Origin of the sequence: Youngiibacter fragilis 232.1, assembly GCF_000495435.3 — a bacterium.
Lineage (GTDB): Bacteria > Bacillota > Clostridia > Clostridiales > Clostridiaceae > Youngiibacter > Youngiibacter fragilis.
This window is the reverse complement of record NZ_AXUN02000005.1, coordinates 1-41656: the sequence shown is the minus strand read 5'-3', so window position 1 is coordinate 41656 and position 41656 is coordinate 1. Positions and strand designations below refer to the sequence as shown.

Sequence of the window (41656 nt, the reverse complement as noted above, 5' to 3'; positions counted from 1 at the left end):
ATGTTCCAGGGTACTAGTATCGTTGAATCAATGTACTTTTTTAGTCCTTCGATAATTTCCGGAGCATTTTTCAATTCCATATCTGCTACAGAAAATGGAACTATATCCTCACTCACATTTGGGTTCCATCCTTTCATCTGTTCGTACTTTGCTGAGCCTGTATTGGCTCTTTTTATTATTGTCTCGAAATCATATTTCATTTTTTACACTCCCTTGACTTTATTACGTGCCAGCTTTCCGTTTTATATTACGATGGCGGCACCTTCTGAGAAGCCCGATACAATAAGATATCATGGCTTCAATCTATTATTAGGTTCTTTCCCAAATCAGCTCCTTTTAGTTGGCATTATATGTGCCTACCAATCATTCCAACCATTACTTCTGTGAGTAATTCCAAACAAGTATTTTTGCCCATAAGTTACGTAGCAGTATAAAGATTAGCAAATATCTAGAATCATTGCTTTGAATATCTTTACTGGTTTTTCGTTAAAACACCCATGGAGCAGTCTACTGTATAACTATAGACCCCACTGAATAATGTATTACTAATAATCACACCTTTCATATACTCGATGTAAAATTATAATTGTAATCACTCTTAATTGTTTCAGCTTACTATTATTAAGCTGTTTAACTATTTAACTACTGAACTTATTCTACAATCCTTTACAATTGATGTCAACCGTTTCTCCAAACAATTTTTCGATGCGATTTAATCATTTTGTTAATGCGATACAATTAGCAGTATCTAAGTGTTTAGTTGAATCTAATCTATACAACTTGGCTAACTTCCACATATACAATTCCGCTTCATTCCATAAATACTTGTGCACCAGCATCTTAATGAGCGAATGCTCTTCACAATATTTTTTATGTATCTACTTAATTATCCAGTTGATAAATAAGATTGCATATAAATCTCACCACAACATTTGACGCATAAAAAAAGACCCTGACTAATCAGGATCTTGATCATGTTAGATATCAGCCTTCCAGAGTCCATGCAGATTACAGTACTCATATACAGTACCTGCAGCAGCATCTTCGAATTCAGCCTTTGGCTCCATTCCTGGCTTCAGATATGCGATCTGCAGCCTGTCTCCGGTATCCAGAGCGATCCACTCGATATAGTGGGCATCGAGCATTGGATGGATAGTGGAACCTACAGTTACCTTGATTTTGCCATCTTCCTTCACAACTACCGGAACATGCTTCTCTGTAGCTGCATCAGTCGAATTCGCTTCAAGCTTCTTCATGTCCTGTCCGCAGCATACAAGTGTACCTCCGCCATTCTTGATCAGAGCTACCATGTTTCCGCATACTTCACATCTGTAAAACACTACATTTGCCATTTTTTCAGCCCCTTTATTTTGATTGACCTGCCATGCAGGTCCCCTATGTACATTCTAAATCAATGGATTTGGAATGTATAGCGAGTTCAGAAACTGTTAACATAGTGGTAAGCCATTATGCAGATGGAAGTGATGATCATTGAAATGGATATCCAATCCCTTAAAGTCCTTACCCTGTATTCCCTGAAGCCTTCGGCAATCCTTCCCATACCTTCCACAGAATCGGTATCTTCCATTGCGGCTCTCTGGTTCAGCTGCTTCAGAAGCCATATGACCTTCTCTTCGGGATAGCCTTTCGTAAATGAGAAACAGTCAGCAAAGTTCATCTGCTCCAGCAGCATTGGACCCATGTTCCTTATGTAGGCCTCGGATGTTGATCCATCAAGCACATAAGTGACATTCTGTATCACCATGCCAGGAGGTAGCCCTATCTGGTAAAGGCTTGTAAGCGGCCACGTTCCGTTATATTCAAGAAGAACTTTCCTTTCCGGATATCTTTCAATAATATGCTCAAAAAATCTGGAATCAAGGTCCTCCATCGCCTCGATGCTTACAGTCTCATACTCATTGCCGTAATCCTCATCACCGTGCTCGCAGACAATTATCAACCATTCCTCAGGTTTTCCTGACCTCTTCAGTACTTCCCTTGCAAGAGTCGTCTTTCCTGAGTCCAGGAAGCCTGCCATCACGAATACCGGAGTCCTCATGAGTTCCCATCTTCCATGAATCTCAAGATATTGTCCCGCTTCAGATATTTCCCGATAAAGCATATCTCGCCAGTATCAGCTGAATCAATCATCTCAACCATGTTTTCATCTTCAATGCAGTCAACCTTAAGGGAATTGCAGTCCTTCTCCAGTAAGATGCCTTTCACTCTTACGATTTCACCATCAAGTGCCTTCATCAAAAGATTATCTTCCAAATCGGAGATGATATCAGCACCTGGAGTTATTGATGATATGTCAACCTCAACCAATCGGGTCCTGACTTCACCAGCTTCACCTGTCCTTGTAAGAAGTACCGTGCCCGCACTTGCTATCTGGTCTCTGTAGAATCCTCTGAAGTTTCTAAGCTGGCTGAAATACTTCCTGGTATCTATTACGGTTATTACACTGCCGGGTATTATCCCTGACCCTGATGTTTTGCATACGTCCACTATATCAGAAGCCCTGGCGACCCCTGATGGCTCAATTATTATGACCTCAGGTGAATACTGGTCAGCTATCTCCCTTAATGCAATCCTGAAGTCTCCTGACAGCGAGCAGCAGATACAGCCAGAGCTTATTTCCCTGACCCTGGTTCCGCTCCGCTTAAGTATCTCTCCGTCAATGCCAATCTCACCGAACTCATTCTCTATGATCGCAATGCTTTTATCCTTAAAAGGTCCTTCCATAAGATGCCTTATTAGCGTGGTCTTACCTGATCCGAGAAATCCGGATACCACATGTACTACTGCTCCCATGATACTCCAGTCCGCCGCTACTGGAAAAGGAACAGCCCGTAGCTGTAGAGTGAGCTTATGACAGCGAACGATATGAGGATCGGCATAGTGTGCCTGACCAGAGCAATGAACGAAGTCCCGAAATCCTCGGTTACTATGGCAAGGCATATATGGGTCGGGGATACCTGCATTGCGATGTAAGTCATGCACATGAGAAGGACCATGAGGGCAACTCCACCACCTGCTACAGAGGCGAATGCCAGAGGCATGGTCAGTGCTATTATGGCCTGAGAACCGGCAACCAGCGTACCAAAGAAGAATATCAGCGCGAATATTACAGGTGAAGGTATCGGGAAGCTGTTGAAATAACCTGGAAGGCGCTCAATCACACCGGTATAGGTTATGAGCTCCTTGAAGCTCATTATGAGTATGGTAGTGAATATGAGCTTCCTCTCAATGGCAGAAATGAACATCGGTCTGATTTCACTCCACGTGAACCTGTTTATGACTACAGAAAGTATGATGACAGGAATTACGGCAAGGTGCACAGCAGGCTTGAATATGAGGATGATGGCAATCGTTAGAACTATCGGCCAGAGGCTTATCATGAGGTTCCTGACATCAGATGATTTGTCACTTCCCTTATCAACTCCAGTTCCCTTCGGAATCTTCCTTACATATCTGAAGTAACCAAGCGTGAAGAGTGCAGCAACCATCGGAAGCATGGCAATTACGAATGCAGTCATGTCTACTCCTGAAAGGTTAAGGGCAAGAATTATCGATGAATAGGTTGGAAGGAATGATTCTGAAATATGCCTGAAGTAACTCGTCACAAAGGTCTTCTCCTCCCTTGTAAGGCTCTCGCCACCGGCATTGTCCACGATCGGTGATGCTATGAGCACTGCTCCGGCTGATGGCAGAAGGCCGATGACGAAAGGGGCGACCATCGCATTGACCCTCCTGCTGTTGAAGAGATTGCTAAGCGACCTCTCTGCTAGCAAGAGATGTCCTCTCTTCTCCATCATCCTTTGGAGGAATGTTATTGAGTAGAACGCGAGCACCATATTGATGGTGGGTGTGCTTATCGCCCCCTTCACGATCATCTGGACTGAAGTGAACGGATTGATGAGGTACAGGAGTATTACAGCAATCATACCTCCGACAATGGAGACATACAGCGGCTTTCCAAACCGCATAATGACGACGATGCAGGCAAAGGTTAACACGAGCTTTAAGATATCCATATGGCAACAATCCTTTCATTTCAGGTCCTTGTCTTAAATCATGATAATTCTGGTTGCAAAACGCCCGCCATCTGCACACGACTCTGTGCAGATGGCGGGTGAAGCTTTACCATGTACTGTTTTATCGACTTTGGACAGCGCAGCTATTCCTTGCTATGAGTCTCTTTTGCCTTCACGCTGTGGAGTATGTTCGAATATTCCTTCATCACGTTGAAGAATATCGCAAGCTCATCAGGATTGAATTTTCTCATCAGCCTCTTGTCGGTCTTTATAGTGTCAATGACATCATACTCCTTGTGGGCTATGTTGAATTCAAAAGCCTTCTGGGTAGGATAAAGCATGAATACCTTGGCATCCTCCTTGGAATTCACCCCGTAGATCATATCCCTGTTGATAAGCTTCCTCACTGTCTGGGAAAGCGCACTTGTAGTCTTTGACCAGAGCTTTGCAAGCTCAGTCACTGTGATTCCGGGATTGTCGACGATATCAGCAAGCACATGCGCTTCATTCATGGACATGTCATCGCCAGTCCCGTAATCCTTCTTTTTGCTCATAAAGTCACTGAATATCAGCACAAAATCATACAGGATGTTGGAATGCTCGTGGAACTTGTCGTAAAGCTCCACTATCTTGGCTTCATTACCGCCAGTCTTCTTCACATCCAGTGTAAGTATTTCCTTGAAAATATCATCATTCTTCACAACAATCGCTCCTTTAGTATACCGATTATAACACACTTTAATAATAAAGCAACTTAACATCATTACTTATGCCAGAATTTTTTTACTTTTACGTAAATAATCCTTGACCTTGATTATTAAAGCTCTACAATACTACATTAGCAATTATTTGAAGAAATTTCCACATCATCATGAAATAATCATTCATTACAATTTTGCAGAATATGAAAATTCCCTGCAGTTTTGAGCTGCAGGGAAATCCCTGTTCATGGGTCAGGCATTTTGCCTTATCACATTACAGACTTCATCCATATCCGGAATATCACTGAGGTCCTTCGCATACCTTGAGTAGATGACCTTCAGGTCCTTGTCCACTATGAATACTGCAGGAAGCTGAAGCTCCTCACCTTCGTATTCCCCATGTACAAATCCCCTGGCTTTGGATCTCTCGATCTTCTCCATCGTACTGCCACCAATCAGGACCTCGACAGATGGAGCGGCTGCTATCTCAAGCTCCTTGTAAAGAGCCATTGATGGGTCGCAGATTATGTCATAGGCAAAGTCCGCATCCTTAAGCTTCTCCGCAGGTGACTGGATCACCACCAGAGCCTTTGCTCCGGCTTCTAGAAGTTTCGAGTACTCCTCATGTATTGTGATCATATCCAGCTGACATAGCGTACAGCCAGCATATCTCAGAAAATATACCGCAGTCGGGGTTCCTCCGACTAGCTCTTTCATGCTTATATCGCCCTTGCAGATCATGCTGACTGCAAAATCAGGCATTGTATTACCAACTGAAAGTTTCATAAATCCCCCTGTTACCGGTATTACCTCTCGCATCCGCTTATACGCAGCTGTAGCCCTGCTGCGTAAGGCCTGAAGCATCTGTTTTAAGGCTATCCCTTTATTTTTGTCGTAATTTCATCCAGCTGATATCCATATCAGCATTTTCTTCAGATTGAACTTATTTTGTTATGGCGACAGCCTCGATCTCAACAAGAGCATCCTTAGGAAGCCTTGCCACCTCTACTGCAGCCCTTGCAGGGAATGGCTCTGTGAAGAATTCAGCATATACTGCATTCATCTTCGCAAATTCATTCATGTCCTTAAGGTAGACGTTTGTCTTCAGGACATTCTCCATTGATGATCCTGCCTCCTCAAGTATAGCCTTGAGATTAAGGAGAGACTGCCTTGTCTGTGCAGCGACATCTTCCGGCATTGTTCCTGTTGCAGGGTCGATCGGAAGCTGTCCTGATACATACACGGTCTTTGTCTCAGTTGAGACAACTCCCTGTGAGTATGGTCCGATAGCTGCAGGAGCTTTTGTTGTGCTTACTTGCTTTTTCATTTCTTTCCTCCCAAATTATCTTATTTCCAGAATCTCTTTCGAAATCCCATCGAAACTTTATTTTCGTTTATGCCTACATTGTAGTTTCTTATTAACCCTCAAGTCAATAATTTTTTATCACTTTAAAAATTTATTCTCATTTTTCCTCGTGTTTTATTGAGCTGGCTCCGAGACCATGGTATCCTTGAGTCATAAGGAACAGAGGTGAGAAAATGGCTGACATTATGAACGAGTACAGGAACCTTGTTGAATTTCTCGGAAAGGTCCTTCCCAAGAATTGTGAAGTAGCCCTGCAGGATGTAAGAGCCGGCAGGAACTGCATAACAGCAATAGCAAACGGGCATATCAGCGGCAGGAAGGAAGGTTCCCCCCTCACAAACCTCGCTGTCAAATTCATCAACGAGGGGACTTGGAAGGATAATGACTTCATTACTGACTATGTTGGCTGTACCAAAGAGAAGAAGCAGTTAAGGTCCTCCACCTACTTTATAAAGGAAAGTGGAAAGCTTCTTGGAATGCTATGCATCAACATTGATGATTCCAGCTACTTTGAGATAAGCAGGATGCTCTTTTCACTTGTTGGTATACCTCATGAATCAGCGGCCTCACAGGAAGCAGATATGGTTAAGGACTCAAGGAATATGGAACCGGAATCCTTCTACGAAGACATTGAGGACCTTACCGAACTTCTGATCAATGAATATTTTTCAGGGAAAAACCATGTCCCATCAGACCGTCTGAATCAAACGGAAAAAATGGACATAGTAAAACGTCTTGAAGAGAAGGGTGCGTTCATGGTAAAAGGTGCTGTAGGCAAGGTCGCCAAAAGGCTGTCCATGTCCGATGCCAGCATGTACCGATATCTTTCAAGGATTGAAAAGGAGAAGTCGAAGCAACCCTAAAGGACCGCTTCGACTTCTCCTATTTCATGAACCATTCGAGCATATGTACCGCATGGTTTACAATGACCCCACTTGAATTTCCTATGACCTCGATGGCTTCATGCCTGTCTCCTATTTTTGCATCAAAAGAAGCGAACCTTTCCTCTGATCCGGATGGTCCGTTCTTCTCAAATTCCATTCCCTTTGATTCAAACTCATCCTCGATAGCCTTTATAGTCTCGTCAAATCCCATGCTGCTCCTAACCACTATCACATAGCCCTTCCCGTTATCGAACAGGGCTTCCTTGCTTTCCACGACAATCCCGTCAGCTATGACCGCTTCCTTCGGCAGGTTCTCAGGCAGCTTCCCCTCCAAGTCCTTGGGCATCCAGATCCAAACAGATACAGCGGCAAACGCGACTATAAAAGCCAATAGGAGCTTCAGCGGTCTCATACCTAAACCTCCTCATATTTTCCCTGTTGTTCATGTTGCCTCATTGAAATACTCCCTGACCTTCCCGACATAGTATAGAGAACCGAAGGAACAGATAATCCCGTCACTGCCTGCAAGCAGCATGGCAAGCCTTATCCCGGCATGCACATCATGGGCGGCTATTGCCTCAATGTCCATTTCCTCAATGATATCAGCAAGCTCCTCACTCGGAAGGGCCCTCTTGTTGTCGACATCCACTGTAATGAACCTCTGGGCGATTGGTGCAATTTCACTTATCATCTCAGAATAGTCCTTGTCAGCAAGTACCCCCATTATGAAGGTAATCTTCCTGTCCGGGAAAAGCTGTTCAAGGTTTTCCCTTAGGATTTTTACGCCTTGTGAATTATGGGCTCCATCAGCTATGAATATGGGCTCCTCACTTAGGAGCTCAAACCTTCCCGGCCATCTTGCTGACTCAAGCCCTCTCCTTATTGCATCCTCATCTATTGCCCATCCCTTCTCCTTAAGGAGCATCGCTGCTTCAATCGCGACTGAGGCATTCCTTGTCTGGTGCAAACCTGCCAGTCTTATGGTAAGACCTGATAAATCCTTGTAGTTAAAGGACTGGCTGAATATATCTGAAGATATTACATGTATAAAATCAAAGTCTGCCTTCCTGACCCTTGCTCCAAGGCTTTCAGCCTTCGAGAGTATTACCTCTTCCGCCTCCTCATCCTGAGGATATAGTACTACATCGGATCCAGGCTTTATTATCCCTGCCTTTTCAGAAGCTATCTGGGACAGGGTGTTCCCCAATATTTCCATATGGTCGTAATCGATGGTAGTGATCACGCATACTTCTGGTGACTCTATGACATTCGTCGAATCGAGCCTTCCCCCTAGCCCAACCTCAAGGACAACCATGTCGCATGCTTTATCAACAAAATACTGGAAGGCAAGAGCTGTGGTGATCTCGAATTCAGTGGGATTCTCAAGCCCTTCAGACTCCATGCTCTCAATATGATCACTGATATCTGATGTTATCCTGGCAAGGGCTTCATTTTCGATATCCTCACCATTTACCCTTATCCTCTCATTGAATCTCTCTATGCTTGGTGATGTGTATGTACCTACCCTGTAACCGGCTGACATGAGGATCGAACTTATGAAGGCTACTGTTGAGCCCTTTCCGTTTGTTCCGGCAACATGCACATATTTAAGCTTCCTGTGGGGATTGTCCATCCTTTCGAGAAGTCCTTCAATCCTTTCAAGTCCGAGGATGCTTCCAAACTTCAATGATTCCCTTATATATTCCAATGCTTCTATATGGTCCAAATTATGCAGCTCCTTTCTGTGACACATGGCTTCCTCATCATTATACCTTCACTGGCCGAATCTGAACACCAAGGACTATTAGGTGTGCTGCCATCAATGCTTAAAAATCGGTTTTATTACATTCAAAATCCTTACAAACCCAAATGTTAAACCAATGTTTCCCGATTGTTCAAAAAAAAGTTTGAGGCATCTCAGTATAATGTGGTAACGTTATGTTAAGCCATACAAGGGGGTGCTTTTATGTTTACAGACAGGATGGCAGCAGGAAAGCTGCTTGTGCCAAGGATACTTGATCTGAAACTTACCGACCCGGTCATCATTGCCATACCGAGAGGCGGTGCTGAGGTTGCTGCTCCCATAGCGATAGCCCTGGATAGGGAGCTCTATGTGGTGCTTGCAAGGAAGCTCACTGTTCCGGCAAGCCCTGACCATTCCTTCGGTGCTGTATCCCCAAACGGTGAATACGAGCTCGATGAGAAAGCTGCAAAGGAACTGGGACTTGAGGAAAGGGACATCCTGAACATCGTGGATGAAGCCAAGGCAGAGGTCCATAGGAGAAGCGCCATATATGAGGAATTCTCGGTACTGCCGGACCTTGCAGGAAAGGATGTGGTCCTGGTTGATGATGGAATTGCCAAAGGCTATACGACAAAGGTCGTCGTCAGGTACCTTCGTTCCCTGAATCCCGGAACGATAACCCTGGCTGTCCCTGCACTTCCGAAGGATTCAGTAGAGCTGTTCTCAAGGTTAGCGGACAGACTCGTATATATCGATACCCCAAAGAAGGTAAAGTCAGTAGGGGAAAATTATTCAAGCTTCCATCAGGTGGACCACGGCGATGTCCTTAAGGCACTGCAGATGGTAAAGATAAGCATTGCTGACTGCTGATTTCCCTATACAATGCAGCCTGGAGGACATTTCACTTGAAGCTTAACGACTTGGATTTTAGAAGACACATACTTGAAAATGAAAAGGTCATGTACCTTATTGTCGGAGTACTGACAACTCTCGTTAACTATATACTCTATTTCCTGTGCAGAACCTATTTGGGACCTGACAGGGTGATGCTGAATACAGCCATATCCTGGTTCGGGGCAGTGCTCTTCGCATTCGTGACCAACAGGAGGTTTGTGTTCAGGAGCCATGGAGGAAATTTTCGTGACCTGCTCCGTCAGGCGGTCCAGTTCTATGCTTCAAGGGGAGCATCCGGTGTCCTTGAGCTTGCGATCATGTACATCTTTGTCGAACTTGCAGGATTGAGCGACGTACTGGTGAAGGTCGCTGCAAGCATAATAATCGTGATCCTGAACTATTTCCTGTCCAAGGCGATATTCAGGAAGCGCAAAGAATCATCCGGCATATGAATATTGATAGCAGAAGGGTGGCAGCCAATTAATGACTGCCACCCTTATCTTATACAGCCGCACCCCGTGCGGCTGTTATTGTTAGCCTGTTCTCCTTGAACTTCATGATGCCGCCCTCAAGGCGGATCGACTTCTTAACCCCGTTTTCCGAGTATGTGAAATCAGTGTCCTTGAGTATGGCTATTATCGGGCTGTGGTCGGGAAGTATCTGGAAGGAGCCTTCGGTGGTATATCCGCTGAAGCTCTCCACATCAGTCTTCACGAGCCTTCCTCTGGAGGTTACTATCCTGAGCTTGAATGTCTTCATGGTTACCTCCTTTTAAGCCTTCATGTTCTCGGCATTGGCTATGACATCCTCGATGGATCCCGCGAAAAGGAACGCGGATTCCGGAAGATTGTCATACTTGCCTTCAAGTATCTCCCTGAAGCTTCTTATTGTGTCCTTTACCTTTACGAACTTTCCCTTCATTCCCGTGAACTGTTCAGCTACGGTAAACGGCTGCGAGAGGAATCTCTGGATCCTTCTTGCCCTGTTTACCACGGCCTTGTCCTCGTCCGCGAGCTCATCCATACCGAGTATGGCTATGATGTCCTGAAGCTCCTTGTATCTCTGGAGTATCCTCACTACCTCTGTAGCGACCTCATAGTGCTCCTGGCCTACTATCCTCGGGTCAAGTATCCTTGAGCTTGAGGTAAGCGGGTCAACAGCAGGATATATTCCTAGCTCCACTATGTTCCTTGATAGGACTGTAGTCGCGTCAAGGTGAGTGAACGTTGTTGCAGGTGCAGGGTCAGTAAGGTCGTCCGCAGGTACGTATACTGCCTGGACTGAAGTTATGGCAGCTCTCTTGGTGGAGGTTATCCTCTCCTGAAGGGCGCCCATTTCAGTCGCAAGTGTCGGCTGGTATCCAACCGCTGACGGTATCCTTCCAAGCAGGGCCGAAACCTCGGAGCCCGCCTGGGTGTATCTGAATATGTTGTCTATGAACAGAAGCACATCCTGGCCCTGGTCCCTGAAGTACTCAGCCATTGTAAGTCCGGTTAAGGCAACCCTCATCCTCGCTCCGGGCGGCTCGTTCATCTGTCCGAATACAAGAACGGTATTGTCTATGACACCTGATTCCTGCATTTCCCTGTAAAGGTCGTTTCCTTCCCTGCTTCTCTCCCCAACGCCAGTGAATACGGAAAGTCCACCGGATTCTTTGGCTATGTTGTTGATGAGTTCCTGTATCAGGACTGTCTTTCCTACTCCGGCTCCGCCGAAGAGTCCTATCTTACCGCCCTTCTGGTATGGTGCGAGAAGGTCTATCACCTTTATTCCGGTCTCGAACATCTCCGTATCAAGGCTCTGCTGCTCGAATGTTGGAGCAGGCCTGTGTATCGGGTAATATTTCTCAGCGAAGACCTCACCCTTGTTGTCTATCGGATGACCAAGGACGTTGAATAGTCGTCCAAGGACTTCCTTGCCCACAGGCACGGTGATTGGCGCACCGATGTCGTATACCTCCATGCCTCTCTTGAGGCCTTCAGTCGGCTCCATGGCTATGGCTCTGACTATGTCATCGCCTGCATGCTGCTCGACCTCGCAGTATACGAGCCTTCCATCTTCCGCCTTTATCTCAAGGGCATTGTTTATCCTCGGAAGATGGTCATATTTGAACTGAATGTCGATGACAGGTCCGATGACCCTCACGATTTTTCCAATATTGTCAGCCATTTGATCCTCCTATATTTGAGCCTCGGCTCCACCGATGATCTCAGTAAGCTCCTGGGTTATGGTCTGCTGCCTCATCCTGTTGTACTGCTTTTCAACTTTGACCAGAAGCTCATCAGCATTCTTTCTCGCAGTATCCATTGCACCCATCCTCATCGAGTGTTCAGTCACCTTGGCGTGCACAAGCACATTATAGAACTTTTCCCTTAAGTAAAGGGAATAGACCTTATCCTTAAGCTCCTCGATGCCAGGCTCGAACTCGAACTCAGTATCCCTCAGCTCCCAGCCCTCTTCCCTTCCTTCGAACGGAAGCACTCTCTCTATTGAAACCTCATTTTTGACCTGCGACATGTATCTGGTATACACCAGGCAGACCTCATTGACCTCGCCTTTTGCATAAATCTCAAGTATCCTGTCAGCAAATCTCTGGGCTTCTTCAGGGTCAGGTACATCCTTGGTGCTGATAGTGTCTATTTCAAGTTCCATGTTCAGCTTCTTAAGGATAGACAGCCCTTTACCACCAGTCGTGAGGATCATGGGATGGTCCCCTCTTTCTCTAAGCCTGTCTATAAGTGCAAAGAACATGTTGTTGTTGTAACCTCCGCAAAGGCCCTTGGTTGAGTTCAGCACGACGTACAGAGTCCTCTCATTGCCGCCGTTGCCAAGGAATATGCCGCCCTCGGACTTGTCTGCCCTGGCCACATCGTCCTTGATTCCGCTGATTGCTGCAAACTGCTTGTCGCTTGCGAAAAGATATACCTTGCACTTCTGGAATTTGGAGGTGGCGACAAGTCCCATAGCCTTTGTCATCTTCTTTATGTTCCTTACTGACTTTGCCCTTTTCAGCAAGGAGATCATGTTAGCACCGGCCATTCTTATCCCTCCAGTCTACTTGAAATAGCTTGCTTTGAAGTCTTCTATGGCCTCATCAAGTGAAGCCATGACATCGCTCCTGAGGTCTCCGGTTTTTCTTATTGAATCTGCAATGTCCCTGTGGTATGTATCCATATATTCAAAGAATTCAATCTCAAACTGCTTGATGTCCTTTACCGCGATATCATTCAGCTTGTCGTTGATCGCAGCATAAAGAATCAGAACTTCCTTCTCATACTTGAGAGGGCTGTACTGCGGCTGCTTGAGGATCTCATACAGCCTTTCACCCTTTGCAAGCCTTCCGGAAGCTTCTCTGTCGAGCTCGATTCCGAACTGCGAGAATGAAAGGAGCTCCCTGTACTGTGCAAGTTCAAGCCTGAGCCTTCCTGATACTTTCTTCATTGCCTTCGTCTGGGCAGATCCACCGACCCTTGATACCGATATACCCGGATTTATTGCAGGCCTTATACCGTTATAGAAAAGGTCTGATTCAAGGAATATCTGTCCATCCGTTATGGAGATGACATTTGTCGGTATGTATGATGTAACGTCCCCGCCAAGGGTCTCGATTATCGGAAGCGCTGTAATGGATCCTCCTCCAAGCTCGTCAGAAAGCCTTGCAGCCCTCTCAAGGAGCCTTGAGTGGATATAGAATACGTCACCAGGATAAGCCTCTCTTCCGGGTGGTCTTCGAAGAAGCAGCGACATTGCCCTGTAGGCTACCGCATGTTTCGACAGGTCATCATATACGATAAGCACATCCTTGCCCTTGTTCATGAAATACTCTGCCATGGTGCAGCCCGCATATGGAGCTATGTACTGCAGCGGAGCGGAATCTGAAGCGGAGGATGATACTATTATGGAGTAGTCCATTGCGCCGGCCTTGGTCAGCATGCTGTAGATGCTGGCTACGGTTGACTGCTTCTGTCCAATTGCGACGTAAACACATATGACATTCTTGCCCTTCTGGTTAAGGATCGTATCGACAGCGATTGCAGTCTTTCCTGTCTGCCTGTCGCCTATGATGAGCTCCCTCTGTCCGCGTCCTATCGGAACCATTGAATCTATGGCCTTGATCCCTGTCTCCATGGGAACAGTAACAGACTTCCTGTCTATTACTCCGGGAGCCTGGACTTCAATAGGCATGAATGCCTTGGCTATGATCTCGCCCTTTCCGTCTATGGGCTCTCCAAGTGAATTGACGACCCTGCCAATAAGGTTCTCTCCAACAGGGACCTCAACTATCTTGTCTGTCTTCCTTACAATATCGCCTTCCTTGATGTCTTCATAGGCTCCCAGGAGAACGCATCCGACATTGTCAAAGTCGAGGTTAAGGGCCATTCCCTTGACTCCACCCGGAAACTCAAGGAGTTCACCCTCCATGCAGTCTTCAAGTCCGTATACCCTGGCAATTCCGTCACCTACCTGAACTATCGTTCCGGAGTTAACTGTCTCCATCTTCTTTTCAAACCGTTCAATTTCCTGACGTATAATGGAGGCTACCTCTTCCGGCTTTATCTTCATGTCATCACCTCAACCTTTTAAGGAGAGCTGACTTGACTTCTTCCATCTTTTTCCTTATGGAACCGTCCATCAGACTGTCTCCTATCCTTATGACCATGCCGCCGATTATTGATTCGTCGACTATCTCATCAAGGATTATCTTAACATTGTACTTGTTCTCAAGCTTCTCCGTGAGCTCAGCCCTCTGCCTTTTGGTGATCGGCTTAGCCACTGTTATCGTAGCTATCTTTATGTTCTTGTTCTCAAGGTCTATCTTCTTTAATTCCCTGATCTTCTCCTTCAGGAACAGTATCCTGTCCTTCTCGATGAGAAGCAGAATAAAGGTAAGGAGATCCTCATCAACCTTTCCCTTAAGGATGTTTATGAAGAACTTCTTCTTCTCCTTTGTGGGTATCTCCGGATGCTTGACTACTCCCTCAATATCAGGGTTGCTGTGTATCATCTCGTCAATCTCTTCAAGGTCCTTAATGTATTTGTCTACGGAGTCCTTCTGCCTGGCCACATCATATAGGGCCTGGGCATATCGTCTGTCAAGGTATTCGTACATTCCTATACACCTACCTTCTGTATGACTTCATCCACGAGCCTCTCGTGGACCTCCTCCGTGATCTCCTCTCCGAGGACCTTCTTTGAAAGGATGGTTGCGAGGCCAACGACCTCTTCCCTCATTTCCTTCCTTGCATTCTCAAGCTCCCTGTCGGCATCCATTTCAGCTCTCTTGACGATGAGCTTTCCTTCCTGCCTGGCCTCATCAACTATCTCGTCATAGAGTGTCTCAGCCTTTGTCTTGAAGTCCTTGATTATGCCCTTTCCAGTTTCCTTGGCTTTTTCAGCCTCGATCTTTGCTATCTCAAATGTCTTTGCAGCCTCAAGCTTGTCGGCTTCCGCCTGGTCGAGGCTTTTCCTTATCATGTTGTTTCTCTCGGTAATGACAGCTTCCAGCTTCTTGAAAAAGAACTTCTTCATGAAGAAGTAGAATATCACAAGATTGATAACTGCCGCGATTACCTCAGACAAGTGTATGCTCATTTAATCGCCTCCCGTTAAGCTCCTTATGCTACGCCACTCCTATGAATATGAGAAGTATCGACACAAGCAGTCCGTATATGGCAGTCGCCTCCGCGAAGGCGTTACCTATGACGAGTACCGATATGATTTTCGAGCTTGCTTCAGGCTGCCTTGATACGGCTTCAACGGCCTTACCTGTTGAAAGTCCTGTCGAGACTCCTGCTCCAAGTCCTGCAAGTACCGCGATTGCGGCTCCGAGTGCTGACATTGCCAATGCTAAATTTTCCATACTTAATGATTCCTCCAATCAATTATTCGTGATGACCTGATGCTTCATCGCTCACTATCTTAATCTGTACCATAGTGAGGAATGTGAATATGACTGCCTGTATCAGGCCGTCGAAAATATCAAAGTACATGTGGAACGGTATCGGTATGATCAGCTGAGCCACAAAATTAAGCTCATGCAGCGCTCCATAGATCAGGGACATTACTGTCGTTGCAGCTACCACATTACCGAAAAGCCTTAGGCTCAGAGATACTGGAAGCAGCAGCCTGTCCAGCAGTGTTATCGGGAACAGGAACGGGTAAGGCTTGAAGTATGACTTTATATAGTTTCCAAGTCCTCCGTTCCTGATGGCAGTAGCCTGCACGACAACAAATGACGTAAGTCCCAGTCCCAGCGTTGTCGAGAAGCTTGTGGTCGGCGGCTGTATTCCTATGAGCCCGATGAAGTTGACAAGTATAAGGAACATGATTATCGAGCCGATGAAAGGCACGAAGGACATGAACTTCTCACCCATGTTGTCGCTTACGAGTCCGTATATGAAGTTGTAGGCGGTTTCCATTATCACCTGCTTCTTCTTTTCTGGTATGACCTTAAGGTCACGTGTTAGAAAATACACGACCACCATGGAAACAAGCACAATAGCCGTAGTAACAAGCATCGGCTGCGTTATGACCAAGCCAATACCTGCCAGATCGAACTCCAGAATCGGTTCCGCGGTCAAGAATTCAACCATTGATTCACTCCCTTTCATCCTTTATTTTTAACGAGTAGATGATCAGCGCGACAAAGTTCATGATAAAACCGCCCATGTATGCAAGTACATACATCCTGTCCAGCCTGAACAGGAGACCTCCAACAAGAGCCACAGCAAGAATCCTTGCAAATGTCGACAGGCCGCCCCATAGCCCGGATATCCTTCCCGTTACGGAAAAGCTGGCGACGAATGCTGACAGGCTGAAGTTAACTGAAGACACTATGCCTCCAATTAAAAAAACCAGCCCCATCCGGTATCCGGCAAAAAAGCCAATGATGATTGCTAACACGGAGGACACTGCCATATTGATCCACAATACTCTCAAAGCCATTGATTTCAACGATTTGTCCATATAGACTCCTTTGTCATTTGTAAATTATATTCCTGTCAATCGAAGATATCAAGTTGCCCAATAATTATACAACGTTTACAAATCTGACTTTTAACAAAAAACTTGAATGTAGTTTGAAATACCATGTTTTAAATCCCGGAAAGTCCTGCAAAATCAATATTTTTCCCGAATAAAACTCCTCCTTTTATTGTAAACTTAACCTATTTCACAAAAAATAATAAATTGTTAACTTTTAAGCATATTCATGGCAGCCAAAGTCCGAAAAGCTCCATAAAGATACAGATATACCCTTAAAAAACAGACTCCAAATATCATATCAACATGAAAAAAATGGCAGAGCAGGTATTGATATACCGGCAGTGCCATTTCACTCATTTAGTTTCGTTAAGCTTGTAGCAGAGATACTTGCCGCTGCCCTCCCTGACAATCAGGCCCTTGTCGGTCATCTCGCGGAGAAGGAGGATCGCGGTAGCCTGTGATACAAGGAGGGCTTCCTGGACATCCTTTCGCACTACATATTCCGTTTCATCAAGCATCCTTAAAACTGCAGATTCTCGCTTTTCAAGTACCGTTGGGACTCTCTTGATCTCAACACTCTGCCCGATTTCATTACTCTCTCTAATGTTTGTATTTGGCAGCATTATCTTGAACGCGTTGTCTGACACAGAAATCTTGGGTTTGGCTGAACTCTGTCCATAACTGTCATTGATCTTCAATATCCCTGTCCCGTAAGCCTCTATAAGCTTTAACAGGTCGAAGATACCTGCAAGATGCTCATTTCTTGGGACCGAGACACCCAGCATGATGTCCTCTATCGTTATCCCGTTGACCAGACCTCCGATTGTAACAAACTCAATTCTGTTATCGAAAATACTGATAAGTATTGATCCTCTGTAAGAATATTCCCTGTGCACTATGGCATTGAGCAGCGCTTCCCTAATGGCCTCAGGAGGATAATCCCTCATGTCAATACGTTCAAGTCCCTGAAACTCAGCTCTGGTGCGGTTATACCGTTCTATGAAGGAATAAGCCTCCTCAAGCTGACCAAGGAGCGAACCGGTAAGCTCTATCCTGTCCCTGAACACATTTTTGGTGCCGCCTTCAAATACTGCAATTTTTGTTGTATGCGTGCACTGTTGCGATAGGAGAAGACCCAAATTGGTATAGGTCCCATCTTCACCGATAATGCCAAGCGTACGCTTTTGAGCATCCCTGAATTCAAGTCCCCTCTTCTTAAAAAGACACTTGCCTTTTCGAATGTAAGCAGCTGATTAAGGGATCTGGCATTCTCGTAGCAGTCGCCACTTGTCTCCCTGATCATCCCGAGTATGGCTGTTTCAGATGCAGGCACCGTAGAGGTACCCTGCCTTATATACACACCTTCAGGACGGATTCCTTTCCCGGCAAGATAATATGGCCTTGATGTTCCGCGCTGAATATCTAATGACACTAATGTTTTCCCTTCAACTGTTAGAAAGCTGCAGGCAGTAAAAAGAGTCACATCCGGCTTAATTGAATCCCGAATTGCACTTGTAAGTTTCTGCATTGTGCCATCAGGATCATCTACTCCGCATGGAGTACCGTCATCCTCGACACCAATGATAAGCCTCCCCCCGTCAGTGTTTGCAAAGGCAATTACTGTCTTCCTTGTATTGTCTGTAAATTCTCGTTTGAACTCGGTGGTTTGGTTTTCAACGAACATTTAGGCACCTCCTGAACTTCCTTCCAATTTTATAATCATCTACTAATGATTATAATCAATTTGATTACCAGAGGAATTGGTATATCTATCCAAAAGTGATTTCAGCCTAACCTGCTGTTCGAACAATTACACCAGGCAAGGAAATATCCTGCATGGATTAATCTTCAAGGAAACAGCATCGATATGGATCCGCTTTGTGATAAAGTGAATCAAAAATTGAAAAGACAGCCCGGCTAAGCCGCGCTGTCAAATATCCAGATTATGCTGTTAAATACTACTTGAATATCCCGAAAGGCTTTCCTACAGGAAGGACCAGCTTGCCAAAATGTACGTTGAGTACCGCAGCTGCTGCTCCGTAGAATGAAAGCAGGGCTATTCCAAGCTCTGACCATGCAGCAAGCCCATGTGTGAACTCGTGCATGATTCCGAATGACGAGAGTGTAAGTCCTATGAAAAGGAGGTCTATGAGACAGAATATGGTGAACAGTACCTTGTGGGTCTCCATGGCACCTACTGTCATGAATACAGAGAAAATGAGATAGCCAAGGAATGCTACACCAAGCTGCCTTGGATCTGCTGCTGCCTTCAGTGCCTCACCGAAGAAACCTGCCTGAACGAGCCAGGTCATCGCCACTCCAAGCCAGAAGAATGCATATCCTCCGAACGCCGTCATGCCGAATGTGTTGTTGTGCTTGCCATCCATGATGCTTGCGTAAAGCTGTGCGCATGCGCCAAGGAATATCGCCCAGGGAATCACAAGCGATGTGCCATGTGTAAGTCCAAGCTTCTGCGATGACGCCACCAATGTTACCATGGCAAGGCCGAAAAGTCCCAATGCCGACGGATCTGCAACTACCACTTTTACCTTCTGAATCCTGTCTTCCATAAATCCTCCGAATATACTATTATTGCGCTGCGGTCCAATGATTTTGACCGCAACTACTAGTATATTTTTTAACATGTCAGGTGTCAATAGACTTTCAGCCAAACATGAAAATTATGTCATATGGCTGAATTGGCTAAAGTAAAACCGATCCCGAACAAAAACCTGACACAATAACTGTTTAATAAGATAAACAAATCCCACAAAATCATCCACATATTATATAGCTGTACTCATTTTACAGCACAACATATACCTCATATTCGACCAAAAGCGTACCTGGTAAACCTATAAATATATATGATTGATAAAAAAGTCCACAACGAAAAACGGAGCATTAACGAGTATGGGCAAGTTTGAGGAAGCATCAGATACCCACGTGCGCGTTATCAGATTTTTCAGTTAATTCATCATTTGCCCAAAAAACCCCCATATCATATAATACATACAAGAAGAAGTTCTAATACAATTCGAGAATAGAACATTTTGAAAATGGCTGGCATTGAAAAACCTGCGGTAAACCAAACCAAGACAAACCAACTACCAAGATGATCAAGACCATCAAACCAAGATGACTAAACCACTATTACAAGATGACCAAAAACCATCGAGAAAGTGACATTTAACCATCAAGACAAGATGACCAAAACCATCAAAGACCAAAACCCAAACCGCACGTGTTAGACATATAGGCCTTGAAAAAGCAGATATGTTGCAAATGCACAGAAGATTCAAGATACTGTAGCAGGACATCTTCAATGGTTAACCAAAACTGCATATCCTGAGATAACAAAAGGCACAAGTTGCCATAGGTGTTGAACGCTCAGAGTCTGCAACAGAGGTAACCGAAAAGAAAGGAGTGTACATTGATTAGTACACTAAACACCATACCAAGGCTGGGATGAATTCCTACTATCAGGACCGATGTGGTTATGATAAGCATAAAGAATTCATCTCAGCTGTTTTTATGGGGAAGATCAAATGACCATTGATATTGGCATTAAAATAAAATATCCTTAACCCATAGGGAATCACTCGCCCAAAGGGCAAAAGGAGGATCTCATGGCTAAGAAGACAAGCAGGGTTCCTGATATCAGGGGATACCTGGTCAAGGTACTCAATGGAATGGCCCTCGGGCTCTTTTCATCACTTCTCATAGGACTCATAGTCTCCCAGATCGGAAAGATACTTGGGATACCCTTCATGGTAAACTTCGGTACCATCGCACAGGACCTGATGGGTCCGGCAATAGGTGTGGCAGTTGCCTACAGCGTTGGAGCGCCTCCTCTTGGGATCTTCGCCTCAGCTGTTACAGGTGCCATAGGTGCAGGAACCGTGCGGTTCGTAGATGGCGCAGCCCTTATCAGGATCGGGGAGCCTGTGGGTGCATTCGTTGCCGCCCTTGCCGGAGCGGAGCTGTCGAAGAGGATTGCAGGAAAGACAAATGTTGACATAGTCCTTGTACCTTTGTCAGTCATAGTTGCCGGCGGACTGATAGGAAACTACATAGCACCCTACATCGCATCATTCATGACATTTGTAGGCAACCTCGTGAACCTTGCTACGGAGCTCCAGCCCATACCGATGGGAATACTGGTATCGACCATAATGGGAATAGTCCTTACACTGCCAATCAGCTCAGCAGCACTTGCGGTTTCCCTGGGCCTTTCAGGCATTGCTGCAGGAGCAAGCACAGTAGGCTGTGCCTGCCAGATGGTGGGATTCGCTGTAGCTTCATTCAGGGAGAACGGATTTGGCGGCCTAATATCCCAGGGGCTGGGCACTTCTATGCTGCAGATCCCGAACATCATAAGGAATCCCAAGATATGGATACCCCCTACCCTGTCAGCCGCAATACTCGGACCGGTGGCAAGCTACGTCTTCAGGATGGAGGGTACGAAGCTAGGTGCTGGAATGGGGACCTCAGGACTCGTCGGGCAGTTCGCAACAATCGACGCAATGGGGTCAAGTTCAAGGACCCTCCTGCTTATAGCCCTCATGCATTTCATACTGCCGGCGGTTCTTACACTCATATTTTCCGAGATCATGAGGAAGAAGGGACATATCAAGTTCGGAGACATGAAGCTTGGATAATTTACAGGAGCCCATGGCACATGCCATGGGCTCCTTTCATTTTTTCATGCTTTTGTTCTTCTTTCCAACCCTGTCTCTGTATCTTACCAGATAATCCGTCACGGTCTGGATGTTGCAGTTATTTTCCGGTATCGCCGGCTTGATCCTTCCGATATTTTCACTTGCTGTCAGCACGTAATCATAGAGCGGAGCGATGTAAAGTCCGGTCAGGATTAGGAAGTTCTTCATGGCATTCTGCAGATGCACCCCTTCATTTTGAATCCTTCCAGCCGCGTCATCCACAATTCTCCTTATCTCATCAAGGTCAAAGGCATCGTCAGGCATAAAGGAGAACATTGTGGATAGCGTCCCGTACCCTGCACAGGCAGTCATCTCGTCATCGCTTACTATCCACTTCCTTGCAGCCTCAAGGCCAAATGGTGACTTTGCCGCAACCAGTGAAACACACCTTTCTGACAGCATGTTCCAGTATGCCTTTCCAACCCAAATATCCAGGGTCTCCATATCCATCCTCGAAGCATCAGCTATCTGCCCGGCCAGGTACATGGCGTCCGAATTGCCCGAACCATATAGCTCGAGTGCAAGCTCATGGTCCTTATTTACCTTCCTGACGATTTCCTTCAGGTCTCCTGTCTTGACTCCAAACAATGGCTCCTTCGCCCCATGGGAAATATATATCTTCTTCGTGGCATCATTCCCCTTTGACTTAAGGTATTCCATGACTTCAAAAAGTTCCATCATTATCTCCTATATCAACTGCGCCGCATAACCAATAAGGCCGCCTGCCAGTATCAGCCATGCTGAATTAAGCTTTGTCTTCATGAGCACCGCAAATGACGCTGCAAAAAGTACTATCGTCAGCGGATCCACTATTGATTCCATTCCAAGCTTAATAGTAACTGAAGCCATCAGGCCCATAGAAGCTATGTTCACCCCGTCAAGGATGGCAGAAAATACCTTAGATGACCTGAGCTTCGGTATCACAGGGTTCAGCAGCCATACAAGAAGGAACGAAGGCAGGAATATACCTATTGTGCCGGCTATGGCGCCTGGGATACCCTGGATAAGGTAGCCGACGAATGTTGCCGTGGTAAACACCGGGCCTGGAGTGAACTGTCCTACAGCAACCGCGTCAAGCAGCTGCTGGCTGGTTATCACTCCAAAATTGTCAACGAACTCAGACCTCAGGAATGCGATAAGCACATATCCGCTTCCATAAAGGACCGAGCCTATCTTAAGGAAGGTGAGGAATATACCGGACACCTCCATATTTCCCTGTGGCTTTGGAATTGCAGCTGTGATGCTCGCCAGCGGCATGTACCACAGTGAGAACAGCTTACCCTTCACGAGGCCGCTGTTTCTTATGACAAGCATTGCGATACCGGCCATCAGAAGGAGAGGAATCTCCTTCACCCCGTAAAGTGAAAGTCCAACAACCACGACCGCGAAGGCAGCAGCGAGCCAGCCCTTTATGACTGACTTGCCAAGCCTGTAAAGGGCCTGGAGTATTATTGCCATGATTACCGCCTTGATACCATACAGTGCTCCGGTAAGCTCAGGAAGAGAACCGAATGACACATACATCCAGGCGAAAAAGAGTACAATAACCATGGCTGGAAGTATGAAGGATATGCCCGCTATGAAAAGCCCTGCAAGTCCTCCCCTGTCAAAACCAAGATGAATCGCGAGTTCAGTGGAGTTAGGTCCCGGTATAAGATTCGTGGCTCCAATGAGGTCCATGAATTTCTCGCGTGACAGCCACTTCCTCTTCTTCACCACTTCCTCATCCATCATTGCAGTGTGAGCCGCCGGTCCTCCGAATGCAGTTACACCAAGCTTAATGAACACCTTGAATATTTCTTTCAGTCTCTCCCTTTTCTCATCAGGGGGAAGATCCCTGTATCTCATCTCATTGATATTGTTTTCCATGATTACCTCCAAATCCTGCAACATTTACTGTTCTTTCCATTATACATAGACCATGTCCAATATGGTATTGAATACCATATTGTTTTCCAAAAATTAACGAACAGGCCACTAAAATTAACGTTGCAAGCATACCTGCTGCCATGCTAATATTTCTACATGGGAATGAACGTCTCCCTTGGCTTTGCCAGAACCGCATTTTATGCTGATGACTTCTGCGATCTCTGATCCAGAACCATCGGCTTTTTTATTTGAAGGAGGGCACTATGCTTACATCAATCGCACTTATATTACTTATCGGCTTCACCCTTAGCGGCATCCTCGGAAAGCTCGGACTTCCTGGAATGCTGGGAATGATCGCTACAGGAATAATCCTTGGCCCCTACGGACTGAATCAGATTTCCCCTGAAATCCTGGACATATCGGCTGAATTAAGGCAGATTGCCCTCATAGTGATACTTGCAAGGGCAGGGCTCTCACTTGACCTTAAGGACCTGAAGAAGGTCGGGCGCCCTGCATTCCTGTTATGCTTCGTTCCTGCAACCTTCGAGCTCTTGACAGTTACTCTACTGGCACCTTCTCTCCTTGGTATCACGAGGCTTGAAGCGGCGATACTCGGTGCTGTACTTGCAGCAGTGTCTCCGGCAGTAGTGGTGCCAAGGATGCTCCATCTGATGGAATCAGGATATGGAAGGGATAAGAAGATACCTCAGATGATAATGGCGGGGGCATCTGTCGATGATGTCTATGTCATTGTCCTCTTTACAGCATTCCTTGGAATGCATGGAGGTACAGGGTTCGATGCGGCAAGCCTGATTAAGGTTCCTGTATCGGTGATTGCAGGAATCGCAGCAGGAATAATAGCAGGGTACATTCTCGTAAGGATATTCAAGATGTTCCACATGAGGGATACCATCAAGGTCCTGATCATTCTGAGCGTATCAATGCTGATGGTTACTTTGGAAGAACTCATGAAGCCATGGTTCCCTTTGTCAGGACTTCTTGCTGTAATGGCAATTGGCGGTACCATACTAAAGACATATGAGCTGCTTGCAAAGAGGATAATGGGTAAGTTCTCCAAAATCTGGGTAGGTTCTGAGATCCTGCTCTTCGTTCTTGTCGGTGCAGCTGTAAACATAACAGTACTCGGCGGTACAGGAGTAAAGGCACTTATACTTATCTTCTCGGCGCTATTTGTCCGTATGATAGGAGTTGCCGTCAGTGTTTCCGGCACTCCACTTACGCTTAAGGAAAGGCTTTTCTGCGCCATGGCTTATCTTCCCAAAGCAACTGTCCAGGCAGCCATAGGCTCAATACCTCTCGCAATGGGCGTCCCGGCAGGAGGAGCAATACTTTCAATCGCAGTCCTCGCAATTATGGTTACAGCACCTCTTGGAGCGATAGGGATAGACAGGACCTACAGGTTGTTCCTGAGTCCATCCGCTGAACACCATAATAACTGATACGAATCTTACATGATACTAAGACAGCCGAAATCCAAGGCAAAAATTGACTCAGGTTTCGGCTGTTTTTCTGTTCATTTTTTTCTGAATCGGATCAACCGTCTTTACCAGGTAAATATACTGACCTTATCGCGTCTATCATTAGCTGCGCCTGCCTGCTCATGATCGAGCGGGTCTTGTGGGCAATTCCCAGCTCCCAGGCAAGCGGAGGATTATCAACCTTGAAGAATACAAGAGACCCTGGCCTTTCCTTGTACTTCAATATCGCCTCCGGAACAAATGTGACTCCCAAGCCTGACGAGACGAGATTAAGCGCAGTGACTACATTTGAGGTTTCAAGCACGGGTGAAGATACTATTTCGTACTTGTTCAATAGGTTCTGTGTGAGCTGGCGAAGCTGGTTTTCCTCCTTCATAAGCACAAATGGCTCTCTCTTGAAAAGAAGAAACTCATCCTGTGTAAGTGCAGCCACATCCCCATCAAGGTCATAGTCTATATTCTCAAGTATTGGATTGCTTTTGTTAACAGCAAAAAGGATATGCTCATAGGCAAGGTGTTCGAACGTCACGCTGCTTTGTGTATTTGGCAGCTGCATCATGCAAAAATCAGCCTTACCCTGTTCCAGAAGTGAAAGCAGGTATTGCTGGGAGCCTTCCTTGAGCTCGATTGTAACATTCGGATACTTTTTCATGAAATCAGGAAAAATCAAAGGCATCAATATTGATGACCTCCACAGCGTTATTCCTATAGTAACCTTTCCAGATATTGTGCTGGAGATATACAGGATATCCTGGTCGAACTTCTTGGTTATTCTGATGACATCCTTGACGTACTCCATATACAGTTCCCCTGCCGGAGTCAGCTTTAACGGATGTGACTCACGGGAGAACAGTGTTGCGCCAACATTCTCCTCCAGCTTCTTAAGATACTTCGTGAGCGAAGGCTGTGAGATATATAGCCTTGCGGCAGCCTTGGAGATGCTCTTCTCCTCTGCAATAGCCAAAAAATACTCATAATTCTGGTCAATCATACAACCATCTCCCTTCAACTACCCTCCTTCAACTATATTCCCTCCAGGCTATAAATACAATGCGTTTATTGGTATTAGATTAGCTGTAAACATTAACATATAATGAATTTACAAATTAGCAAGAGAATTTCAAGATAGTTAGCAATTTAACAAGCTCTATGATGAAGTATTGCTAATCAATATTCATGGAGGTGCATATGATGTGGAATGCCGTTATAGTCGATAGTGACTACGGAAGCGTAAGCAAAGAGAAGCAAAATTATCTGAAGGCAGAATATGAGAAAAGGAATATCTCGTTAAGGATCGAGCATTTCAATACGCCTGAGGAGATAATCGCAGGCTGCCAGGATGCTGATGCGATACTAGGGACAGGAAATCCGCCAATAAGAAGAAAGGTTTTGGAAAGCCTGCCGAAGCTCAAGGTCATCCAGAGATTCGGGATAGGAGTGAACTCCATTGACCTTGAAGCAGCCAAAGAGACCGGGGTTCTTGCACTGTATATGCCTGGGTTCTGCGTAGATGAGCTGGCCATACATGCTTCAGCGCTCATATTGAATCTCTTGAGAAATGTCTCCTACTATGACAGAGGAATAAGGCAGGGTGAATGGAGGAAGGCTCAGGGTGTAGTTCCGAGAAATCCGAAGGACCTGACTCTTGGACTTTACGGATTCGGCGGTTCAGCTAAGCCTCTCTATAACATATTCAGGCAGGGTTTCGGAACCAAAGTGATTGCAGCCGATCCTTATGTCAAAAAAGAACTGTTCCCGGACTATGATGTGGATTTCGTTTCATTTGACGAACTGCTTGAGAAATCAGACATCATATCAATCCATGCACCGCTTACGCCGGAAACCAGATACATCTTCAATAAGGAAGCATTTAAGAAGATGAAAAAGAGCAGCATGATCATAAACATCTCAAGAGGAGAGCTTATTGACCAGAACGCTCTGGTGGAAGCACTGGAAGAAGGTGAAATCCAGTTCGCAGGCCTTGATGTATTCGAGAAGGAGCCACTTCCGGTAGAAAGCCCCCTCGTTGGGAATGACCAGACAGTCCTCACCTGCCATAGTGCGTTCTATGGCGACAATGCCCAGAATAACCAGCTGACCCTGGCACTTGAACTTGTGGACTCTGTATTGAACCACAAGATGGTTGTAGATAAGTACATAGCCAATAGTGGCGTTACAAGCAAAATTGAGAATCTAGAAGTAGTTTGAGGACGGAGGAGACAAATGAATATCGGATGTCGAATAGTAGAGGATTTTGAAAGACCAGCCAAAGAGATCGTGGAACTCTTCAGGGAGTTTCCGGTGGCAAACATCGATGACTGCATGAACAGGACAGCTGCCATACATCAGGATATCAGGCCGATGAACAGCGCAAAGCTGCTCGGCCCGGCCTTTACAGTAAAGGTACCTGAAGGCGACAACCTGATGTTCCATAAGGCTATGGACATGGCAAAGGAAGGCGATGTCATTGTAATAGATGCAGGCGGAATGACGAGCAGAGCAATATTCGGCGAGCTGATGCTGACATACTGCAAAAGCCGTGGAATTGCAGGAGTGATTGTTGACGGAAGCATACGCGATAAGGATACCATTTCAAAGATGGATATCCCAGTGTATGCTCGCGGAATAACACCTAACGGACCTTATAAGAACGGACCCGGAGAAATAAACACGGTCATATCCTTCGGCGGGCAGGTTGTAAGACCTGGAGACCTGATCATCGGTGATGAGGATGGTGTCGTTGTGGTAAAACCTGAGGAAGCCAAGGAGCTGGCTGAAAAGGTAAAAGCAGTATCAGCCAAGGAAATGGACATCATGGACAAGATACTGAATGAAGGGACCTATATAAGACCCTGGGTAAATGAAAAGCTTGCAGAGATAGGCTGCGACTATCTGCCAAGGTAGAAGGGTTTCATATCAAATACAAAACAAATACCGGGAAACAAATGATTACCGATAGGATTCACGAAATAGCTTTTATCCAAACGTTACAAGGGGCTCAAAAATAATAAAACGGGAGTGATTAGAATGAAAAAAAGACTAAGTGTCCTACTTCTTGCCGTATCAATGGTACTCATGATTGTCAGCGGATGTGCATCAAAATCAGAAACACCTGCAGCCACAACCGGCACATCGGCTCCTTCTGCAGAAACGAAGTACCCGACCAAACCAATTACAATAATGGTCGGCTATTCTGCAGGCGGATCCTCAGATGTAATGGTGAGAATACTTGCAAACAAGCTTGAAAAGTACATCGGACAGCCAATCGTTGTTGTCAACAAGACAGGAGCAGGCGGATGGGTAGCCTGGGAAGAGCTGATTAAGAGCACAACCCCTGACGGATACACCATTTCACTTATCAACACCCCTAACATCACACTCGGTGCATTCGACACTGTGAATCCCAGGGCTTACACAATCGATGATGTTGACCTGCTCGCAAACCAGGTCACAGACTTCAATGTCATAGCGATCAGGAATGATGAGAAGAGATACACCGACCTTGCTTCCCTTGTTGAATATGCAAAGACGAATACAGTGCTTTCAGCAAGCTCAGCAACCGGAATCATCTCTGACGATGCCACAGTCGTGGAGTACTTCAACATGAACTACAAAACTGACTTCGAAATAATCCAGACTGCCGGAGCCAAGGATAATGAGACAATGTTCATTTCTGGAAACAGCGATGTACTCGTAGCAAACATTGCTGATGTACTTTCCGCGACAAAGAATGGAAGCTACAAGGTAATTGCAATATTCTCCCCTGAAAGGTCAAAGCTTTTGCCAGATGTCCCTACAGTCAAGGAACTGGGTTTTGGTGATGCATATATGTTCTCTGCAAGAGGATATGCTCTTCCAAAGGGCGTCGATCCTGCAATCAAGGAAAAGATCATGACAGCACTTGAAAGTGCGATAAATGATCCTGAGGTTGTGAACAAGCTGAATGAAATGGGCGCCCAGACTGACTTCATGAAGGGCCAGGAGTATTACGACTTCCTTAAGAACAATGTGAATCTCTCAAAGGGAATATACGGAATAAAGTAAGTCATATGGAATTCAGGGAGTACGCATGACGTACTCCCCTATCCATTTACAAGGAGGATAAGCCAATTGAATTCAAAATCGATACACCAGGATGTCTATATAAGTGCGGCGCTTTTCATGATTCTGGCGCTTCTTTTTACAATAACACTTAAGCTTCCGGAATCATCCTCGATCTTCCCTTACATGCTTATCGGAGGAATCGGAATACTGAATATGTTCGTAATGGTGAAGGCTATAAGCAAAACCAAGGCGATGAGGTCTTCAGAATCAAATGTCACAAATCCGATAAACTGGGAGTCAATAAAGATCCCACTGCTGATTTTTCTAATGACCGTTGTTTATATCGTTCTTTTCCGATTTACAAATTTCTTTGTTTCTTCAACCATTTTCCTCATAACACTGATGAAATTCTACAAGGTCACATCATGGAAGGTCATTCTCCTGACTACTGTCGTATTTGATATCGTAATATATGTCGGTTTTGTCAGATTCCTGAATGTCCCGTTGATTTAGCATGATGAAAGGAGATTTAAATGGATTTTGGTTCTATACTCAGCAATATCTTCACCTTTGAAGTCATGGGAGCACTGTTCCTTGGAACAACAGTTGCCATCATCATGGGAGCCCTTCCTGGGCTTAGTGCAAGCATGGCAGTTGCTCTTCTCATACCTGTCACCTTCGGAATGAATCCGATCGCAGGACTTGTAATGCTTACAGGCGTATATACTGCCGCTGTCTATGGCGGTTCAATCACTGCCATACTTCTGCACACACCCGGAACACCAGCCTCAGCCGCTACTGCGATCGATGGCTACGAACTGGCAAAAAAAGGGCAGGGCTTCAAGGCAATAGGTGTAGCTACAATATCTTCTGTCATCGGTGGCGTTATCTCAGCAATGGCTTTAATGTTCCTAAGTCCCCCACTGGCACTTATTTCACTGAAGTTCGGACCTCTTGAGTACTTTCTTCTGGCAGTATTTGGATTAACTATAATCGGAAGTCTTGCTGGCGACTCAATGGCTAAAGGAATGATAAGCGGACTTATAGGACTTTTCATCGGAATAGTTGGACTTGATATGATGAATGGTGTCCCAAGGTTCACCTTCGGACTTCTTCCACTCGAAAGCGGTATCTCGATGGTTCCCGCTATGATAGGAATGTTCTCGATATCACAGGTCATGATCATGACTGAAGATATCATAAAAGGAAAATCTAACCTTACAGAAGGATCGGAAAACCTTCTTACCGGAAGATTCCTCCCAACATGGAAAGAATTCAAGGCTTTAGTCCCCACAGTACTCAAGTCATCAATTATTGGTGTATTCATCGGTATATTACCTGGGGCAGGTGCTGATATCGGCTCCTGGGTCGCATACAATGAAGCAAAAAGGTCCTCAAAGCATCCCGATAGATTCGGAAAGGGAGAACTACTCGGAATCGCAGCTTCAGAGTCCGCAAACAACGCTGTAACCGGTGGAGCTCTCATACCGCTGCTCACACTTGGCATCCCAGGAAGCTCTGTTGCAGCCATACTGCTTGGCGGTCTTATGATCCAGGGGCTTGTTCCAGGTCATGAGCTGTTCGATGTATATGCAGAGATCACTTATTCCGTTATGTTTGGGTTCCTCATAGCTAACCTCATGATGGGATTCGTTGGTTATGTCATAGCTAAGCAGGCTGTGAAGCTCTCAAGGGTACCGATGTCTGTTCTCGCACCGATCATAGTTGCGTTGTCAGTTGTAGGCTCATTCGCAATCGCCAACAGCATGTTTGACGTATATATCATGGGTGCATTCGGACTCATTGCCTACTTCATGAGAAAATCAGGATTCGGTACTGCGCCGACAATACTTGGAGTAATCCTTGGAGCAATGCTGGAAGCCAACTGGAGAAGGGCACTCGTCCTTTCAAAGGGCAGCATGTTCAATTACTTCTTAAACCGCCCGATTGCCCTTGTTATCCTTTTCCTGATACTTGGTTCCCTCTTTGTTCCAGTCATCATGAGCAGGGTAAAGCGAAAGATGAACAGCGACCTTAAAGTTGAGGCTGATGACAAATCATACGAATCTGCGGATGTCGATTAGAAAGGACACTTAAATTTCATTAATATTTGTTTTCGCCATCCGAATTTCCACGGATGGCTTTTTTCATATCACAACTGCAGTCAGAGAAGATTCGCCGAGTAACTTCCAATCACAGTGTGGCAAATCCTGCCATACTATTGTATGATAAGTCAGTAGAAATCGATTAAAACCAGCATTTGGCCAATCCAACAGAAGGGACAATATATATGCAGCAATCGACAATAACCTTAACCGTACTATTGATAATGGCTTTCCTGTTCATCACTGAAAAGTTTCCCCTTGCACTTACATCAATGTCAGGAGCAGCAGTTCTTGTCCTGGCGGGCGTAATAGAAGTACCCACAATGTTTTCAGCATTTTCAGGTTCAACAGTCGTACTGCTTGTATCGATGATGATAATCGGGGCATCTCTGTTCCATACAGGTATTGCCGGAAAGATGAGCGATAGAATTATTCAGCTCACTGGAACTTCAGAAAAAGGGATCATGATAGGTACCCTTGTATCGACTGCTGTATTGTCATCAATATGCAGCGGCGTAGCTGTAGTTGCCATGATGCTTCCCATTGTCATAGGCATAAGTACAAAAGCCAGGGTTTCAGTCTCAAGGCAGCTGATCCCGCTTTGCTTCGCAGCCAGTTTTGCCGGCAATCTTACTCTGGTTGGTGCTGCAAGCAATGTGATAGTATCCGGACAGATGAAGATTCTTGGGGTTCGGCCCCTGTCATTCCTTGAGCTCGGAAAGGTTGGCCTTCCGATAACTATACTTGGCATCCTTTATTTCATCATTGCAGGAAAGGCATTCCTGACTCCGGGAGATTCATCCGATAAGGATTATCTGGATTTATTCATGGGAAAGGCCATCAACCAGGACGAAGCAGGCAGCCTGAAGGGAGTCCTCAACCTTGTGATCCTCGGCGCTGTTCTTGCAGCAATGGCTTTGGATAATGATGCGTTTCCGATGCACCTTGTAGCAGCACTTGGAGCAATGGTCATGGTATTGACGGGCTGCATAAAGGAAAATGATGCCTATAAGGCAGTTGATTGGTCTACAATATTCATTGTCGCAGGGATGAGCGCAGTTTCCAAAGCCATGGATTCCAGTGGTGCAGCAAAGCTTCTCAGTACTTCAGTCGCAAACCTTATCGGGACTGATTCAAGCAAGCTTCTTGTCCTCTTTGTCATAATCATTTTCACCATGTTTCTCACCAATTTCATGATGAATACCACTGCAGCTATCCTGCTAACGCCTTTGTTCATACCACTTGCCACAGGACTTCAAATCAATCCCGTTGCTGTAGGAGTGGGAATCTGCGTAGCTGCATCAAGCCCCTTCCTTACACCGGTAGGATCAGGGACCAACACCCTTGTTGTTAAGCCAGGAAACCTTAAATTCATGGATTTCTTCAGGCCAGGTCTGGGTATTTCAGCTATTATCCTGGTATGCTGCATGGTATTCATCCCACTGTTCTGGCCTTTATGAGTCTCAGCTGATTTCATTTTGATATTAAATGAGAAGTACCTGCATTTCCAAAGCCACTCTCATGCCTTTGCATAACCTAACTGATTTAGACGCAAATTTACATTTGCAAAAATCGGGTTCAAAGCATAATGCCTTGATCCTGATTTTTCATTTACATCTTCTTAAGCTTTAAGATCTGTCTTGCCTCATCCGGCGTTGCCACTTCCATTCCAAGCTCACGGATTATCCTTACGATCCTTTCAACCATCTGGGCGTTGCTTTTTGCAAGTTCGCCCCTGTTGTAATAAACATTGTCTTCAAAGCCCACTCGGACGTTTCCACCTTTCAGCAGTGTCTGGACAGCTCCGGTCAAGTGTGTCTTTGCACCAATTGATATAGTGCTGAAGTTTACATTCTGGTACTTCGGGAGCTTTGAAATCATGAAGTCTAGGTTCTGTTCAGAATATGATATTGCACCCTGACTTATTTTGTTCATTCCCATCACGAAAGAGAGGGAAATCGGGTCATCAAGTATACCAGCCGGCTGGTATATGTCGAATACGTCCTCAAGAGTCTCTATATTGAATATCTCAAGCTCAGGTTTGATATTCAGCTCCCGCATTCTCTTTGCAGTCTTCATTATCCAGTCTCTGGTCCACATGTATATCCAGGTCAGGTCACCCCACGATGTTGTTATCAGTGAACAATCAAGGGAGCACATTTCAGGACGTACATCAGGACTCAGATTTAATGCAGCAAGGCCTTCGTCTGCCACTGAACCAGGCTTAGTAGGGGGAGCAGTTGAGTTCTGGAGTATTATGTTGCATTTTGACCTGATCTTGCTGTTTATCTCAGCGAATGTATTTGTGTCGCAGCTTGAGCGGTCATCCTTATCCCTTGTATGTATATGTACTATCGATGCACCTGCATTGTAGCAATCGTAGGCTGAAGCTGCAATTTCATCAGGTTGTGTAGGAATGTTCGGATTCAGCTCCTTACCGTGAAATGCTCCGGTCTGGGCAACAGTTATTATTACTTTTTTCATGTTAAACCTTCTTTTCTTAATTTGCAGCCGGGTGTAATCCGATTAGCATCAGATTGACTCTTTCGCTAAGGATGCAACCCTTGCGACTTCCTCCATTTCCGCGATATATTCTTTGGTTCCTTCGTCATACATGGAACCATATTTGTCCCTGTATGCCTGTGTCCTGAAGTAAGCCGGGTTCTTATCAATCAGCGTAACTGCAACCAATGCGATTATTGTAACGATAAGCATAAACCATACAGGATGGAGGAATGTCTTTGCCAGAACCTTTGAGTTCAGTACCCAGACAACCATAGCTACATATGATGTTATCATCAAAACCATAGCAGTCTTTGATTTTGCTAATTTGGGCAGGTATATGGTTGTCAGTATTATTATCCCGAATGGAACACTAAGAGCAAGCCCTGCACCAACGAAACTCAAGAGAACCTTAACGAAGAATGCCGCAAAGCAGCTGACCGCAGTAAATACCACTATACCTGTAATACCCGCTCTAAGCTCCGCCTGTGCGCTGAGCTTCTTTCCTCTCCTCGCAGCCGCCGGCTTCAGTATGTCATTTACGAACATTGTCGAAGCTGAAATCGAGAGGTTGGTTGCAGTTGATACGCTTGCTGCCCAAAGACCAGCCAGCGAAAGTCCTGCAAGGACGCCAGGCATACTTACTATGAACATAGGCATCGCCATTGCACTGTTTGGAAGGTTAGGATAAAGCTTGAGTGCTCCCATTCCAATTATGGCACAAAGGTAACCTATAGGAGCCACAAGCAGACCACCTATGATGAATCCATACTTTGCTGTCTTCTCATCCTTTGCAGTTGTTATACACTGTACCTGTGACTGATGTCCTGCTACGTTGAAGAACATAAGCACCGGGTAGACAAGCCAGATGGACCATCCAATTCCTGAAACTGGGCTGAGATACTTGGCTCTGTCAGGAAGGTTGTTGACTATACCTGTCCATCCACCTATATCAGGGTTTGAAAAAACTGTATATATGCCCAGCCCTACCGCCAGATAGCACATGACCATGTTTAGTATGTTGGTGGCTCCGCAGGACATCCAGCCTCCGAATACGGCGATAAGCAGGAATATTATCGCTGAAAGTATCATTCCCGACTGCACTGTGAAATACTGTGGCAGAAGCGTTGCAAGAATCGTACCTCCAGCTATGAACTGCGATACCATTATGACGAAGTTCATGAATATCTGTCCAACTGTTGCAACCATTCTGGTAGTCTCGCCGTATGCGTCTCCATACAGCTGTGACACAGTAAGCATTCTCATTCTTCTGTATTTCGATGCCAGAAGAAGACCAACTAGAGTGACTGACAATCCAAGCCAGAGCGGATGGGTTCCAGCTGCGAATCCGTAGAGATATCCGCCCTGTGCTGCTCCTGTTGTAGCATTCGCTCCGATGGCAACACCCATTATCGTTGTCATTACCAGAGGAAGCCCCATCGAACGGCTGGCCATCAGGAATCCTTCTGCCCCTTCCTTATTGAGTTTCTTAGCCCTTGCTGCCTGGATCTTGTTTGCGATAGCTGCTATGACGAACAGTCCGATGAAATACGTGACTACGATGATTAGTGCGATCAGGTTCTTGTCCATTCTTCAATTTCCCCCTTGAGTTTCTTTCATTGAGTACAGCTATGATTTAATTCTATTACAGTTTCATTTATCAGTACCCTGTGAAGCTGCACAGCCTAATGCAGCTACACATAGCACCTTTGACTCTATTTCGCCCTTGGGTTCTCCAACAGTACTGCAATGCCCTGTCCGCCGCCTATGCATGCAGATCCTATTGCGTACTTCTTGTCAGGATTGTTCAGGAACTCATAGCACAAGCTTGTGAGTATCCTCGCTCCCGACATTCCCAGAGGATGTCCCAGTGCCACAGCTCCTCCATGGACATTGAACCTTTCATAAAGAGGAGTTCCTATATAGTTCCCAAGCTCCTTCAGGCAAGCCAGTGTCTGTCCGGCAAATGCTTCATTGATCTCAAGGATATCGATGTCCTCAAGTGTAAGGTTGTTGTTTTCAAGCACCTTTCGGATTGCAGGAACAGGTCCTATTCCCATCTCGCTCGGTTCAACTCCTACGACCGCATAATCAGCCATTATCGCAAGGACATCTAGTCCCTTTTCCCTGGCAACTGATTCCAGAGTAAATATTTCGTATGCTGCACCGTCATTGAGTCCGGATGCGTTTCCAGCTGTGACAGTTCCCTTTCCATCTCTTCTAAAGGCTGGCTTAAGCTTTGCGAGAGCCTCGAGGTTGGTATTTGGCTTAGGATGCCCATCCTTGTCCACTACAGTGACATTTCCCTTCTTATCCTTTATCTCAACAGGGATAATCTCCTGTGCGAATCTTCCGTTTTCCATTGCTGCCTTAGCCTTCATCTGGCTGTCATACGCGAACTTGTCCTGGTCTTCTCTAGGTATAGCGTACTTCTCAACAAGTATTTCAGCAGTATCTCCCATATGATTGATCAGCGGATACAGGCTTCTTGGCTGTGCACAGCGATGACCCTCAAGGTTCGCATCAAGCACCTTGAAATCACCTGATGTGAACCCCTTCCAACGAGCTTCAAGAGGAAGGAAATATTCAGCGCGCGATAGGCTCTCAGCTCCTCCCGCTGCTACAAATTTTGCATCTGAAAGCACCAGGTCCTGATATGCGCTTATCGCTGACTGGAATCCTGAACCACAGATCCTGTTTACAGTCATAGCTGTTGATTCGATCTTGCAGCCTGCCAGCAGGGATATGACCCTTGACAGGTTGTTGTGTACCTGTGTACCATTTACGTGACCTGTTACAACCTCGTCTATATCTGTTATGTCTACCTTTGCCCTTCTGCAGGCTTCCTTCAGGGCTATGGCACCAAGCTCCTCAGTCGGAACGGTCTTCAGGTCTCCAAGGTATGCGCCGACAGGTGTTCTTGCTGCTCCAACTATTACTACCGGGTCTGCCAATCTCTTTTTCAAAGTTATCTCCTCTTTCCTTTTTTTCTTATAGGTTATCGAAATAATGTGCGGGAACTGGCTTTGTATCATCTCCAACAATCAAGCTGGCTTCTGTTGCTGCCTGGATTTCCTCAATTGTATATTCAGGATTGTACTCCCTGATCTTTATCCCTTCAGGAATTACATCGAATACCCCCATCTCAGTGTATATCGAAGTTACAACATTCTTTGCTGTCAGTGGAAGGGTACATTTCTTAAGGATCTTCGGTGCGTTTCCAGCTGTGTGGTATGTTGCAACGAGCACTTTCCTTGCACCTACGCACAGGTCCATGGCTCCTCCCATTCCGGCAACCTTCTTTCCTGGAATCATGTAGTTGGCAATGTTGCCCTTCTCATCCACTTCCATTGTTCCAAGCACTGTAGCATCAACATGTCCGCCTCTTATGATTCCAAATGAAGTTGTGCTGTCAAAGAAGGATGCTCCTCTAGAGATACCTGTCTTCGCCGCTCCAGCGTTGATAACGAGGTCTTCCTGCTCAGTCAGCTTCTTGTCCTTTCCCTCTGTCTTCTTTATCACATCAAAAGCAGTGGATCCAAGTCCTATGACTCCGTTCTCCCCATGCATCAAAACATCCATTTCTTCGGTGACAAAATCTGCTACCATAGTCGGCAGTCCGACCCCCAGGTTCACAAGGGATCCTGGCTTCAAATCACCTGATATCCTTTTTGCTATAAATCTTGCAGCCTTATCCTTATCCATCATTTGCCTCCTTTCACAACAACCGTGTCAATCAATACCTGCTGTGTATCAATATCCTGGGGATCCAATTCACCCAGTTCAACAAGCTGTCCGACTTCCAGTATCGTATGTTCTGCTGCTGCTGCCATACTTGGTGAATGGGCATGTGCAGAGCCGAAATATCTGCAATTGCCTGCGGAGTCACCAACGGAAGCGTATATCAGGGCAAATTCAGCTTTAAGTGGTTCTTCGACGAGATACTCCTCACCCTTTATCGTGACCTTCTGCTTCCCCGCTTCTACCAATGTACCGAGACCAGCCTTGGTGATCACTCCTCCAAGCCCGTATCCTCCTGCCCTTATCATCTCTGCAAGGCTTCCCTGAGGGTACAGTTCAACTTCCAGGGTTCCTTCAGCATGCTGCTTGACAGATTCAGGATTAGGCCCGATTATTGAGCAGATGACCTTTTTGACCTGCTTATTTGTAAACAGTCTGCCTGCTCCAAAGTCCTTTGTTCCTGAATCATTGCAGATCAGGGTAAGGTCTCTGACATTTTTCCTGACCAGAGCGTCTATAACGGTATGAGGTGCGCCATTACCTCCAAATCCGCCAATCATGATCGTAGCTCCATCTTGGATCTTTTCAATAGCCTCATCAACACTAACAACTTTGTTCAAATCAATTCCTCCTTGATTGTTATACATGTATCAAAATAACAAAAATCCGGAAAACGCTTACAAGTACATGTAAACATTTTCTATTCTTATAGTCTACTTCCCATAATTCATAAAACCATAACCTAAGGTTATGGGATATCCTGAGGTTATGGTTCCAAAAAAAATCATAACTATCTTTAAACCATTACCAGAAGCCAATTCCCGCGGTTAAACATATCATCATGTGTCGCATTCATACATACGCAACATGAATTACCATTTCCTATTTCATGGTAATTCTTTAACTATCAAGACATATTCTGATAAAATAAGAACAAAGTCAATTGAAAAAATCAGACCCTTTGATTTGTCCCATGACTCAAGACCTGCAGACTAACCAGGCTTACCTGGAAATCGCATTTCATGAAGGATCAGCAATTGGATTATACACAAGTCTCTATTTACTATATAATCAAGGGGATAGTGTCAAATTGACGGAATACGTGAGGTGCTTTGAAAACATGAATATACTTCAGCTTAAATATATAGTCGCAGTAGTTGAGAATGACTTCAACATCACACAAGCATCAAAGGAGCTCTTCATTTCACAGCCTGCACTGAGCAAGTGCATAACACAAATCGAGAAAGACGTGAACCTTATGATTTTTGAACGCCATAAGGGAAGGCTCTCTGGATTGACCCCGGACGGTCAGCTGATTTTTGAACATGCAAAGAAGATCATAACGGATTTTGACGATATGATGAGATTGATAGAACAACGATCAAAGGTTGAGGAGGGTGAAGTTGTAATCGGGATCCCACCTCTTGTGATAACGGCACTGTTTGCGGATTTCCTTAATTTCGTCATGGAAAAGAATCCCCGGGTCAGGATCAAGGTACTGGAGTATGGTGGGCACATCCTGGATGAAATGATGGGTAATGAAAAGCTTGACTTCTCAGTCCTCGTAGATACTGAAAAGGTCAACGACCCCAGATTTGTCACATTCCCGGTACACATAGGTCAATTTGCAATGTACATGGGTGTGAACAACCAACTTGCCAGCAAGAAGTCACTTAGGTGGTCTGACCTTAATGGAGCAAGCGTCGGAATTGTGGATGAGTCTTATACGACCTACCACCTGTTCCATAAATATATCAAAGATAACTGCATCAGGCTGAATACGGTCTATACCGCATACTCATCGGATTATCTCTTCGCAACAATCAGGAATGATAGGAACATGACCCTGATGCCTGAAGACATAAATGGGATATTCGATATGAAAGGTATAGTGGCAGTACCCTTCGAGATTCCTGTAAAATGGGAAGTCTCTTTCATTTACCGGAAAAAGAACAGCTATTCAACTGCTGAAAAGTACCTTATAGATTCATTCAGGTCATATTTTATATAGTATGAAGGCTGCCGCATAACTTTGCGGCAGCCTTCTTTGATTCCCTATTTCTTTATTATCTCAGCGATTTCCTTTGCTGTAAGGACCTTCCCTGATGAAACCACCTTGCCATCCACAACAAGTCCTGGTGTCCTCATGACTCCATAGCTTGCGATTTCCTTGAAGTCAGTTACCTTGATTATTTCTCCGTTTACTCCGAGATTATCCAGAGCTTCCTTTGCATTGGCAGCGAGGTTTACGCAGTTCTTGCAGCCTGACCCGAGTATCTTGATTTCCATTCCTTTTCCTCCTGTTTTTTCGCCATCATATGAAGAGATGGCCGAATGCGTTGAATGTGTAGCCTACTATTATTATCCCTATTGTTACTATGCCGACGAATATTATGAGAAGCTTCTTCCTTATCACGTTCTTCAGCATTATTATCGAAGGCAGTGAAAGGGTTGTAACTCCCATCATGAATGCGAGTACGGTTCCAAGTCCTACTCCCTTGGCAAGAAGAGCTTCAGCTATGGGTAATGTCCCGAATATGTCAGCATATATCGGAACACCAACAAATGTAGCCACTATCACCGAATACCATTTGTCAGCACCCAGCACCACTGCGATGGCTTCCTGGGGTATCCAGTTGTGTATCATAGCTCCTATTCCGACACCAATAAGCACATACTTCCAGACCTTTGCTATTATTGCCTTGACCTGGTCTTTTCCGAAGTCTACCCTTTCCTTTACTGTCAGAACCTCTTCCTCCGCTTCAGTCATGGCTGAATTGAATACGAAGGGCTCCACCTGGTCTTCGAGCTTAAGTGCGCTAATGAGAGAACCCCCTGCAACCGCTATGATAAGCCCGACTATTACATATGCCAGGGCAATCCCCCAGTTGAAAATGCTCGCAAGTAGTATTACTGATGCCAGGTCCACCATCGGGGACGAAATGAGGAAAGAGAATGTGACACCTATAGGCAATCCTGCATTCGTAAATCCTATGAACAGAGGTATCGAAGAGCATGAGCAGAACGGCGTGACTGTTCCAAGCAAGGCGCCTAGGATGTTTGCCGTGATCCCGCTGTATCCTCCAAGTATCCTTCTCGTCCTTTCAGGAGGAAAGAAGCTCTGTATGTAGGAAATGCAGAATATGAGCACTGAAAGAAGGATGAATATCTTGATTACGTCGTATATGAAGAAGTGGATGCTGGCACCGATCCTCGTGTCAACAGGCAATCCTGCAGCTTCGACAATGAACTTCACAAGGTCAGAAAGCCATTCCATCCTGAGAAGCTGGTCGTTCATCCATGAGAAGATCTCCATCAGACACACCTCGCTTCAGTGCACCTGTCATCTGAAGTCACCAGGCTTTCAGACACAGATTCCATGAGACCGGTTATCTTGAGCACCGCATCACGATTTATCGTATACCTTGTCCAAATTCCCGATTTTCGGGAGCTTACAAGCCCTGAAGAGCACAGGATCCTCATATGGTATGAGAGTGTAGGCTGAGTAATGTCGAATTCTTCCAGTATCTTGCAGGCGCAAAGCTCACCTTGGGAAAGCATCAGGAATATCCTGAGCCTTGTCTCATCGCCAAGGGCCTTAAGCATACCCGCCTGGCTTACAAGTTCCGATTCCAAATCAAAGACCTCCTTCGGCCTGAACACATAGACGTTTATCTATCTTTAATTATGGCAACATATAGACAAATGTCAATATGTCTGATAAATTCCAGCCAATATTATGGTGGTTTTTTCTTCTCTGTTTGCACCGAATTTTCGGAGATTTGAAACTTAATACGAGGTATAACAGGATAAAGGAGATGATGCATATGGAAAATATCCTGGTTGCCCTGGTCATAGCAGCGCTGCTTGCCGCATCGACTCTGGCCCGTGATTATGCTGCATAGCAGAGAGAAAGCCCTGGAAGCAAAAACTGATATGCTCCCAGGGCTCTTTTTAGAGTTCAAGCACAACCTTTATCGTATTATCATCCTCGCCGCCGATCCTGAACCCCTTTGCAATGTACATCTCCAGGAAACCATGGTAATTGTGCTCCATCACCTTCGGGCTCTTCATCGGATAGGCTTCGATCGTAGCCGCACCAGATTCCTTCATCATCTTCACTGCCTCATCAAGGAGAAGCGTCGCAAGCCCCTTTCTCCTAATGTCCGGCGCAACGACATAGCACAGGATTATCGCATCCCTGTCACCTGCTTCGCTCTTATATGCAGCCACTTCCTTCTTGAAGTTCACATGGCACCAGCCCACAGGCTTGCCCTCATGATAGGCGAGAAGTCCTTTCATGCTGCCATCCATTATGCGTCTCTCAGCATTTGTCCGGTTTCCCTCAGCTGTCCCGTTCCATTCCAGCCCTTCCCGTTCATCCAAATAGAACTGGCAGTAGCACCCGTCCCACTCAGGATTGTCAGTAAACGCATCCTTGTCGAAAAATTTCAGGAAATCATCCTTAGTCTCCGTACCAAGTCTCCTGATTTCAAAATCCATTGTGACCCTCCCCCTTGCCTTCTGGTGATTGATTGTATATTTAATAACTCAAACTTCGCAGT

General features: G+C 45.5%; 47 protein-coding genes, 1 pseudogene and 1 riboswitch. Of the genes and pseudogenes, 13 read left to right on the top strand and 35 right to left on the bottom strand.

From position 1 onward, the window contains the following. The 8 genes and pseudogenes from T472_RS00580 to T472_RS00545 form a co-directional block, all read right to left on the bottom strand. Positions 1–200, bottom strand: a pseudogene (locus tag T472_RS00580) (MalY/PatB family protein); the annotation flags it as partial. 777 nt (positions 201–977) lie between these two features. Beyond that, positions 978–1352: a desulfoferrodoxin gene (locus T472_RS00575; RefSeq protein WP_023387959.1), complete on the bottom strand. Its 375-nt coding sequence runs from the start codon at positions 1350–1352 to the stop codon at positions 978–980. 86 nt (positions 1353–1438) lie between these two features. Continuing rightward, entirely contained in the window at positions 1439–2059 is a 621-nt protein-coding gene (locus tag T472_RS00570) for a P-loop NTPase family protein (RefSeq protein ID WP_023387958.1), read from the bottom strand. Further along, complete coding sequence (locus T472_RS00565) at positions 2056–2814, bottom strand: CobW family GTP-binding protein (protein ID WP_023387957.1); 759 nt, start codon at positions 2812–2814, stop codon at positions 2056–2058. The genes T472_RS00570 and T472_RS00565 overlap by 4 nt, the downstream gene beginning before the upstream one ends. A gap of 17 nt (positions 2815–2831) precedes the next feature. Beyond that, complete coding sequence (locus tag T472_RS00560; protein WP_023387956.1) at positions 2832–4037, bottom strand: DUF401 family protein; 1206 nt, start codon at positions 4035–4037, stop codon at positions 2832–2834. A 143-nt stretch (positions 4038–4180) separates the two neighbouring features. Continuing rightward, positions 4181–4738, bottom strand: a complete 558-nt coding sequence (locus T472_RS00555) for a MarR family winged helix-turn-helix transcriptional regulator (RefSeq protein ID WP_023387955.1) — start codon at positions 4736–4738, stop codon at positions 4181–4183. A 252-nt stretch (positions 4739–4990) separates the two neighbouring features. Further along, complete coding sequence (locus T472_RS00550; RefSeq protein WP_023387954.1) at positions 4991–5524, bottom strand: peroxiredoxin-like family protein; 534 nt, start codon at positions 5522–5524, stop codon at positions 4991–4993. A 157-nt stretch (positions 5525–5681) separates the two neighbouring features. Beyond that, positions 5682–6065: a RidA family protein gene (locus tag T472_RS00545; protein WP_023387953.1), complete on the bottom strand. Its 384-nt coding sequence runs from the start codon at positions 6063–6065 to the stop codon at positions 5682–5684. A 212-nt stretch (positions 6066–6277) separates the two neighbouring features. On the opposite strand from T472_RS00545, the gene T472_RS00540 reads away from it, so the two are divergent. Continuing rightward, positions 6278–6967 carry a helix-turn-helix transcriptional regulator gene (locus T472_RS00540; RefSeq protein WP_023387952.1) on the top strand — a complete coding sequence of 230 codons (690 nt, stop codon included), beginning with the start codon at positions 6278–6280 and terminating at the stop codon, positions 6965–6967. Between the two features lie 19 nt (positions 6968–6986). Here T472_RS00540 and T472_RS00535 read toward each other — a convergent pair whose 3' ends face one another. Next, positions 6987–7400: a hypothetical protein gene (locus T472_RS00535; protein WP_023387951.1), complete on the bottom strand. Its 414-nt coding sequence runs from the start codon at positions 7398–7400 to the stop codon at positions 6987–6989. A 30-nt stretch (positions 7401–7430) separates the two neighbouring features. Continuing rightward, positions 7431–8714 (bottom strand): bifunctional folylpolyglutamate synthase/dihydrofolate synthase, encoded by a 1284-nt coding sequence (locus tag T472_RS00530; RefSeq protein ID WP_023387950.1) that lies wholly within the window; start codon positions 8712–8714, stop codon positions 7431–7433. Positions 8715–8954: 240 nt separating this feature from the next. Here T472_RS00530 and T472_RS00525 point away from each other — a divergent pair, with 240 nt between their 5' ends. Continuing rightward, complete coding sequence (locus tag T472_RS00525) at positions 8955–9602, top strand: phosphoribosyltransferase (RefSeq protein WP_023387949.1); 648 nt, start codon at positions 8955–8957, stop codon at positions 9600–9602. Between the two features lie 35 nt (positions 9603–9637). Further along, on the top strand, positions 9638–10078 hold the full coding sequence (locus T472_RS00520) for a GtrA family protein (protein ID WP_023387948.1): 441 nt from the start codon (positions 9638–9640) through the stop codon (positions 10076–10078). 49 nt (positions 10079–10127) lie between these two features. Here T472_RS00520 and T472_RS00515 read toward each other — a convergent pair whose 3' ends face one another. The 12 genes from T472_RS00515 to T472_RS00465 form a co-directional block, all read right to left on the bottom strand. Beyond that, positions 10128–10385, bottom strand: coding sequence for an ATP synthase F1, epsilon subunit (locus tag T472_RS00515; RefSeq protein WP_023387947.1), 258 nt, complete (start codon positions 10383–10385; stop codon positions 10128–10130). Positions 10386–10397: 12 nt separating this feature from the next. Then, complete coding sequence (atpD, locus tag T472_RS00510; protein ID WP_023387946.1) at positions 10398–11795, bottom strand: F0F1 ATP synthase subunit beta; 1398 nt, start codon at positions 11793–11795, stop codon at positions 10398–10400. A gap of 9 nt (positions 11796–11804) precedes the next feature. After that, positions 11805–12665 carry an ATP synthase F1 subunit gamma gene (gene atpG / locus T472_RS00505; protein ID WP_023387945.1) on the bottom strand — a complete coding sequence of 287 codons (861 nt, stop codon included), beginning with the start codon at positions 12663–12665 and terminating at the stop codon, positions 11805–11807. Between the two features lie 15 nt (positions 12666–12680). Further along, complete coding sequence (atpA, locus tag T472_RS00500) at positions 12681–14189, bottom strand: F0F1 ATP synthase subunit alpha (RefSeq protein ID WP_023387944.1); 1509 nt, start codon at positions 14187–14189, stop codon at positions 12681–12683. A gap of 4 nt (positions 14190–14193) precedes the next feature. Further along, complete coding sequence (locus tag T472_RS00495) at positions 14194–14736, bottom strand: F0F1 ATP synthase subunit delta (protein ID WP_023387943.1); 543 nt, start codon at positions 14734–14736, stop codon at positions 14194–14196. A 2-nt stretch (positions 14737–14738) separates the two neighbouring features. Next, positions 14739–15218, bottom strand: coding sequence for a F0F1 ATP synthase subunit B (locus T472_RS00490; RefSeq protein ID WP_023863201.1), 480 nt, complete (start codon positions 15216–15218; stop codon positions 14739–14741). Between the two features lie 28 nt (positions 15219–15246). Further along, the gene (gene atpE, locus T472_RS00485) at positions 15247–15486 is read right to left on the bottom strand and encodes an ATP synthase F0 subunit C (RefSeq protein WP_023387941.1); all 240 of its coding nucleotides are present in this window, start codon (positions 15484–15486) and stop codon (positions 15247–15249) included. Between the two features lie 22 nt (positions 15487–15508). Further along, the gene (locus T472_RS00480) at positions 15509–16219 is read right to left on the bottom strand and encodes a F0F1 ATP synthase subunit A (RefSeq protein WP_023387940.1); all 711 of its coding nucleotides are present in this window, start codon (positions 16217–16219) and stop codon (positions 15509–15511) included. A 4-nt stretch (positions 16220–16223) separates the two neighbouring features. Beyond that, a complete protein-coding gene (locus T472_RS00475) occupies positions 16224–16571 on the bottom strand; it encodes an ATP synthase subunit I (protein WP_439334299.1) in 348 nt (115 codons plus the stop codon). A gap of 392 nt (positions 16572–16963) precedes the next feature. Next, positions 16964–17677 (bottom strand): ATP-binding protein, encoded by a 714-nt coding sequence (locus T472_RS20560; RefSeq protein WP_341372036.1) that lies wholly within the window; start codon positions 17675–17677, stop codon positions 16964–16966. Next, positions 17659–18294: an AlbA family DNA-binding domain-containing protein gene (locus T472_RS20555; protein ID WP_341372035.1), complete on the bottom strand. Its 636-nt coding sequence runs from the start codon at positions 18292–18294 to the stop codon at positions 17659–17661. The genes T472_RS20560 and T472_RS20555 overlap by 19 nt, the downstream gene beginning before the upstream one ends. Positions 18295–18568: 274 nt before the next feature. Continuing rightward, positions 18569–19180, bottom strand: coding sequence for an acetate uptake transporter (locus T472_RS00465; protein ID WP_023387938.1), 612 nt, complete (start codon positions 19178–19180; stop codon positions 18569–18571). Positions 19181–20239: 1059 nt separating this feature from the next. On the opposite strand from T472_RS00465, the gene T472_RS00460 reads away from it, so the two are divergent. After that, on the top strand, positions 20240–21271 hold the full coding sequence (locus tag T472_RS00460; protein WP_023387937.1) for a PTS sugar transporter subunit IIC: 1032 nt from the start codon (positions 20240–20242) through the stop codon (positions 21269–21271). A 36-nt stretch (positions 21272–21307) separates the two neighbouring features. On the opposite strand, the gene T472_RS00455 is transcribed toward T472_RS00460, so the two are convergent. From T472_RS00455 to T472_RS20040, 3 genes are read right to left on the bottom strand one after another with little or no spacing between them, the layout of a single operon-like run. Continuing rightward, positions 21308–22009, bottom strand: a complete 702-nt coding sequence (locus T472_RS00455) for a DNA alkylation repair protein (protein WP_023387936.1) — start codon at positions 22007–22009, stop codon at positions 21308–21310. 9 nt (positions 22010–22018) lie between these two features. Continuing rightward, entirely contained in the window at positions 22019–23200 is a 1182-nt protein-coding gene (locus T472_RS00450) for a chromate transporter (protein WP_023387935.1), read from the bottom strand. Continuing rightward, positions 23181–23342, bottom strand: coding sequence for a hypothetical protein (locus tag T472_RS20040; RefSeq protein WP_207643925.1), 162 nt, complete (start codon positions 23340–23342; stop codon positions 23181–23183). Before T472_RS20040 ends, T472_RS00450 begins: the two co-directional genes overlap by 20 nt. Before the next feature lie 7 nt (positions 23343–23349). Continuing rightward, a riboswitch (Fluoride riboswitch) is annotated at positions 23350–23422 on the top strand. A 41-nt stretch (positions 23423–23463) separates the two neighbouring features. Between T472_RS20040 and T472_RS00445 the strand changes: the two genes are divergently transcribed. Next, entirely contained in the window at positions 23464–24660 is a 1197-nt protein-coding gene (locus T472_RS00445) for a cation:proton antiporter (protein ID WP_023387934.1), read from the top strand. 94 nt (positions 24661–24754) lie between these two features. Here T472_RS00445 and T472_RS00440 read toward each other — a convergent pair whose 3' ends face one another. Continuing rightward, positions 24755–25690 carry a LysR family transcriptional regulator gene (locus T472_RS00440; RefSeq protein ID WP_023387933.1) on the bottom strand — a complete coding sequence of 312 codons (936 nt, stop codon included), beginning with the start codon at positions 25688–25690 and terminating at the stop codon, positions 24755–24757. Between the two features lie 200 nt (positions 25691–25890). Between T472_RS00440 and T472_RS00435 the strand changes: the two genes are divergently transcribed. From T472_RS00435 to T472_RS00410, 6 genes are all read left to right on the top strand, one after another. Beyond that, positions 25891–26907: a C-terminal binding protein gene (locus T472_RS00435; RefSeq protein ID WP_023387932.1), complete on the top strand. Its 1017-nt coding sequence runs from the start codon at positions 25891–25893 to the stop codon at positions 26905–26907. 15 nt (positions 26908–26922) lie between these two features. Next, positions 26923–27603, top strand: coding sequence for an RraA family protein (locus tag T472_RS00430; RefSeq protein WP_023387931.1), 681 nt, complete (start codon positions 26923–26925; stop codon positions 27601–27603). Between the two features lie 123 nt (positions 27604–27726). Then, positions 27727–28743, top strand: coding sequence for a tripartite tricarboxylate transporter substrate binding protein (locus T472_RS00425; RefSeq protein WP_023387930.1), 1017 nt, complete (start codon positions 27727–27729; stop codon positions 28741–28743). A gap of 66 nt (positions 28744–28809) precedes the next feature. Then, positions 28810–29256, top strand: a complete 447-nt coding sequence (locus tag T472_RS00420; RefSeq protein WP_023387929.1) for a tripartite tricarboxylate transporter TctB family protein — start codon at positions 28810–28812, stop codon at positions 29254–29256. Positions 29257–29276: 20 nt separating this feature from the next. Continuing rightward, positions 29277–30827 (top strand): tripartite tricarboxylate transporter permease, encoded by a 1551-nt coding sequence (locus tag T472_RS00415; RefSeq protein WP_023387928.1) that lies wholly within the window; start codon positions 29277–29279, stop codon positions 30825–30827. Positions 30828–31033: 206 nt separating this feature from the next. After that, positions 31034–32308: an SLC13 family permease gene (locus T472_RS00410; protein WP_023387927.1), complete on the top strand. Its 1275-nt coding sequence runs from the start codon at positions 31034–31036 to the stop codon at positions 32306–32308. Between the two features lie 151 nt (positions 32309–32459). Here the strand turns inward: T472_RS00410 and T472_RS00405 are convergent, their stop codons facing one another. From T472_RS00405 to T472_RS00385, 5 genes are all read right to left on the bottom strand, one after another. Beyond that, entirely contained in the window at positions 32460–33332 is an 873-nt protein-coding gene (locus T472_RS00405) for a beta-keto acid cleavage family enzyme (protein ID WP_023387926.1), read from the bottom strand. Between the two features lie 48 nt (positions 33333–33380). Next, on the bottom strand, positions 33381–34940 hold the full coding sequence (locus T472_RS00400; protein WP_023387925.1) for a sodium:solute symporter family protein: 1560 nt from the start codon (positions 34938–34940) through the stop codon (positions 33381–33383). Positions 34941–35065: 125 nt separating this feature from the next. Continuing rightward, on the bottom strand, positions 35066–36316 hold the full coding sequence (locus T472_RS00395; protein ID WP_023387924.1) for a thiolase family protein: 1251 nt from the start codon (positions 36314–36316) through the stop codon (positions 35066–35068). Positions 36317–36341: 25 nt separating this feature from the next. Then, positions 36342–37055 (bottom strand): 3-oxoacid CoA-transferase subunit B, encoded by a 714-nt coding sequence (locus T472_RS00390; protein ID WP_023387923.1) that lies wholly within the window; start codon positions 37053–37055, stop codon positions 36342–36344. Continuing rightward, positions 37055–37711 carry a CoA transferase subunit A gene (locus T472_RS00385; RefSeq protein WP_023387922.1) on the bottom strand — a complete coding sequence of 219 codons (657 nt, stop codon included), beginning with the start codon at positions 37709–37711 and terminating at the stop codon, positions 37055–37057. The genes T472_RS00390 and T472_RS00385 overlap by 1 nt, the downstream gene beginning before the upstream one ends. 500 nt (positions 37712–38211) lie before the next feature. Here T472_RS00385 and T472_RS00380 point away from each other — a divergent pair, with 500 nt between their 5' ends. Then, positions 38212–39102 (top strand): LysR family transcriptional regulator, encoded by an 891-nt coding sequence (locus T472_RS00380; RefSeq protein WP_160319105.1) that lies wholly within the window; start codon positions 38212–38214, stop codon positions 39100–39102. Positions 39103–39146: 44 nt separating this feature from the next. Here the strand turns inward: T472_RS00380 and T472_RS00375 are convergent, their stop codons facing one another. The 3 genes from T472_RS00375 to T472_RS00365 are packed head-to-tail and all read right to left on the bottom strand — an operon-like array spanning position 39147 to position 40727. Beyond that, positions 39147–39380, bottom strand: a complete 234-nt coding sequence (locus T472_RS00375; RefSeq protein WP_023387920.1) for a thioredoxin family protein — start codon at positions 39378–39380, stop codon at positions 39147–39149. A gap of 25 nt (positions 39381–39405) precedes the next feature. Beyond that, positions 39406–40407 (bottom strand): permease, encoded by a 1002-nt coding sequence (locus tag T472_RS00370; protein WP_023387919.1) that lies wholly within the window; start codon positions 40405–40407, stop codon positions 39406–39408. After that, a complete protein-coding gene (locus T472_RS00365) occupies positions 40407–40727 on the bottom strand; it encodes an ArsR/SmtB family transcription factor (protein ID WP_023387918.1) in 321 nt (106 codons plus the stop codon). The genes T472_RS00370 and T472_RS00365 overlap by 1 nt, the downstream gene beginning before the upstream one ends. 146 nt (positions 40728–40873) lie before the next feature. On the opposite strand from T472_RS00365, the gene T472_RS20460 reads away from it, so the two are divergent. Then, the gene (locus T472_RS20460; RefSeq protein WP_023387917.1) at positions 40874–40996 is read left to right on the top strand and encodes a hypothetical protein; all 123 of its coding nucleotides are present in this window, start codon (positions 40874–40876) and stop codon (positions 40994–40996) included. Between the two features lie 49 nt (positions 40997–41045). On the opposite strand, the gene T472_RS00360 is transcribed toward T472_RS20460, so the two are convergent. After that, positions 41046–41594, bottom strand: a complete 549-nt coding sequence (locus T472_RS00360; RefSeq protein ID WP_023387916.1) for a GNAT family N-acetyltransferase — start codon at positions 41592–41594, stop codon at positions 41046–41048. Positions 41595–41656 lie beyond the last annotated feature (62 nt).

Coding starts and splice junctions, on each gene's coding strand:
- T472_RS00575 (WP_023387959.1), bottom strand. CDS start 1,352: ATGGCAAATGTAGTGTTTTACAGATGTGAAGTATGCGGAAACATGGTA.
- T472_RS00570 (WP_023387958.1), bottom strand. CDS start 2,059: ATGAGGACTCCGGTATTCGTGATGGCAGGCTTCCTGGACTCAGGAAAG.
- T472_RS00565 (WP_023387957.1), bottom strand. CDS start 2,814: ATGGGAGCAGTAGTACATGTGGTATCCGGATTTCTCGGATCAGGTAAG.
- T472_RS00560 (WP_023387956.1), bottom strand. CDS start 4,037: ATGGATATCTTAAAGCTCGTGTTAACCTTTGCCTGCATCGTCGTCATT.
- T472_RS00550 (WP_023387954.1), bottom strand. CDS start 5,524: ATGAAACTTTCAGTTGGTAATACAATGCCTGATTTTGCAGTCAGCATG.
- T472_RS00545 (WP_023387953.1), bottom strand. CDS start 6,065: ATGAAAAAGCAAGTAAGCACAACAAAAGCTCCTGCAGCTATCGGACCA.
- T472_RS00540 (WP_023387952.1), top strand. CDS start 6,278: ATGGCTGACATTATGAACGAGTACAGGAACCTTGTTGAATTTCTCGGA.
- T472_RS00535 (WP_023387951.1), bottom strand. CDS start 7,400: ATGAGACCGCTGAAGCTCCTATTGGCTTTTATAGTCGCGTTTGCCGCT.
- T472_RS00525 (WP_023387949.1), top strand. CDS start 8,955: ATGTTTACAGACAGGATGGCAGCAGGAAAGCTGCTTGTGCCAAGGATA.
- T472_RS00515 (WP_023387947.1), bottom strand. CDS start 10,385: ATGAAGACATTCAAGCTCAGGATAGTAACCTCCAGAGGAAGGCTCGTG.
- atpD (WP_023387946.1), bottom strand. CDS start 11,795: ATGGCTGACAATATTGGAAAAATCGTGAGGGTCATCGGACCTGTCATC.
- atpG (WP_023387945.1), bottom strand. CDS start 12,665: ATGGCCGGTGCTAACATGATCTCCTTGCTGAAAAGGGCAAAGTCAGTA.
- atpA (WP_023387944.1), bottom strand. CDS start 14,189: ATGAAGATAAAGCCGGAAGAGGTAGCCTCCATTATACGTCAGGAAATT.
- T472_RS00495 (WP_023387943.1), bottom strand. CDS start 14,736: ATGTACGAATACCTTGACAGACGATATGCCCAGGCCCTATATGATGTG.
- T472_RS00490 (WP_023863201.1), bottom strand. CDS start 15,218: ATGAGCATACACTTGTCTGAGGTAATCGCGGCAGTTATCAATCTTGTG.
- atpE (WP_023387941.1), bottom strand. CDS start 15,486: ATGGAAAATTTAGCATTGGCAATGTCAGCACTCGGAGCCGCAATCGCG.
- T472_RS00480 (WP_023387940.1), bottom strand. CDS start 16,219: ATGGTTGAATTCTTGACCGCGGAACCGATTCTGGAGTTCGATCTGGCA.
- T472_RS00475 (WP_439334299.1), bottom strand. CDS start 16,571: ATGGCTTTGAGAGTATTGTGGATCAATATGGCAGTGTCCTCCGTGTTA.
- T472_RS20555 (WP_341372035.1), bottom strand. CDS start 18,294: ATGTTCGTTGAAAACCAAACCACCGAGTTCAAACGAGAATTTACAGAC.
- T472_RS00465 (WP_023387938.1), bottom strand. CDS start 19,180: ATGGAAGACAGGATTCAGAAGGTAAAAGTGGTAGTTGCAGATCCGTCG.
- T472_RS00460 (WP_023387937.1), top strand. CDS start 20,240: ATGGCTAAGAAGACAAGCAGGGTTCCTGATATCAGGGGATACCTGGTC.
- T472_RS00455 (WP_023387936.1), bottom strand. CDS start 22,009: ATGGAACTTTTTGAAGTCATGGAATACCTTAAGTCAAAGGGGAATGAT.
- T472_RS00450 (WP_023387935.1), bottom strand. CDS start 23,200: ATGGAAAACAATATCAATGAGATGAGATACAGGGATCTTCCCCCTGAT.
- T472_RS20040 (WP_207643925.1), bottom strand. CDS start 23,342: ATGGCAGCAGGTATGCTTGCAACGTTAATTTTAGTGGCCTGTTCGTTA.
- T472_RS00445 (WP_023387934.1), top strand. CDS start 23,464: ATGCTTACATCAATCGCACTTATATTACTTATCGGCTTCACCCTTAGC.
- T472_RS00440 (WP_023387933.1), bottom strand. CDS start 25,690: ATGATTGACCAGAATTATGAGTATTTTTTGGCTATTGCAGAGGAGAAG.
- T472_RS00435 (WP_023387932.1), top strand. CDS start 25,891: ATGTGGAATGCCGTTATAGTCGATAGTGACTACGGAAGCGTAAGCAAA.
- T472_RS00430 (WP_023387931.1), top strand. CDS start 26,923: ATGAATATCGGATGTCGAATAGTAGAGGATTTTGAAAGACCAGCCAAA.
- T472_RS00425 (WP_023387930.1), top strand. CDS start 27,727: ATGAAAAAAAGACTAAGTGTCCTACTTCTTGCCGTATCAATGGTACTC.
- T472_RS00415 (WP_023387928.1), top strand. CDS start 29,277: ATGGATTTTGGTTCTATACTCAGCAATATCTTCACCTTTGAAGTCATG.
- T472_RS00410 (WP_023387927.1), top strand. CDS start 31,034: ATGCAGCAATCGACAATAACCTTAACCGTACTATTGATAATGGCTTTC.
- T472_RS00405 (WP_023387926.1), bottom strand. CDS start 33,332: ATGAAAAAAGTAATAATAACTGTTGCCCAGACCGGAGCATTTCACGGT.
- T472_RS00400 (WP_023387925.1), bottom strand. CDS start 34,940: ATGGACAAGAACCTGATCGCACTAATCATCGTAGTCACGTATTTCATC.
- T472_RS00390 (WP_023387923.1), bottom strand. CDS start 37,055: ATGGATAAGGATAAGGCTGCAAGATTTATAGCAAAAAGGATATCAGGT.
- T472_RS00380 (WP_160319105.1), top strand. CDS start 38,212: ATGAATATACTTCAGCTTAAATATATAGTCGCAGTAGTTGAGAATGAC.
- T472_RS00375 (WP_023387920.1), bottom strand. CDS start 39,380: ATGGAAATCAAGATACTCGGGTCAGGCTGCAAGAACTGCGTAAACCTC.
- T472_RS00370 (WP_023387919.1), bottom strand. CDS start 40,407: ATGGAGATCTTCTCATGGATGAACGACCAGCTTCTCAGGATGGAATGG.
- T472_RS00360 (WP_023387916.1), bottom strand. CDS start 41,594: ATGGATTTTGAAATCAGGAGACTTGGTACGGAGACTAAGGATGATTTC.